Origin of the sequence: Actinomadura sp. NPDC048021 (assembly GCF_040653135.1) — a bacterium.
GTDB classification, from domain to species: domain Bacteria; phylum Actinomycetota; class Actinomycetes; order Streptosporangiales; family Streptosporangiaceae; genus Spirillospora; species Spirillospora verrucosospora.
Genome location: NZ_JBEZJQ010000003.1, coordinates 423,388 through 481,058 on the forward strand (window position 1 = coordinate 423,388; position 57,671 = coordinate 481,058).

Consider the following 57,671-nt stretch of genomic DNA (forward strand, 5'->3'; position numbering starts at 1 on the left):
GCGTGAACGTCGAGCACGAGTTCGAGCCGCTGTACGTGGTCAACTCCGACAAGCGCCAGCAGGTGCAGAAGCTCAAGAAGCTGCTGGCCGAGGCCGACGAGCTCTTCCTCGCGACGGACGAGGACCGGGAGGGCGAGGCGATCGCCTGGCACCTCCAGGACGTCCTGAAGCCGAAGGTCCCCGTGCACCGGATGGTCTTCAACGAGATCACCAAGGACGCGATCCAGCGCGCCGCCGCGAACCCGCGCCAGCTGAACATGCGCCTGGTGGACGCGCAGGAGACGCGCCGCATCCTGGACCGCCTCTACGGGTACGAGGTCAGCCCCGTCCTGTGGAAGAAGGTCATGCCGAAGCTGTCGGCGGGCCGCGTGCAGTCGGTGGCGACGCGGCTGGTCGTCGAGCGGGAGCGGGAGCGGATCGCCTTCGTCCCCGCCCACTACTGGGACATCGCGGCCCAGTTCGACACCGGCAAGGACGAGGAGCCGACGGCCTTCAAGGCCGGGCTCGTCTCGGTGGACGGCAGGCGCGTCGCGCAGGGCCGCGACTTCGGCTCCGACGGCGTCCTGAAGACGAAGGACGCGCTGCACCTGGACGAGGCCGCGGCGACGGCCCTCGCCGAGCGCCTGCGCGGCCGCCCGTACGAGGTGAAGTCGGTCGAGCGCAAGCCGTACACGCGCCGCCCGTACCCCCCGTTCCGGACGACGACGCTCCAGCAGGAGGCCAGCCGCAAGCTGAGCTTCTCCGCGAAGTACACGATGTCGGTCGCGCAGAAGCTGTACGAGAACGGCTTCATCACCTACATGCGAACCGACTCGATCACGCTGTCGGAGACCGCGATCACGGCGGCGCGGCGGCAGGCGGCGTCGCTGTTCGGCGGCGAGTACGTCCCGGACAAGCCGCGCGTCTACACGTCCAAGGTGAAGAACGCGCAGGAGGCGCACGAGGCGATCCGCCCGGCGGGCGACACGTTCCGCACGCCCGCGGAGACGGGCCTGTCCGGCGACCAGTTCCGGCTGTACGAGCTGATCTGGAAGCGGACGATCGCGTCCCAGATGAAGGACGCCGTCGGCCAGTCGGTGTCGATCCGGGTCACCGGGACGTCGACGCGGAACGAGCGCGCGGAGTTCGGCGCGACCGGCAAGACGATCACGTTCCACGGTTTCCTCAAGGCCTACGTGGAGAGCGCCGACGACCCGTCCACGGACCGGGACGACCAGGAGCGGCGGCTGCCGAACCTGGCCGAGGGCGACCCGCTGACGGCGAGCGCGGTGGACGCCGAGGGCCACTCGACCCGCCCGCCGGCCCGCTACACCGAGGCCAGCCTGGTCAAGGAGCTGGAGGAGCGGGAGATCGGGCGCCCGTCGACCTACGCCTCGATCATCGGAACGATCCTGGCGCGCGAGTACGTGTTCAAGAAGGGCACGGCGCTCGTCCCGTCGTTCCTGGCGTTCGCCGTGGTGAACCTGCTGGAGCAGCACTTCGGCAACCTGGTCGACTACGACTTCACCGCCCACATGGAGGACGGCCTCGACGAGATCGCGCGCGGCGAGGCCGAGCGCGTCCGCTGGCTGACCCGGTTCTACTTCGGCGACACCGGGGAGGAGGGCCTGAAGGAGCTGGTCGGCGACATCGGCGACATCGACGCCAAGGGGATCAGCTCGTTCCCGATCAAGGGCACCGACATCATGGTGCGGGTCGGCCGGTACGGGCCGTACCTCGACCGGGACGGCGAGCGCGTCAACATCCCCGAGGACATCGCGCCGGACGAGCTGACCGCCGAGAAGGCCGAGGAGCTGTTCGCGCAGCCGTCGGGCGACCGGGAGCTCGGCGTCGACCCCGAGACCGGCCACACGATCGTCGCCAAGTCGGGGCGGTTCGGTCCCTACGTCACCGAGATCCTGCCCGAGCCGGCGCCGCCGGCCGACGGCAAGAAGCGGACGAAGAAGGCCGAGGCCGCCAAGCCGCGCACGTCGTCGCTGTTCAAGTCGATGTCGCTCGACACGATCACGCTCGACGACGCGCTGAAGCTGCTGTCGCTGCCGCGCACGCTGGGCGAGCTGGACGGCGAGCCGGTGACCGCGCAGAACGGCCGCTTCGGCCCGTACATCAAGCGGGGCTCCGACAGCCGGTCGCTCGGCTCGGAGGAGGAGCTGTTCACGGTCACGCTGGAGCGGGCGAAGGAGCTGCTGGCGCAGCCCAAGCAGCGCGGCCGCCGGGCCGCGGCCGCCGCGCCGCTGCGCGAGCTGGGCAAGGACCCGGCGAGCGGGGAGCCGGTCGTGGTGAAGGAGGGCCGGTTCGGCCCGTACGTCACCGACGGCGAGACGAACGCCAGCCTGCGCAAGGGCGACGAGGTCGAGTCGATCACGATCCAGCGCGCCGCGGAACTGCTCGCGGAGCGCCGGGAGAAGGTCGCCGCGGGCGGCGGGAAGAAGAAGGCGGCGCCGCGCCGTCGAACCTCCGCAAAGTCCGGTTCATAGGGACATCTACGCCGATACCCTGACCGACATGACCAGAACGGGCGCACCCCGGCCGCACCCCGCAGCGTCACCGCCGCCGGGCGTTTCGTCGCTTTCGTCGATCGGGCCGTTCCGGCGGCTCCGGATGGCGCTGGCGTTGTCCAGCGCCGCCCAGTGGATCGGCGTACCCGCGCTGACCGCCATGGCGGCGATGCTGACGCGCGGCGACGGCGCCGCCGCGCAGGCGCAGGCGATCGGCGGCACGCTGGCGCTGATGCTGCTGCCCGCGGTGGTGCTCCCGCCGGTCGCCGGGCTGCTCGCGGCCCGCGTCGACCGCCGGCTGATGCTGATCATCGCGGACGCGCTGCGGCTGGTGGTCGTCGTGACCGTGCCGCTCGTGCACGCGCTGCCGTGGACGCTCGCCGCCGCCTTCCTTGTCTCGTGCCTGAGCCTGCTGTGGATACCGGCGGCGCGCGCGTCCCTGCCCGCCGTGGTCCCGGACGAGGAGGCGCGGCCCGCCGCGCGCCGCGCCGCGACCCGCGTCCTCTACGGTCCGGCGCCCGCCGCCGCGCTGCTGTTCGCCGTCCTCGCGCTCGTCGCGAACGGGACGCTCGGCGCCGGTTCCCGCGCCGACCTCGCCCTGTACGTGACGGCGGGCCTGTTCCTCGTGGCGGCCGCCGCCGTGGCGACGGCCGGCGAGATCCCGGCGACCGAGCCGGTCGCGGCCGGGTCGCCGCTGAAACTGATCTTCCAGGGTCCGGGGTCGGCCGCCGCGCGCGGCGCCGGCGCGGCGATCGCGGCGGCGTCCCTCGCGGCGGGCGCGGTCGTGGCGGTGGCCCGCGTCCACGCCGGCGAGCTGGGCGGCGGCGACGCCGGGTACGGCTCCGTCCTGACCGCGCTCACGGTGGGCCTCGGTTTCGGGCTGTTCCTCGGACCGCGCGTGCTCGTCCCGTTCAGCCGCCGCCGCCTCCTCGGCCTCGCGGTGATCGCGGCCGCGCTCGCGCTGGTCGTGCTCGCCCTCGTCCAGAACCTCGTCGTCGTGGTGTTCGCGACGGCGTTCCTCGGCGTCTTCGCCGGAGCCGCGTGGTCGACCGCGAAGATGGCGGCGCACGACCCCGAGGCGCCGGAGGGCGCCCGCCCGGCGGCGTACCTGCGGTCGGTCGCGCTCATCACCGCGCTGGTCTCGTTCGCCGTCGTCCCGCTGATCGCGGCGGCGGCCGGATCCCACCGACTCGACCTCGGCGGCGGCGTCTACGACGCCTACGGGACGGGCGTCGCCCTGCTGGTCGCGGCCGTCCTCGCCCTGGTGACCGGGCTCTTCGCCTACCGGCGGCTGGACGACCGGCGGGGCATCCCGCTCGTCCCCGACCTGCGCGCCGCCCTGCACGGCGAGATCTACACGCCGCCGGAGCAGGCCGCCGCGGCCCCGCAGCCCGTCCACCGCAACCGGGGCGTGTTCATCGCCTTCGAGGGCGGGGAGGGCGCGGGCAAGACGACGCAGGCGCGGCTCGCCGCGATCTGGCTCCGCGACCACGGCTACGACGTGGTGACCACGCACGAGCCGGGCGCGACCAAGATCGGGATGCGGCTGCGCGCGATGCTGCTGGACCGCGACACCACCGGCCTGTCCGACCGCGCCGAGACCCTGCTGTACGCCGCCGACCGCGCCGACCACGTGGCCAACGTGATCAAGCCGGCGGTGGACCGCGGCGTGATCGTGGTCAGCGACCGCTACGTCGACTCGTCCCTCGCCTACCAGGGCTTCGGGCGGGGGCTCCCGGTGGAGGACATCGCCCGCGTCAACGCCTGGGCGACCGGCGGCCTCGTCCCCGACCTGACCGTCCTGCTGGAGATCCCGCCGGAGGCCGGCCTGCGGCGGCTGCCGGCGCCCGCCGACCGCATCGAGTCGGAGTCGCAGGAGTTCCACGAGCGGGTCCGCGAGGGCTTCCGCGCCCTCGCCGAGGCCGACCCCGACCGCTACCTGGTCCTGGACGCGAGCCGGCCGCAGGGCGAGCTGAGCCGGGAGATCCAGTACCGCATCCGGGAGATCCTGCCGGACCCCGTCCCGCTCGGCACCGAGGACGCCACGAGCACGTTCCCGGTCATCACCGACTTCTGAGCCCGCTAGCCTCTGTTCCATGAGCGTGTGGGACGACCTGGTGGGGCAGGAGCCCGTCATCGCGCAGCTGTCCTCGGCGGCGGAGCGGACGGGCGGGCTCGCGCACGCGTGGCTGTTCACCGGGCCGCCGGGGTCCGGGCGCGTGGCCGCGGCGCGGGCGTTCGCCGCCGCGCTGCAGTGCACGGAGACGCCGCGCGGGTGCGGGCACTGCGCGTCCTGCCACCAGGTGCTCCAGGGGACGCACGCCGACGTCGAGGTCGTCCGGCCGCAGGGCCTGTCGTTCGGCATCAGGGACGCCCGCGCGCTGGTGCTGCGGGCCGCGTCCTCGCCGAGCGGGAGCGGCCGCCAGATCGTGCTGTTCGAGGACGCCGACCGGGCCACCGAGGGCGCCGCGAACGCGCTGCTGAAGGCGATCGAGGAGCCGCCGCCGCGGACGGTGTGGCTGCTGTGCACGCCGTCGCCGGAGGACCTGCTCGTCACGATCAGGTCGCGCTGCCGGCTGGTGACCCTGCAGACGCCGCCGATCGCGGCGATCGCCGACTTCCTCGTCCAGCGCGACGGCGTCGAGCGCGAGACCGCCGAGGTGGTGGCGCGGGCCGCGCAGGGGCACATCAGCCGGGCGCGCCGGCTCGCCTCCGATCCGCGGATGCGGCGGGTGCGCGAGCAGGTGGTGGCGGTGCCGCGCCGGCTGACCGGGGTGAGCGCGGCGGTCGCGGCGGCGGAGACGCTGGTGAGCGCGGCGAAGGCGGAGCGGGACGCGCAGACGGCCGAGCTGAACGACGCGGAGACCTCCGCCCTGCGCAAGGCGCTCGGCGAGAGCGAGAAGGGGCGGATGCCGCGCGGGACGGCGGGCGCCCTCAAGGAGCTGGAGGACCGGCAGAAGTCGCGGGCGACGCGGATCCTGCGCGACGCGCTGGACCGCACGCTGCTCGACCTCGCGTCCTACTACCGCGACGTTCTGACGCTGCAGCTGGGGGCGGGAAGCGAGCTGGTCAACATCGAGCTCGGCCCCGAACTGCGGTCGGCCGCGGGGGACGGACGCCCGGAGGACACCCTCCGGCGCCTCGATGCGATCATGGACTGCAGGGAGCGGTTGGCGGCGAACGTCAATCCGCAGCTGGCGTTCGAGGCGCTGACCTTGGCGTTGCGTCACGGGTGATACGGACGGGGCTTACACAACTTGTCCCCATTCGTTACATTTCCGTACGCGACTCTCAATGAGCGCCCCCGTAACGTTCGCTGGCTGATCGACCGAAATCCGGTTGGTTAACCCCCACAGCCAGGAGGTCTGCCTTGCGGCGAGCCTTGATTTCCGCCGCGTGCGCCGTCACCACCGTGACGGCCCTCGCGTTCCCAGCATCCGCAGCTCCGGGCCAGGCACAGGCGAAGGGCGAGGTCTCGGAGTACGTCGTCCTCTACAAGGAGGGCGCGTCCCTCGGGCAGGCCCACCAGGCCGTCTCCGCGGCCGGCGGCAAGGTCGTGCACGAGAACCGCGACGTGGGCGTCGCGACCGTCACCTCCCAGAACCCCGAGTTCATCCACGCCGTGATGAACCAGCGGGCGCTGGACGGCGTCGCGCACAACCGGATCATCGGTGAGGCTCCCAAGACCAAGAAGAAGGCCCCGAAGGTCGAGAAGCTGACCGGGGCCCTCCACGGCGCCAGGAACCAGGCCGCCCCCGCGGGCAAGCCGTCCAAGGACACCGAGCCCTTGGCCGACCTGCAGTGGGACATGAAGCAGATGCACGCCACCGCGGACGGCTCCTACAAGAAGGAGCCGGGTGACCGGCGCGTGCTGGTCGGCGTCCTCGACACCGGCGTGGACGGCGACCACCCGGACATCGCGCCGAACTTCAACCGCAAGCTCAGCCGCAACTTCACCCGCGACATCCCGGCCGACGCCAACGGCAACGAGGTCGACGGGCCCTGCGAGTTCACGTCGTGCGTCGACCCCAACGACTGGGACGACAACGACCACGGCACGCACGTCGCGTCCACGATCGCCTCGCCCCGCAACGGCCTCGGCATGGCCGGCGTCGCGCCGAACGTGTCGATCGTGAACCTGCGCGTCGGGCAGGACTCCGGCTACTTCTTCCTCCAGCCGACCGTCGACGGCCTGACCTACGCGGCCAAGCACGGCATCGACGTCGTCAACATGTCGTACTACATCGACCCGTGGCTGTGGAACTGCGGCAACAACCCCGCCGACAGCCCCGAGGACCAGCTGGAGCAGCGGACGATCATCAAGGCGGCGCAGCGCGCCCTGGACTTCGCGCACGACCGCGGCGTCACGCTGATCTCCGCGGCGGGCAACGACCTCGTCGACTACACCAAGACGAACGCGGACGACAGCAGCCCCGACTTCCCGTCCACGCCGGGCGAGGAGCCGCACGACCGCACCGTCCCGGCGAGCTGCGTGTCGATGCCGTCCGAGGGCGAGAACGTCATCCCGGTCTCGGCCACCGGCCCGAGCGGCCGCAAGTCGTACTACAGCAGCTTCGGCAACGGCTACGTCGCGGTGGCGGCGCCCGGCGGCGACAAGGTCGACAACGCCGCCCAGCGTCCGGACGACAAGGGCGGCATCTGGGCCGCCTACCCCGAGCGGCTCGCGAAGGAGCGCGGCGAGCTGAACGCCGACGGCACGCCGAAGGTGTCGTACATCATCCGCAGCTGCAAGGGCGACAAGTGCGCCTACTACCAGTCGATCCAGGGCACCTCGATGGCGTCCCCGCACGCGGTCGGCGTCGCGGCGCTCATCGTCAGCAAGTACGGGCACCGGGACCGCAGCGGCGGCCTGACCATGGACCCGCGTCTCGTCGAGCGGGTGCTGCGCGGCACCGCGACCCCCAAGGCATGCCCGAGCCCGGCGACGGTCGAGTACGTCTGGTACACCCAGGTGAACGGCCAGTGGGTGAAGCACACCTCCACCCAGACCTGTGAAGGCTCGAAGGGCCAGAACGGGTTCTTCGGCAGCGGCATCGTGGACGCGCTGAACGCCGTCTCGCGCTGACCCCTCCAGAACCACCCCAGGACGCGACCCCCGGCTCCGGCCGGGGGTCGCGTTCTTTTCCGCGTCCGGCGTGTCCTGTGCCCTCGTGCATGATGGGGGCATGCCGTACCGAGTCACCTTCGTCTGCACGGGCAACATCTGCCGCTCCCCGATGGCCGAGTGGGTTCTGCGCCACCACGTCGAGAAGGAGGGCCTCGACGTCGAGGTGGACAGTTCGGGCACCGGCGGCTGGCACGTCGGCGACGGGGCCGACCAGCGGACGGTCGCGGCGCTGGAACGCGCCGGGTACCGGTCGGCGCACATCGCGCGGCAGTTCGACGCCGCCTGGTTCAACGGCTACGACATGATCATCGCGATGGACGCGAGCCACGAGAAGGCGCTGCGCTCGATGGCGCCGACCTGGCAGGCGCGCGGCAGCATCCGGCGGCTGCGCGAGTTCGACCCGGACGCGGGCGGCGACCTCGACGTCCCCGACCCCTACTACGGCGGACGCGCCGACTTCGACCTCGTCCTGGAGCAGGTGGAGGCGGCGATGCCCGGCCTGCTCAAGCAGATCCGCTCGGCGCTTGATGACCACTGATCGGGTGCGGCTGGAGAGGCTGCTCGGAACCGGGGTCGAGGACGTCCACGACCTCGGCTCCAGCCATTCCTGGACGTTGCACAGGGCTTCCCTCGCCGACGGCCGTGAGGTCTTCGTGAAGGCGGCGCATGACCAGGCGGGCGTGTTCGCGGCAGAGGCGGCCGGGCTGCGCTGGCTGGGGGAGGCGGGCCCCGGGACCCCCGTCCCCGAGGTCGTGGCGGCGGACGACCGGATGCTCGTCCTGCCCTGGCTGCGCTCGGCTCCACCGTCCCGCGAAGCGGCCGAACGTCTCGGACGGGAACTCGCGGCCCTGCACACCGGGAACCGTCCCGGCACCTACGGCGCGCCCTGGGACGGTTTCATCGCCGACCTTCCCTTGGACAACACACCGGACGACCGTTCCTGGCCCGCCTGGTACGCCGAACGCCGCCTCGAACCGTTCCTGCGCCTCGGGGCAAGGCATCTCTCGTCCGGTGACGTCCGTCTTGTGGAGCGCGTCATGGCGGACATCGAGACGCTCGCCGGACCGCCGGAGCCGCCTTCCCGCATCCACGGGGACCTGTGGTCGGGGAACGTCCTTTGGACGGGCGAGCGGGCGCTGCTCATCGACCCGGCCGCGCACGGCGGGCACCGCGAGACCGACCTCGCCATGATGGCGCTGTTCGGGACACCGCACCTCGACACCGTGCTCGGCGCCTACGATGAGGCCGCGCCCCTTGCGGACGGATGGCGGTCCCGCGTCCCGTTGCACCAGTTGCACCCGCTGCTGGTCCATGTGGCGCTGTTCGGCGGGTCGTACCGGGCGTCCATGGCAGAGGCGGCCCGCGCGTGCCTCGGCTGAGGCGGCTCACGACTTGGTAACTCCGCGTTCATGGGTTTTTGTCGCGATCCATATGCGGTAGAAACGACGGGCGATCCGGCAGGAAGGTTAGGTAGGCAACCCCATGGACGACGGCAGGCGCGAGGACCCGGGTAACCGTCTCGGCTCGTGGAAGGGTCTCGTCCCTCTCGGCGTGGCCGCCACGGCCGCGCTGCTCATCGGAGGGGGCGTGGACATGGTGCACCGCCACCAGCGCGCCGCCGACGAGGAGCACGAGGCCAAGCCCGCCGCCAAGGCCGAGAAGACCGGCCCGGAGTTCATCGTCGGCGTCACCCAGAAGGGCGCCTCCCTCCTCGTCCGGAACGTGCGCACAGGCGCGAACGTGGGGCTGCCCGTCGCCGCCCCGCAGGGCCGCCGCTTCCATCGCGTCGCGGCGCTGAAGGACGGCTCGTACATCCTCGCCACACCCGGCCCCCGCGACGTCACCTTCCAGCGCCTCCGCTTGGACGACGGACGTCCCAAGGACCTCAAGCCCCTCTCGAACGCGATCGTCCCTGGTGTCTCCACGGTCTGGTCGGACCTCGCCGTGACCCCGGACGGCGCACAGATCGCCTACGTCACCTACAAGGGCGCGAGCGCCCGCGTGGACGTCGTCACTCCGGAGACCGGTGTCCACAAGGTGTGGACGACCAGGCTGCGTGCCCGCGTCGGGAGCCTCTCCTGGTCCGGCACCACACTGTCCTTTGTCTGGAGCCCGGTCGGGACGGGGAAGCACCAGGTCCGCACAATCGACACCAGCGGCGCCGCGGGCGACCTGAAGTCGAGCAAGGCCGTCATGCCCCTGCCCAAGGGCAGTTTCAACGCTGTCATGAGCCGGGACGGCACCTCCCTTATCGCGGCCATAGCGAAGAGCTCCGAAGTGACTCTTCAGACCTTCACGGTGCAGGGAACCCCCGCCAAGACCCTGTGGACCCTGAAGGTGAAGGGCGCCCCCACCGGCCTCGACATTGCCCACAACGGTCGCGACGTCATCGTGACCGCGGGCGACCTGTACGCGCAGGGCGTCCCGACCGTTCCGGCAGGGGATCTCGCCGACGCCGCCTGGTGAGACCTAGAGTGGGTCGCATAAAACCGGGCGAACGGAGCGAAACGTGGGCATGATGATGGCCGTCAGCTTCACCCGTTACGGCCGCCTGTTCTACCTCGATCCGGGCCCGCACAGCCCCAAGGTCGGCGACAAGGTCCTCGTCCCCACCGACTCCGGCCCCGAGGTCGCCGAGTGCGTGTGGGCCCCGCAGTGGGTCTCCGAGGACGTCGACGGCCTCCCCGAGTGCGCCGGCCCCGCCACCGACGAGCACCTCGCCCGAGACGAGGCCAACCGCCGCCGCCGCGCCGAGGGCCGCTCCATCGCCAAGCGCCTCATCCGCAAGCACGACCTCCCGATGAAGGTCATCGGCGTCGACTACCTCGACGCCGACAACATCTTCAAGATCTACTTCACCGCCCCGCACCGCGTCGACTTCCGCGCCCTCGTCCGCGACCTGGCCCGCGGCATCAAGGCCCGCGTCGAACTCCGCCAGGTCGGCCCCCGCGACGAGGCCCGCCTCCAGGGCGGCATCGGCCCCTGCGGCCGCGACCTGTGCTGCGCCACCTTCCTCAAGGACTTCGAGCCCGTCTCCGTGCGCATGGCGAAGGAGCAGGACCTCCCGGTCAACCCCCTCCGCATCGCCGGCGCCTGCGGCCGCCTGATGTGCTGCCTCAAGTACGAGCACCCGCTCTACATGGAGTTCAAGGAGAAGGCGCCTCGCCTGGGCTCGCGCGTCAGCACCCCGGAGGGCGAGGGCCAGGTCATCGGCTACAACGTCCCCGGCGACCGCGTCACGGTGAAGGTGGGCTCGCGCCGCTGCTCCTGCCCGTCCGCCTCGGTCTGCTCCCCGCGCCAGCAACACGACGCCCACTACAACCCCACTCCCGAGGACACCTGATCGAGGGGGACAGGCGGGCCGCACGGCAGGATCCACGGCATGAGCGCTTGGTCTGAATGAGAGCGACCAGTTCGTCCCCGGCGCCGAGCTGTTCCGCTCGGACGGTCGTTCACGGTGTGGGCGTACACCGTCAGCAGCGACGGCCTCGTCATTCGATGCGCGTGCGTGTCTTGCCGTAAGCCGGGATTGGTTCGGCTCTGGAGCATTTCACCGTTTGTTTCTGCAGTGCTTGTTGACGGATCAGCGGCCGTGGCCATTCGCGCCAAATGAATCGCCCAGCGCCCCACCTTCTCTCCGGCGGTCTCCGGACGTTGAGTTTGCCGAGCCGCGGAAGCGGCGGACGGTGGGAGGCGTACCTACAAAGCAGATTCTCTGAAAGGAGCTTCCAGTGGAAGACGTCTACAGGCGTTTCTCGGGAGGCTGGGAACGTCGCGAAGAGTTCCTCGCGCGGGCGCAGCAGAAGGGCGCCACCTGGGATGAGCTTCGCGCCGCCGAGTCCAAGGGCATCGATCTGGCCGCCTACGTTGAAGCGTTGGAGGCAGGCGCCTCGGACGGGGACGTCCAAGCCGCCGTGGCCGCCGGCATCCTGCCCCGGGTGCTCGTCAGGGCGCTGAAGGCGAACGCCACCCCCGCGCAGATCATGGAGGCGTTCGAGAAGCAGGTCGCTGCGGACCCGGGCTATGCCTGGGGCATCGGCCGAGCCGGCTACATCGATCTGCTGAACGAGGGCGCGACGCACGACCAACTCATCGTCCTGCACGACAGGGACGTCCACCCGCAGATCACTCTGCTGGCGCTCGAAAGTCGCCTCGGCATCGCCAAGCTGCTGGAGGCGTACGACAAGGGTCTCCGCGGGGCCGACTTGCTCTGCTACGTGGAGGCGCCAGAGAAGCAGGTGGACCCCGACGAGGTGCTCGCCGCTCATCGGCAGGGGCTTCGCGGGCTCGAACTGTACAGCTACGTGAGGGAGCTCGCGGGCCGCTGATCACATGAAGACGTGATCCGGCTCGGCGGGCCCACCCTCTTCACCCATATCGAGAGTCGCCGGCCTTCGTCCCTGGACGGGGGCCGGTTCTCGTTGAGGCCGCGGCTCCCTATGGGGTGGAGAGAAGCGCGCCCTTTTCGTCGTTCATGCCCGCGGCGAGGAATCGAGTGGTGCCCGGTATGCGGGTGACGGCGCGGGCCTCGAAAGGGCTGAAGCCGGACGCTCGGATTCTGTTGCTGGTCCACGTGCCCGTAGCGGTTCGGTGGGCGAGGGTCGACTCGGTGGCGTTGACGTCGGTGGAACCGATGAGCCAGACGCCGCCGTCCGGGTCGATGATCGGGGCGCCGAACGGACTGAACCGTCCTGCCTTCTTCATGGTGCTTTCGGCCGTCCAGCGGCGTCCGTCGGCGTCGCCGTGCAGGAGAAGGGACGACAGGTGGAGGTCGCCCGGGCCCAGCGGCTGGGTGCGGGTGCCGTCCATCTCGCTGGACGGGATGCCCCCGGCGCCCTCGGCGGTGATCCAGATGCCGGCGGCCGTGGCGGTGATCGTGTTGAGCTGGTACCTCGTGTCCTCGAAGCCCTTCCTCTTTCCGGCGGGCAGGACGCCGTCCAGCGGGACGGGCTTCCAGCCGGAGCCGTCCTGGTGGTACAGCTCGCTCTCGAAGGTGAGCGCCCAGATGTCACGGGCGGAGCGGGCGCTCGTGCGGGCGATCCGGAATGGCAGCCTCGTCTCCGACCATCCGTCCGCCGAACGGGTCCAGCCCGTCGCGGCGGCGTGCGAGCCCGTGCCGAAGACCTGGACGTCCCGCGGGGAGAACACCTCAAGCGCCGTAACGGTGAATCCCGGAAGGCGGCGGTCGATCGTCCAGCGCTCGCCGTTCCAGTGAAGGACGGTCGAGCTCGACCCGTCGAGGGTGACCGCCCAGACATCGGACGCCGCGGACGCCCCCGCCGCCTTGACCGCGCCGATCCGCCCGCCCGGAAGGCCGACCTTGCTCCAGCCGCGGCCGTCCCAGTGCCGGGCCGTCGGCCGCCACACCGTGTCCTCCGAGCCGCGCCCGCCGAACGCCCACACGTCCTTCGGCCCCGCCGCGACGATCTGGGGATCGACCCGCAGCGACACGTCCTCGACCTCCACCCGCCATGGCGCGCTCCCGGCTTCCGCTCTCCAGGGCGTCGGCTGGACGGCCGGGGCTCCGCACCCCCCGAGGGCGAGCAGGGCCACAACGCCGGTTTTCGGCAAACGAAATCTCATACGCCCTCCATCCCGAAACGGTCGACCCATCCTCCGCGCGCGGAGAGCCGGGCGAATGAGCACCCGTACCTAGAACGCGCGCCCTTCCGTACTCACCGTCGACCAGGGCGTTCGCGGGTCTCGGCGTGATGTTGCTATACGGGCGCGGGCAACCTTGGCACCTTCCTCCCCTTGCCGGGGCCCCTCGTTTTTCACACCATTCCGGCAAGCCGCCGTTTCCCCGCAGGAGGTATTCCGTGAGACTGCGCGTCGCGATCCTGGTCGCGGGCATCGCCGCCGTCCTGACCGCCACAGGCCCCGGCGCGTCCGCCTCGCCGGGGGAGGTGCGTCCCGTCGCGGCGCCGGGCGCGGAAGGGGGGCGGGCGATCTACGGCGCCGGAGGCGTGCGCTGCGCCCTGGGGTTCAACGTGCGGCAGAACGGCTCGTACTCCTTCCTCACCGCGGGCGGCTGCGCCCAGGTCGGCATGCCGATCTACGCCGACCCGGCGATGACCGTGCAGCTCGGGACGGTCGTCTCGGTGACGAGCGCCTCCGTCGCGCTCGTCCGGTACGTGGAGCCTTCCGTGGAGCGGCCCGGCAGCGTCTTCCTCTACCCCGGTTCCCAGGACATCACGACGGCGGGACCGCCGGTCGTCGGCCAACGCGTCTGCCGCAGCGGGCCCATCGCGGGCCTGCGCTGCGGCAGTGTGACGGCCGTCAACGTGACCGTGAACCTCCCGAACGGGACGATCACCGGGCTGGTGAGGACGACCATATGCACGGAGCCCGGGGAGAGTCCCGGGGCTCCGTATTTCTCGGGCGGTACCGCGGTGGGGCTTGAGATCGGGGGAGTCGGGACCTGCGTCTCCGGCGGGTCGTCCTACTTCCGCCCGATCTCTCCGGTGCTCAGCGCCTTCGGCGCCAGCGTGTACTAGCGCTTGGGGAGGAGCTGGGCGAGGGCCGCGGTGACGCCGCAGAAGGCCATGACCGGGAAGAGCGATGCCCGGAAGGCGTCGGCGACCTCGCCCAGCGCGCCGTAGAAGACGATCCCGACGAGCGCGACGCCGAGGGCGTTGCCGACCTGCTGCGCGGTGGACAGGACGCCCGCGGCCGAGGCGGCGTGCCGGTCGGTCACACCGGCCAGGACCAGTGCCGACAGCGGCGCCAGGACGAACCCCATGCCCGCCCCCACGAGGGCCAGTCCCGGGATGAGCCAGCCGATGGCGTGCCCGGTCTCGGCGAGCAGCAGGAGGCAGCCCGCCGCCTGCACCGCCGCGCCCAGGGCGAGGACCTGCCGTCCCAGTCGGGCGGCGATGGCCGTGGCGCGGGTGGACGCGGCGAAGTAGCCCGCGCCCAGGGCGACGAAGAGCAGGCCCGACTCCAGAGCGCTGAGACCGCGTCCCTGCTGGAGGTACAGGGCGAGGTAGAGGAAGAAGGACGCCATCGCCAGGGTGTAGACGAGCGCCAGGCCGCTGCCGACGCGGAACGCGGGCTCGCGGAAGAGGCTGGGCGCGACCAGCGGGGCGCTGCTCCGGCGCTGGGAGAGGACGAAGGCGGCGAGCAGGACGGCCGACGCGGCGAGCGACGCCCACGTCCAGGTGGGCCAGCCCAGGCGGCGCCCCTCGATCAGGGGCAGGACGAGCGCGATGAGACCGAGGGTGACCAGGACGGTTCCCGTGACGTCCAGGCGGGTTCCCGTGGTGCGCGGCTGGGACGGGACGGTCCGGCGGATCAGCGCCAGCGTGACGACCCCGACCGGAACGTTGATCAGGAAGATGCTACGCCATCCGGTGCCGAACAGGTTCGCCTGGATCAGCACGCCCCCGATGAGCTGCCCGAACACGCCGCCCAGGCCCATCGCGAGGCCGTAGGCGGTGAACGCCTTGGCGCGCGCCTCCCCGGTGAACACGCCGTTGATGATCCCGAGAACCTGCGGCATCAGCAGCGCGGCCGCGAGCCCCTGCACCACCCTGGCGGCGATCAGCGTGCCGGAGGACGGGGCGAGGCCGCACGCGAGCGAGGCGGCCGTGAACACCGCGAGGCCGAGCGCGTACATCCGGCGGCGTCCGGCCAGGTCGCCGAGGCGGCCGCCCGTGATCAGCGCGCTGCCGAGCGCCAGCCCGAACCCGGCGACGACCCACTGGATCGCCGTCGCGCCGGCGCCCAGATCGGTCTGGATGTCGGGGATCGCCACGTTCACGATGAAGAAGTCGAGCGTGGTGATGAAGATGCCGGTGAGCAGGACGAGCAGGGCGCCGATGGACGCGGTGGGCGAGGCCGCGGCCTCGCCCGGGCGCCGGCCCGCAACTGGAGTCGCCGTGTGCGACATGGTCTCTCCTCAGATCGATCGTTATCCGCACCCAGACGATCTCGCCCGGGAGGTCGTGGTGGCGATGACCTGAGGGGTAATGCCGCGGCGTAATTCGGTTGTGCGGCCGGCGGCGGCCGATCTAGCGTCCCCTCCCATGGACTGGGACAGGCCCGCGCGGAAGCTCGGGATCGACGACCTCGCCGCCTGCCAGCGGCTCGCCGAAGACCGCGACTGGGGACGTGAAGACCGGAAGTGGCGGTTCCTGTTCTCGGTCGGCGACGTCTACGGCATCGACGACGGGGAGGGCGGTCTCGCCGCGGTGACGGTGTCGACCCCATACGGCGTGGACGTCGCCGCCATCAGCATGGTGCTGGTGGCGAAACGCTACGAACGGCGTGGTCTGGGCGCCCGCATCATGCGGCACGCCATGGACAACACCGAAACGAAGAGCTTCTGCCTGACGGCCACCGAATACGGGCGCCCGCTGTACGAGCGTCTGGGGTATCGCTCCGTCGGGCTCTGCACGACGTACACGGGCATGGGCAAGGGGCCGTCCGAGGAGGGCGTTTCCGTCCCCGCGGAGGCGGCGGACATGCCCGCCGTCCATGCACTCGACACCGAGGTCTTCGGCGCGGACCGTTCACGGCTGGTCGACGGGCTGCCGTCGTTCTGCGAGACGTTCCGTGTCGTCCGGGGCGAGTCCGGTCTCAAGGGGTTCGGGGGCGTGTGGTGGAACGACGACAGGGCCGTCGTCGGCCCCGTCACCGCGCACGACGCCGAGACCGCCCTCGCCCTCGTCGAAGAGATCGTCCCGGCGGGGCCGGTCCGCCTGGACATCGACCACCGGCATCCGGAAGTGGTCGACTGGGCGCGGCGGAACGGCCTGCGACCCGCGTTCACCACGACGGTCATGGAGTACGGCGCGCCCATCGCGAACGACCTGCCCCGCCTCTACCTTCCCGTGGCGCAGGCCCTCGGCTGACCTCAGACGGCCTCGGCCTTCGCCGCGGGCGGCCTGCCGCCGGGCAGCGCGTACCGGAAGATCTTCTTCCAGGTGCCCGTGACCTGCCGCGACAGCGTGCCCGTGTGGTACGGGATGTCGTACTTGTCGCACAGCGCGCGGACGCGCGGGGCGATCTCGCCGTACCGGTTGCTCGGCATGTCCGGAAACAGGTGGTGCTCGATCTGGTGGCTGAGGTTGCCGGTCATCAGGTGGAACAGCTCACCGCCGGTGATGTTCGCCGAACCGCACAGCTGCCGGACGTACCACTCGCCCTTCGTCTCGCCGTCCAGCCGCTCCTCCTCGAACACCTCCACGTCGCCCGGGAAGTGCCCGCAGAAGATGATCATGTGGGCCCAGACGTTGCGGACCACGTTCGCGGTGGCGTTCGCGGACAGCGTGGACAGGAACTGCGGGCCGCTGAGCAGCGGGAACGCCAGGTAGTCCTTGCCCCACTGGCGGCGGACCTTGCGGCCGATCGCGCGCAGCTTCTCCTTCGTCACCGCCTCGTCGGCCGTCCCGTCCCGGATCTTGTCGATCTCCAGGTCGTGCAGGGCCACCCCGTACTCGAAGAACATCGCCAGCAGCAGGTTGTAGAGCGGCTGCGCGAGGTGCGCCGGGGACCACGCCTGCTCGGGGGCGACGCGCAGGATGCCGTAGCCGACGTCGTTGTCCTTGCCGAGCACGTTCGTGAACGTGTGGTGGACGAAGTTGTGCGAGTGCTTCCACTGCTCGGCCGGCGAGACGTTGTCCCACTCCCAGGTCGTGGAATGGATCTTCGGGTCGCGCATCCAGTCCCACTGGCCGTGCATGACGTTGTGCCCGATCTCCATGTTCTCCAGGATCTTCGCGACGGCCAGCGTCGCGGTCCCGGCGATCCAGGCGGGCGGCAGCGCGGAGGCGAGCAGCAGCGCCCGGCCCCCGATCTCCAGTCCGCGCTGCCAGCGGATCACCCGCCGGATGTAGGACGCGTCGCGCTCGCCGAGACCGGACATGATCTCCTCGCGCAGCGCGTCCAGTTCGGCGGCGATGGTCTCGTAGTCCTCGGCCGTCAGATGGTCGGTCATGCCGTTCCTCTCACAGTTCGATCTCCACGGGCCCGGCGGCCGCCGAGACGCAGGTCTGGACGATCTCGCCCTCGTCGCCGTGCACCTCGCCGGTGCGCAGGTCGCGGACCTTGCCGGACGCCAGCCGCCCGACGCAGCCGCGGCAGATGCCCATCCGGCACCCGCTCGGCAGCAGCGCGCCGGCGTCCTCGCCCGCCGCCAGGAGGGGCGTGCTCCCGTCCGCGTCGGCCGTGACGCCGCTCCTGGTGAACGTGACGCGCCCGCCCTCGCCCCCGTCGGCGTCCAGGACGGTGCGGAAGCGCTCGACGCGCAGCCTCTCCCCGACTCCGGCGGCCCGCCAGTGCGCGGCGAGGTCGTCGAGCATGCCGCCCGGCCCGCACGCCCACGCCTCGCGCTCCGCCCAGTCGGGGCAGACGCCGGGGATGTCGGACGGTTTCAGCCGGCCGTCGGGCGTCGTGTGCCGCTCGTGCAGCCGGAGCCCCGGCATCCGGCGAAGCTCGTCGCCGAAGATGACGTCCCCGGCCGTCCGGTCCGAGTGGACGAGCACGGCGTCGGACGCGCCGCCGAGCTGCCGCAGCATCGCCATGACCGGCGTGATCCCGCTGCCGGCCGTCACGAACAGCAGCTTGCGCGGGACGGGCGAGGGCAGCGTGAATCCCCCCTCGGGCCGCGACAGGCGGACGACCGTCCCGGGCCGGATCTCGTTGACCAGGTGCGCCGAGACGAACCCGTCGCGCGCGGCCTTGACGGTGATCGTGATGCGGCCGTCGCGGCGGGGCGGCGACGACAGCGAGAACGTCCGCCAGTGCCGGACGCCGCCGACGTCCACGCCGATCTTGACCCACTGGCCGGGCCGGTGGCCGTTCCACACCCGGCCCGGCCTGATCACCAGGGTCGCGGCGGACGGGGCCTCGTGCCGGACGGCCTCGATCCGCCCGCACGGCTCGTCCGCGGACCACAGCGGATCGAGCAGCCCGAGGTAGTCCTCCGGCAGGAGCGGGGTCGTGAGGAGCCGGGCTGCCGCCGCGATCCGCCGTCCCGTGGCCGAACGGCCGGGGCGGCGCGGGCGGTGCGGCGCGATGGTCCGCGGTGCGATGGGCAAGGTTTCCTCCCCGAGGGCGCGCTAACTTACGCTCGCGTAACCTACGGTCGCGTAGGAATCGCGGAGGATTCAAGGCCTCGGCCAGCAAAGCGACAGGCATCACACCATCGCATGATGTTCCATCCGATGATGTAATGCCTGCTGACAAAAGACGGCGGAGAAACTGTCGGCCGGGCACGATGGCCTGGCGGCGACCGGCCGTCCGGGGCCGACGCGGGATCCGCGCTCAGAACTTGGTCTTCGGCCGCTCCTGGAGAACTCCGTCCACGAAGATGTCGAGCTTCTCGTTGTAGAAGCAGACCAGCCCGGCGACCTTGCGGCTCTCCTCCAGCGGCATCCGGTACGACCAGGCCAGATCCTCGTGCAGCGTGCCGTTCACCCGCACCGACCAGTACTCCGCGGTGCCCTTGTACGGGCAGTGCGACACGGTGCCGGTGTGTTCGAGCAGGTCCATGCGGACATGCGGCTTCGGCAGGTAGTAGCGCACGGGCAGCCCCGTCTCGAACAGCAGCCGCGGGCTGGACGACTCCGCGACCGTCACCCCGTCCACCTCGACCCGGACATGCCGCGACGCCGCCAGCACGTCCACGCGCGTGTACGGGTCGCGAGGATGGACGAAGACCTCCTCGTCCTCCTCGAACCAGGCGTCCATCGCATCCCAGTCGAGACGGACGAACCCGGGCAGCTCGGTGTAGCGGAGCGCGGCGCGCGGCGCCTGCGCGCCGTCCACCTTCACGGTGAAGGCGGTCGCGTCGCCCCTGCTCGGCGAACGGGTGCCCGGCCCGTCCTCGACGAGTTCGGCCCGCACGTCCGTCTCGGGAAAGTAGTAGGTCGGGTAGTAGGGGATCTCCCAGACGAGAGAAGGCCGTGTCGAGTCGGCCACCAGGTGGCCGCCGAGGTAAGCCCGGACGCGCTTGCCGCTCTCCTCGATCCGGAGACTGGTCTTCCGCGATGTGCCCATGCCTGGGCAACCTCACCGGTCGGGGCCCTATTTCATCGAATTCTCACCCTTGCCTCACGAACGCCACATGAGCCCTCAAGAGCCTCATCCGCATGAATCGGACACTCCTGGTCAACGGCGCGCTGGGCGCACTGCTCGTCGCCGGGGCCGGAACCGCGTACCTCGCCCTCGGCGACGGAGGCGACGGCGCCGCCGCGTCCACCCGCCTGACCCGCGTCACGCGCGGAACGGTGGTCTCGTCGGTGTCGGCGTCCGGCTCGGTGGAGAGCGCCAAGAGCCGTTCGCTGTCCTTCGGCGCCTCCGGCACGGTCGCGAAGATCTACGTCAAGGCGGGGCAGAAGGTGAGGACGGGCGACGTCCTCGCCCGCCTCGACCAGACAGAGGCGCTCGAGAACGTCGACGCAGCCAAGGCGAACCTGGCGGTCGCCGCCGATGGGGACACCTCGTCCGACAAGGGGTACGCCGGGTACGTCCAGGCGAAGAACTCCTACAACGCCGCCTTGCGGGCGTACCAGGGGACCGTCCTGAAAGCTCCGTTCGCCGGAACGGTGACCGCCGTCAACGGGACGGTGGGCGGCAGTTCGAGCGGTTCGTCCTCCTCGGGTTCGGGTTCGGGCGGCGGTTCGACGTCGCCGACCTCGTCCTCCACCTCGTCCTCCACCTCGTCCTCCTCCTCGTCGTCGGGCTCGGGCTTCGTCGAGCTCGCCGACACCGCGCACCTCCAGGTCGAAGGCGAGTTCACCGAGGCCGACACCACGAAGCTCAAGACCGGCCAGGCCGCCACGGTCACGTTCGACGCGCTCACCGGCAAGACCGCCACCGGCAAGATCACCACGATCGGCGCGGCGCCGACGACCACCGACAACGTCGTGAAGTTCCCGGCCGTGATCGCGCTGGGCGACGTCCCGTCCGGGGTCCGGCTCGGCCAGACCGCCACGGTGGAGATCACCGTGGCGCGGGCGGAGAACGTCCTCTACGTGCCGAGCGCCGCGGTCAGGACGGCCGGCGGGCAGAGTACGGTCACCGTCGTCCGCGACGGCAGGCAGGTCCCCACCACGGTCGAGACCGGCGTCAGGGGCGACCAGGGCACCGAGATCAGCTCGGGCCTGAAGGAGGGCGACGAGGTGGCCGTGACCTCGACGTCCGGCGGCGGGAACACCGTCCAGCGCGGCTTCCCGGGCGGCGGCGGACCGGGGCTCGGCGGCGCCCCCGGCGGCGGCGCCCCCGGCGGCGGAGCGCCCGGCGGCGGAGGCCGCCGATGACCGCCCGCACCCCGCCCGTGCTCGACCTCCGCGACGTGACCAAGGTGTACGGGACGGGCGAAACGGCCGTCCACGCCCTGCGGGGCGTCTCGCTGACCGTGGAACGCGGCGACTATGTGGCGATCATGGGCGCGTCGGGCTCGGGCAAGTCGACGCTGATGAACATCATCGGCTGCCTGGACGTGCCGAGCGCCGGCCGCTGCCTCCTCGACGGCATCGACGTCGTCGGCCTCGGCGAGCGCGACCTCGCGACCCTGCGCAATCGCCGCATCGGGTTCGTCTTCCAGTCGTTCAACCTGATCCCGCGGATGACGGCGCAGGCCAACGTCGAACTGCCCCTCGCCTACGGCGGCCTCCGCGGCGCCGACCGGCGGCGCCGCGCCCTCGCCGCCCTGCGCGAGGTCGGCCTCGCCGACCGCACCCGGCACGAGCCGAACGAGCTGTCGGGCGGCCAGCAACAGCGCGTCGCCGTCGCCCGCGCCCTGGTCACCGCCCCGACGCTGCTCCTCGCGGACGAGCCGACCGGCGCGCTCGACAGCGCCTCCACCGCCGACATCCTCGGCGTCTTCGACCGGCTCGGCCGCACCGGCCGCACCATCGTCGTGATCACTCACGAGGACGACGTCGCCGCGCACGCCAAGCGGATCGTCCGCCTCGTGGACGGCCGCATCGTCGAGGACGTCCGCCGGGAGGGCCCGGTGACCCCCGGCATCCGAGCCGCGCGCCCCGCGCCCCCGGAACCGAAGGAGGCAGGGTGAGCGCCCTGGAGATCCTGCGCTTCGCCGTCCGCGGCCTGTCGGCCAACAAGCTGCGCAGCTCCCTCACCACCCTCGGCATCCTGATCGGCGTCGGCGCCGTCATCCTGCTCGTCGCGGTCGGCAACGGCTCCTCCGAGCAGATCAAGAAGAGCATCCAGCGCCTCGGCGCCGACTCCCTCACCGTCACGCCGTCCACCACGGGCCGCGGCGGCTTCGGGATGACCGACCAGGCCTCGGGCCCGCGCACCCAGGCCCGCGACCTCACCGCGGAGGACGCCGAAGCCCTCACCGCCGGCGGGGCCCCGTCGGTCAGGTCCGCCTCACCCGTCGTGACCAGCCAGTCCGTCACCGCGGGGTACGCGGGCACGAGCGCGACCATCGGCCAGTTCGTCGGGACGACCCCGTCCTACTTCGCGGCCGCGAACAAGACCCTCGCGTCCGGCACGGCGTTCACCGCCGAGGACGTCGCCGCCGCCCGCAAGACCGTCGTGCTCGGCAGCACGGTGGCGTCCGACCTGTTCGGACGCGTGAACCCCATCGGCAAGAAGATCGACGTGGGCGGGATCCGGTTCACCGTCGCGGGCGTCCTCAAGGCGACGGGCTCCTCCTCGTCGACCTTCTCCGACCCGGACAGCATCGCCGTCGCGCCGCTCCCGGCCGTCCAGGAGACCCTCATCGGGTACGGCGCCCTGGACCAGATCATCGTCCAGGCCACCGGCAGCGACACGGTCGGCGCCGCCGAGGCCGAGGTCACCCAGATCATCGGCCAGCGTCACGACGCGACCTCCCCGGGCGGCGCCGACTTCACGGTCTCCAGCCAGGCGAGCGTCCAGTCGGCGGTCAGCGAGTCGAGCCGGACCTTCACCGTCCTGCTCGGCGCCGTCGCCGCCATCAGCCTCCTCGTCGGCGGCATCGGCATCACCAACATCATGCTGGTCACCGTCACCGAACGGACCCGCGAGATCGGCATCCGCAAGGCCATCGGCGCCCCGCGCGGCGCGATCCTGGGCCAGTTCATCGCGGAGGCCACCGTCCTCAGCCTCACCGGCGGCCTCCTCGGCGTCCTCGCCGGCGTCCTCGGCAGCCTCTTCACCATCGCGGGCGTCAAACCCGTCCTGGTCCCGTCGTCGATCGTCCTGGCCCTGGCCGTCTCCCTGGCGATCGGCCTGTTCTTCGGCAGCTACCCCGCCAACCGCGCCGCCAAGCTCCGCCCCATAGACGCCCTACGCCACGACTAACCAAGGACCCTCATGCCCCTGAACCCACCACCCGTTGCCCCAACGCCCCACCCCACCGCCACCGCTGACGAAGACGGCCGCCCCCCTGCCGACGCTGGCCGCGCCGGTGCGCTGTGAGTAAGAGCCAAGACATGCCCGAGAACCCGATATCGGACGCCGAACTGCTGGCGAGCTCGCCCTTCGACAAGGAATCTCGCCACCGACCTACTCACGCAGCCATCGCAACTGACGGAGTTGGTCGCCCCCCCCTGCCGACGCTGGCCGCGCCGGTGCGCTGTGAGTAAGAGCCAAGACATGCCCGAGAACCCGACCGCGGACGCCGAACTGCTCGCGAGCTCGCCCTTCGACAACGATCTCGCCACCGACCTACTCACGCAGCCCTCGCAGAGGTCTCTGTCAGGGCCGACGCTCTACCTAGCGGCCAGCGTCCTCCTGGTCGCAGGCTTCCTGAGCGGCGTCCAGGCGCACAAGTGGTCCGAGAACGGCTCCTCTGAACCGTCTGCCGACGGCCGTACCAGAACCGGCGGCTACGGCGGACCTCCGGACGCCGCAGGACCCCAAGGCGGCTACGGCGCCCCGGGTACCAACAACGGACCGGGCGGGGCCCCAGGCATCGGCCCCAGCAGCGCCCCAGGCAACGGCCCTGGGACAGGAAACCGTCCAAACGGCTCGGGAACCACCGGGACGGTGACCAAGGTCGTCGGCAACACCCTGTACCTGCGCACCGCCTCCGGCGAGACCGTGAAGGTCAAGACCACCGGAACCACCAAGATCCGCATCATCGAGGACGGCGGGCTACGCGACCTCGACGCGGGCACGGCCGTCACCGTCCAGGGCTCCCCAGGCCAGGACGGCTTGCTCACCGCGACCACCGTGAACGTGCGCCCCGGCCGTTGAATCGTCCAGGGCTCCCCAGGCCGGGACGGCCCCCTGACCGCGACCACCGTGAACGAGCGCTCCGGCCGTTGAATCGTCCAGGCCTCCCCAGGCCGGGATGGCCCCCTGACCGCAACCACCGTGAACGAGCGCTCCGGCCGTTGACCGGAGATTCCGGCAGAGCGATGAAAGAGGGAGATCTCAATGGGCAGGGTGCGCGCAATGCGGATGCTCGGCATCCTGACCGCCGCCGGAACAATCCCGCTAAGCACGGCCTGCGGAAACGGCGGCACCGCCGCCGCAGGCCCGGACAAGACGGCCGTGGCCGATCCCATGGCCTCATTCCGCGCCTGCCTTGAGAAGCAGGGCGCAGATATCCCGGACGGCGGAAAGGCCCCCGGCGGCGCGCCACCAACTGGCCGCCCGCCGAACCGTCCGAGCGACTCCCCGACCGGTGGCCCAGGCAGTCCGCAAACCGGACGCCCGTCCAACGCCCCAACAAACGACTCCCCGACCGGCATCCGCCCCACAAGATCCGCAGCAGAGCAGAAGGCCATGCAAGCCTGCGCCTCCCTAGCCCCCCACCGAGGCACCGGCAAGAACCAAGGACCACCCCCCACCTCTCAGCCCACCAACAACTAACCCCCCAGACCACCCAGCCCCAGCCCAGCCCAGCCCTCCCGCAGGGTCCTGCCCCGGCCCCAGCCTGCCTTGGGACCGGCCAGTTGTAGTGCGGCCTAGCCGCAGACTGGCCGTCTCAGAGCCCTCGAACCGGTTCTTCTTAGGGGCCCGTCCCAGAGCAGTCTGGGGCAGGCCGGACCGGTCCGACCGGCCCGTCTAAGACGGACGGAGTGGCCCGTCTTCGAGTGGCCTGCTCCGACCGGTCTGTCTCAGCCCCGGCGTGGTCCGATGGGCGCGTCTGAGACCGGGCCGTATCAGACGGCCTGCCCCAGATCGGCCGGATCCAGCTGCGGCCTGTCTCAGAGCGGCCCGGTCCAGCCGAGGCCTGGGGCAGAGGGGACCGAGTTACGCGACGGTCTGACCGGCCTCGCGGAGTGAGTGCCGCGGGATCATCGCTTCCTGTGACGAGACCGTCCGGGCGGGTCAGGCCGTGGCGGGTGGGCTCTGTTGTGGTTTGCGCGGGATGGTGAGGACGGGGACCAAGGCCGCCACCAGGAACACCGCAGTCCACCAGAAGGTGTCGGTGAAGGCGTTCGCCAGGAGGGACAGTGTCTCTGCTGTGCGGTGTCCGGCTGCCTCGTCCAGGCTTCCGGACGCTCCGGGGATCTCGTGGCGGATCCCGATCTGCAGGATGACCGCCGTCACCGCCGTGCCGAACGAGCTGCCGATGCGGACCAGGATGTTCGCGCCTGTGGTCGCGGCGGGCACCGCTTCGCGGGGGAGGCCCTGGTAGGCCATCGCCATCAGGGGCGGCGCGATCATGCCGTGGCCGAGTCCGACGACGAGCATCGCGGCCATGATCGTGGCGCGTCCGGTGCCGGGGGAGAGGGTGGTGAGGGCCACCGTCCCGGCGAGCACGCAGAGGATGCCGCCGACCGCGAGCCATCGTCCGCCGAAACGGTCGCCGAGCCGTCCCGACACCGACATGGTGGCCATCGCGCCGACCCCCATCGGGGCCAGCAACCAGCCCGCGTCCAGAGCCGACTCCCCGCGGACGATTCCCGCGAACAGCGGAACGAGGATCATCAGGCCGAACATCGCGGCGCTGTAGAGGAAGAGCCCGCCGGTCGCGGCCGTGAAGGCCCGGGTGCCGAGACGGCGCAGGTCGATGAGGGCGCCGTCGGCCCTGCGGAACGCGTGGGCTGCGAACGCCGCGACGAGGACGCCGCCGGCGATCGCCGTGATGAGGAAGTGTCCCCCGGTCAGATCCGCCCCGTTTCCCGCCTCAGACAGCGCGTACACCAGGGCCGCCAGGCCGGGAGACAGAAGCAGCATGCCGATGACGTCCAGCCGGGCGTCCGTGCTGCGTTCACCGTCGCGCGGCAGCATCCTCAGGGCCGCGACCAGCGCCAGCGCGCAGAACGGGACGTTCACGAAGAACATCCACCGCCAGCTCAGGTTGTCGACGATCACGCCGCCGAGCAGCGGGCCCAGGATCGGGGCCAGCATCGCGGGCACGGAGACGATGCTCATCACGCGGCCCATCCGGTCGGGCCCGGCCTCCCGGACGAGCATCGTCTGCCCGACGGGCATCAGCATGCCGCCGCCGAACCCTTGCAGGACGCGGAACACGATCAATGAGGGCAACGACCAGGCGAGCCCGCACAGCAGCGACCCGCCGATGAACAGGCCGAGCGAGACGAGCCACATCGTCCGGGCCCCGAACCGCCGCACCGACCACGCGGTCAGCGGGATCGCCATCGAGAGGGCGAGGGTGTAGCCGGTCACGACCCACTGGATGGTCGCTAGGGAGGTGCCGAAGTCCCGGCCGAGGGCGGTGATCGCGACGTTGACGATCGTGCTGTCGAGGACCGTCATGATCGCGCCGAGCACCACGACGACCGCGATGTTGCGCAGGTGCGGATCGATGGGTGCCTTCTGGATGGACGGTGCGGTGCCTGCCGTGGTCATCCCCGTTCCCCCTCCAGTTTCCGTACGCCGTATCGGCAACACCATACAGCGTATCGCCAGCTCCGTACACCGTATCGATACGGCGTCTCGCGTACGATCTCTGGTGTGGCGGCAACACCGAGGTCAGGCGATGTGTGGACGCGTCCGCGCGGCGGGCGCAGGCCGAAGCTGACCCGCGAGGCGATCGTCGAAGCGGCGATCAGGCTGGCGGACGCGGAGGGCCTGGAGGCGGTGTCCATCCGCCGCATCGCAAGCGAGCTGGGCGTCCGGGCGATGAGCCTGTACACGCACATCGACGCGAAAGAGGACCTCCTCGACCTGATGTACGACGTGGTCGCCGAAGAGGTGCTGGTCCAGGGGGAGCTGCCGGACGGCTGGCGCGAGGCGCTGATCGAGATCGCTCGAAGGGAGCGCGAGGCCGGGCTGCGGCACCCGTGGATGCTGCAACTCGCGGGACGTTCCCCGCGCATCGGGCCCAACGGACTGCGCCACATCGAGCAGACCCTGGCCGCCGCCGCCCGCCTCACCGACGACCCGGAAGGCATGCTGGCCATCGTCAAGACGATCGACCACTACATGCTGGGCTTCATCACGATGGAGCAGCAGGCCGCCGATACTGCCCCCCAGCGCGTCCAAACGACCCCCTTGGAGCAGTCGTACGTACGGCTGCTGGTGGAACAGGGCGAACTACCGCACCTCAAGCCCTTCTTGGAGACGGGCTTCTACCGCAGCGACAGCTTCGAGCTGGGCCTCAAGTGGGTGCTGGACGGCATCGAACACGAATACCGAGGGAAGTAGCCCTCGACCACCATGCCGACGTAGCGTAGGCGGCGGCGTACGTGCAGCTACGACGAGACGGGGACCGGGTGCGGGCAGCGAAACTCATCAGCGTGGCCGCTGTGCTGGTTCTGGCGGCGGCCACCGGCTGCGACAGCGGGGACAGGAACACGAGCCAGGCCGCAAGCGTCCCCACGGGCCTGGGACAGTTCTATGGCCAGAAACCGTCCTGGAAGGGCTGTCGCAACGGGTTCGAGTGCGCGACCGTACAGGTCCCCTTGGACTACACCAAGCCGTCCGGCGAGAAGGTCGGCATCTCGCTCATCCGGCTCCCGGCCGAAGACAAGTCCGAGCGGATCGGTTCACTGCTCACCAACCCTGGGGGTCCCGGCGGTTCCGGGGTCGACTTCGTTCGCCAGGCCGCCCGCACCTTCGGGAACGACCTGCGCCGGCGATTCGACATCGTCGGCTTCGACCCGCGCGGGGTGGCGTCCAGCGCGCCCGTCCGCTGTAACACCGGACCCCAGCTGGACGAGTTCTTCGCCACCGACGCGTCCCCAGACGACTCGGACGAGACCAACCAGCTAGGCGGCGCAAGCAAGGCCTTCGCGCAGCGTTGCAAGGCCAAGGCCGACTCGGAGCTTCCCTACGTCGGCACGGTCAACGCCGCCCGCGACATGGACGTCCTGCGCGCCGCCTTGGGCGACCAGAAGCTCACCTACTACGGCGCCTCCTACGGCACGTACCTGGGCGCCTTCTACGCCGAGCAGTTCCCCAAGAACGTCCGCGCCCTCGTCCTGGACGGCGCCGTCGATCCGAAGCTGTCGTCCACCGACCTCCTGATCGAGCAGGCCAAGGGCTTCGAGACCGCTCTCCGTGCCTTCGCCGACGACTGCGTGAAGTCGGGCGGCTGCGCCTTCGGCAACACCCCGGACGCGGTCATCGGCCAGGTTTCCTCCTTCCTCGCGTCCACGGACAAGAAGCCCCTCAGCAACACGCGCGACTCCCGCAAGGTCACCGAGTCCCTGGCCGTGATGGGCATCGCCCGGGCCCTCTACGTCAAGGAGTACTGGCCCGTTCTGCGCCAGGCGCTCACCCAGGCGACGCAGAAGGGCGACGGCACTCTTCTCCTAGCTCTCGCGGACGAGATGGTCGAACGCAAGGCCAACGGCACCTACAGCAACCAGACCGACGCCAACATGGCCGTCAACTGCGTCGACAAGCCCAACCCGCCGGACCTCGCCGCCTACGGCAAGGCAGCTGCGCAGGCCAAGAAGGTCGCTCCCCGCTTCGGGCCGTTCGTCGTCTGGGGCGGCCTCCCGTGCGTCTACTGGCCCGCCCAGACCGAACAAGCACCTCAACCCATCACCGCCAAGGGCGCCGCCCCCATCGTCGTCATCGGAACCATCCGCGACCCCGCGACGCCCTACAAGTGGGCCCAGAGCCTGGCCGGCCAGCTCTCCAGCGGCGTCCTCCTCACCTTCGACGGCGACGGCCACACCGCCTACCTCCAAGGCAACTCCTGCATCACCAAGGCCACCGACGACTACCTGATCAGCGCTGACCCGCCCAGGAACGGGACCACCTGCCGCTGAATAACCAGTGCACACCCACCCCCTAACACCCGGTAGACTGCTTCCGCCATGCCCCGCATGGCACGCCGCCTTAGCTCAGTCGGCAGAGCGATTCACTCGTAATGAATAGGTCATCGGTTCGATTCCGATAGGCGGCTCCACCTCAGAGGCCCCTTCCGATCCCGGAAGGGGCCTCTGTGCTTACATCGGCGCCTCGACCGCTCCGTTCATGACCCGCGCGAACACGTCCGCCCCACCCCCCTCGGCCGGGGTCCACGTGCGCGTAGACGTAGCGTGATGGCCGGGTCAGCATGGCCGAGCCGAGCGGCGACGATGTGGACGGGCCCACCCGCCAGAGGAAGGGTCGTCGCGTGGAGGTGGCGCGAACCATGAGCGCGAGCATGGCCGCCACGCGAACCTGACGCGACCGTCGTGGGCAGAGTTGGCCCAGGACTTGAGTGTGGGGTGCGGTGTCGGGCAGGCGCGTCCCTTCTGGGAGCCGTTGTAAGCGCCGGTTCGATACGATCTCTCGGGATTCGGGGGATGAAGAGGTCTCGCTCATGTTCAGGCTGTTCCGCCGGCGACGTACGGACGAACTCGCCCTCATCGACGCCGAAATCACGGCCCTCGGCGAGGCGCTGGCGCGGCACCCCTTCGTACCCGAGCAGCACGCCGCGGACGCCGATCTCCTGACGGACTACTCGCGGGCGCTCGATGCCTATGAGCAGGCCAAGAGGGCCTTCGTCGGAGACCGCGACCGCGCGGACGCCGCGGATGTGCTGATCGCGCTGGACGAGGGCCGCCACGCGCTCGCCTGCGTCGACGCCCGCCTCGCGGGCCACCCTGCGCCGCCCCGCCGTCCCCTGTGCTTCTTCGACCCGCGCCACGGCACGTCCGTCGACCGTCTCTCCTGGACCCCCGAGGGGGGCGTCACCCGGATCATCGACGTGTGCGCCGCGGACGGGGTGAGGATCAACGAGGGCATGCCGCCCATCGCGACCGGCCGACGCCCGCCACCGCCGCCCGAGCCGCGCGCACCCGCGCCCAGTTCTCTACCGCGCGGGTCTCGGACCCCAGCCCCTGCGCCGCGCGCTCCTGGAGAACCCGCGCCCTATAAGACGTGCCCGCCGGGCGTACGCAAGAGCCAGCGAGTTCAGGGAAGGGGCGCCAGGGAGCACAAGTTTCCTTATCGTGAACCACGCGTCCCGCAGGTGCTGGTCGTCCGCCTCCACGGCGGCGAGCGGAAAAGCGTGGTCAAGCTCGTCGAAGCGGGAGACGTACGGGTTCTGCTTCGAGTTCGAGGGCACCGAAGCCGTGTTGTGGCGCCGCTCCCTGTACGTGAGGACAAGCACGTCCACCTGCGGATCGAGACAATGGGGCGGTGGTCCGCGTGGCTGCAGCGCTTCGACACCGTCCCGGCGGCCCGCGACCACATCTCCTCGCGCGGCTCCTTCGTCTTCCGCTACATGGGAGGCCCCGCGATCGTCCAGATGACGCACGCCGAGCACGGCGACTTCTCTCTCACGGAACTCACGACGGACTTCGAGCAGGGCCAGCGGGTTCTGTCCGGCAATGGTGCCACCTACGCCGAAGCCCACCTGTCAGGCTCGACCTACCTGCATGTGCGAGCCGAAGGCGACTGGAGGATCAGGTTCACCCCTCTGTGAGAAGGGGCGAGAGTTGTCCGTTGCGATGAGTCAGGGCCGGAACTCGGCCACGATGGCGTGCAGGGGTCGCAAGAATCGGCCGCGCGTGCGCATGTCGCACCTCGGCCTGCGCGACCCCCGACCTCGGCCCTTCCCTCGCCCTCTAGTCCGTGCTCGGGTACGAGCTGGTCGTGATTGCAGACGTCCAGTGTGGGGGGCTGGCGCTAGACGGCGGCTGACCTGGGGTCGGGGCTCCGGGCGTCGTGGCTGACGGATCCCGACGGCTACCGGATCGAGCTCGTGCAGTGGCCGCCTGGCCACACGGCAGGCATGACGAGCGCGGATTTCGTCTGACGAGACGGCGCAACAGGAGCGAAGGTTCTGAATAACGCCTTGCCCTGTGCCTGCTGAGACGGCCTGGAGACCGGAGCCGCACTACCCTTCGGCGGATGCAGAACCCTCCGGGCCAGGTGCCCGCGCCTCTCGATGGTCCAGGCGTTGAGGTGACAGACGCCCGCGAGCTATTGCTCGGATACTTGGAGTGGTATCGCGAAGCGCTGATGCGCAAGCTTTCCGGGCTCTCGGACGAGCAACTCCGCGAGCCGGTCGAGCCGTTGGGGTGGTCACCGCTCGGCCTGGTGCAGCACCTGGGTTGGGTCGAACGCCGGTGGATGCGTTGGGGATTCGCCGCCGAAGACGTTCTCGCCTACCCGCCCGGTGGCGACGAGGCTGAATGGACCGTCCCTGCTGACCGGGCCACCGCCCAGGTCATGGACGCTTATCGGTTGGAGGTCTCGCATACGCGCGCTCTTTTGGACGGTGCCGCACTGAACGACCGAGCTCGTCTGGGTGGTCGTTTCCGGACGTCCGAACAAGCTCCCTCCCTCGGCAGGATCCTCTTCCACCTGCTCCAGGAGTACGCGCGCCATGTCGGCCACCTCGACGTTGCCCGCGAGCTGTTGGACGGGACGACCGGCGAGTAGCTGCCGATCAGCGCAGCCGTCGACAGCGGAGGGTGTGCGCCTGACAGAGTCCACGATCGCCAGAGGTCTCCGAAGTATTCGAGCCCGTCACAGCGGCCGCGGTTGAACGTCCCGGGTCAGTCGGTCAGGTGCTCGGCGAGGATCTTCAGGTGGGTGTCGCGGGCGTCGGCGTGGCAGCGGCGGCCGGCGTCGGTGATCTCCACGAAGACGCCGCGGCGGTCGGCCTCGCAGAGCCCGCGCTGGACGTAGCCGTGCTTCTCCAGACGGGCGACCGTCCGGGACAGGGCGCTCTGGCTGAGGTACATGGCCGCGGCGATGTCCTGCATGCGACGCTTCTCACAGTTCTGATCCACGAGGCGGTCGAGCGTCTCGTACTCGCTCATGCTCAGGCCGTGGACGTCCTGCAAGGCGCGGTCCAGAGCGCATGCGACCGTGTTGTAGCAGGTCGCCAGCTTGCGCCAGCGGTCCACCAGGACTGACTCCGCCTCCATGCCGCGCATCTTACCATGCAAGCGCATCAGATGCACAAGCATTAAATTCGCCGGAACTTTGTGCGTGGACATTTGATGCATGTGCATGTACTGTCCCTCGACGTGACTATCACCGAGACCTCACCCGACTCCGCTGTCCGGGCGCCGGGCGCCGTGGGCGCGCCGGCCGAACAGACCTGGACTCCCCGGCTGTGGGGAGTCCTCGCCGTCCTGTGCGCCGTGTTGTTCCTCGACGGACTCGACGTCTCGATGGTGGGCGTCGCGCTGCCGTCGATCGGCGCTGAACTGGGCCTTTCGACCACCTCACTGCAGTGGATCGTCAACGGCTACGTTCTCGGCTACGGCGGGCTGCTCCTGCTCGGCGGGCGCACCGCCGACCTTCTCGGCCGCCGCCGCGTGTTCCTCGCCGCTCTCGCCGTGTTCGCCGTGGCGTCGCTGGTGGGCGGTCTCGTCAACGACGGCACGCTGCTGATCGCCACGCGGTTCGTGAAGGGGCTGGCCGCCGCGTTCACCGCGCCGACCGCCCTGTCCATCCTGACCACCACTTTCCACGAGGGCCCGGCGCGCAACCGCGCGCTGTCGGTGTTCTCCGTTTTCGGGGCGAGCGGCTACTCGTCCGGGTTGATCCTCGGCGGGTTGCTGACCAGCTTCGGGTGGCGCTGGACGTTCCTGACGCCCGTTCCGCTCGCCGTCCTCGCCCTTGTCGCCGGCATCGCGCTGATCCCGCGGGACCGGTCGGCGGCCGAAGGAGGGCACGACATCCTCGGTGCCCTGACGCTCACCGGGGGCATGCTGCTCGCGGTCTACACCGTGGTCTCGGCGCCCGAGCGCGGCTGGCTCGACCCGGTCACCCTGGGTTCCGTCGCCGTCGCGGCGGCCCTGCTGATCGCGTTCTTCGTCACCGAGAACAAGGTGCGCCACCCTCTGATCCGGCTCGGCATCCTGCGGATCGGCTCGATCGTCCGGGCCAACCTGAGCATCGTCGCCCTGTTCGGCTCGTATCTGAGCTTCCAGTTCATGATGACGCTCTACCTGCAGGACGTGCTGCGCTGGTCGCCGCTGAAGATGGCCCTGGCCCTGCTGCCGGCCGGGCTCCTCGTGGCGTTCGGCTCGCCGTTCGTCGGGCGCCTGATCGACCGCTACGGGACGCCGCGCCTGATCATCAGCTCGATGACCTCCCTGAGCCTCGGCTACGCCTGGTTCCTGGCCACCGCCGGCAACGCTCCGCACTACGCGTTCACGATCCTGCCCACGATGCTCCTGCTGGGCGGCGGGTTCGCGTTCGGCTTCAGCTCGATCATGGCGCAGGCCACGGACGGGATCGACGACTCCGAGCAGGGGCTGGCCTCGGGCCTCGTCCAGACCTCGGGCCAGGTCGGCGCCGCCCTGGTCCTGGCCCTGGTCACCGCCCTGGTCGCGGGCGGTACGGCCGCCGGCGGCGACGGATTCGGCGAGTTCCACCCCGGAGTCAACCTGGTCAGCGCCGTCGCCGTGATCGGTCTGGCCCTGAACCTGATCCCGCTCCTCCGCCGCTACCGCCCGAAGCACACCTGACCGCCCTCCGCCACTGTGGGCCGGGCCGCGCAACCCACCGCGCGCCCCGGCCCACACCTTTCCCCGACGGCCCCTCAAGCCTCCCCGCCCCCGGCAGCGCCCGCGCACCGGGGGCGTCTGTGCGTGAACGGCGGTCGAGCGCCCGGCGGGAGCTGCGCACCTAGGGGAAAGTGCGCGTTTAGCGGGGTGTGTGTGCCTGGCGGGGTTTGCGGACTCGGGGGCGTTGGCGGGTCTGGGAGCGACTGTGCTCCTGGGGGATTAGCGCTGTCGCTGAATCTGTGACGTTCCTGGGTGCTTGATGTGCCGTTAGGTGTGGGGAACCTAGGCGAAGCGCTGCGGCTGGATGGGGTGCGGTGGCGTGGGTGGGTGCTGGTGTGGAGTGCCGCGTTGTTTGCGGCGTGCGGTGTGGCGGGGGCGTCTCCTGTTGGAGGCGCCCCCGCCTTGGGTTAGCCGGGACGTTTCCAGAAGGGGCGGCGGGGCGGGGATTCGCCGGTGAAGTCGGCTAGGACCTGGAGGGCCTGGGTCCACTGGTCGTTGACAGTGGGCTGGTCGGCGGTGGGCCGGAGGCGGTGGAGGTCATCGCGAAGGTCGGCGAGGGGTTTGGTGTCCAAGGAAAGGGTCTGCATTCGCTGGACGATCGACTCCAGGATGGGGAGAAGCTCGCTCAGCAGGTGCTGGACGCGCTCTTCCCGAGTGTCGGGGACCTGGCGGAGGCGACCCAGGACGTTGGCCAGTTCCTGCTGGAATCCGGCGAGGGGTGAGGGCGCAGGGCCTGCCGCTCGTCGGGCGCGGCGGGCGGGGCGGCCGAAGGAGCGGGCTGGGGGCGGGGGCGGCGCGCCGTAGCCGGCCGGGGCGCCTTGCGGCATCGGGGGCGGGCCCGTGGGGGCGGCCGGCATGGGCGCCGAAGGCATGGCGGGGGGAGGGGGAGCTCCGCCTGCCGGCGGGGCGGCGCCTTCCATTCCCACGGAGAAGGCGGCCGGGGCCATTCGCGGGGCGGCCATCGGTGCGGCTCCCGCCCAGCCGCGGGGCATCTCCACCGGCTGAACGACCTGGTGCGGAGCGTCGCCTTCGGTCGCGACCCGGCTGTCCACGGCGACGAACGCGGTGAAGCGGCACAGGACGCCGAACCGGAGGGAGGTCGAGATGATGCGCTGTTCCAGGTCACCGGCGCCGCCGACCGTGTAGCGGTCTTCTAGGTCGCGCAGGTGCGCGCGGGCCCAGATCGATCGGGCGGCCGAGTTCTTGGCGACCACCCCGGTGGCGTGCTGCTCCCAGGTCGTGCCGTCGGACGCCGTCCCCCGCACGGAGAGGGCGCCGGAAGCCGCGCCGCGGAACCTGCCCGCGATCTGGAGCGGCACGCCGGGGAACAGGGCGCCCAGCCGGGTGGGCGCCACGCTGCCCGGGACGATCTCCAGCCCGTCGGCGTGAAGGGAGAGACCGGTGGCCACGGGGGCGGCGATCCGGTGGTGGATGTGCTCCATCGCCTCGTCGAGGCGGTCTTCGGACTCCACCAGTTCGCAGCGGCCCTGGCCGATCGAGGCGAGGCGGTTCAGGAAGCCGGCGTTGACGGCCTGGTCGATGCCGACCGTGTGCACGCGGATGCCGTGCAGGCGCGGTTCGAGGTGGGCGAGGAGCTGGTCCTCGTTGCCGACCTGGCCGTCGGTGATGAGGACGAGGACCCGGTCGCGGGCGGGGTCGGTGAGCAGGCGGCAGCCCTCGTCGAGCGGGGTGAGCATCTCCGTGCCGCCCCGCGCGCCCAGCGCCGCGAGGTGCTCGACGGCGCGGAACCGGTTGCGGTCGGTGCCGTCGACCAGTCTGGAGCCGAGGTCGCGCGGGCGCTCGATGACGCTGTCGAAGGACAGGACGGCGAACCTGTCTTCGGCGCGGAGGGTGTCGACGATGCGGGCGGCGGCGCGGCGGGCGGCGACCATCTTCCAGCCGTGCATGCTGCCGGAACGGTCGAGGACGAGCACCACGTCGCGTGGCCGGGGCCTCACCTCCCCGGAAGGCAGGACCGTGAGGCTGAACGTTCCTTCCTCGCCGGACTCGTCGGGGATGAGGGAGAGGGCCGCGCTTTCGTGGGGGGCGAAGTCGAGGCGGAGGATGAAATCGCGGTCGAGTCGCTCGCCCGGTAGCAGGCGTACGGTCATCCGTTCGCCGTCGCCTGCCTCGGCGACCACGTGCAACGCCGACCGGATCTCGGTGAGGGGAAGCCCCGCCGGATCGATGTCGACGGTGACGGCCAGGCGAACCGGGTTGGGGAAGTGGGGCAGCAGGACGGGCGGACTGATCCGGGACGCGTCCGGCACGGCGTCGGTGTCGTCGGCGGTGCCGGAGCCTGCGCGCTCGCCGTCGAGCGGAGCGCCGGGGATGTAGCGGGGCGCGACGACGAGGGGGAAGCGGAACGTCGCGCTGGACGCCGACTCGTGCGGCAGCGGCTGGTCGAGGGAGAGCCTGATCGTGACTCGCTCACCCGGCAGGATGTTGCCCACCCGCATGGTGAACACGTCCGGGCGGTCTTCTTCCGCTATGGCCGCGCGTTGACCCGCGGCGATGGCGGTGTCGTAGTCCTGCCGCGCCTGGCCGCGCTCTTTCAGCTTCCCTTCGATGACCCTGTCCGCGGCCTCCATGCGCATCGCGGTGACGGCGGCGCGGTCGGGCAGAGGGAAGATGTAGGTGGCCTCCAGCGGCTCGTCGAAGGGGTTGCGGAAGCCTTGGACGACCTCGATGCCCGCGGCGAGGCCGGTGATGGACGCGTGCACGTCCACGGAGTCGAGCGGCAGGTTTCCCCTGCCGGTGCTGAGCGCGCCGAGCCCGTGGTCGGGTACCGGCGGCGCGGGCTCGGGTAGCGGCAGGATACGCACGGTCACTGGATCCTCCGGGGTGGGTCGGCGGGCTGGAAGTCGGGGCTTTCGGCGGGGGGCCGTGCCGGGGCGAGCAGGCCGCGGCGGCGTAGTTCGTCGAGAAGCGGACGCGCGGCCGCCTCGATGGCGGCGACGTCGTCGCCGTTCAGGTCAGGGACCTCCAGAAGCACGGTGAGGCCGGGCGCGAGACGGACGCCCTGGACGAGAGCGGGGCGGGGTTCGCCATAGCCGCTGACATCGACGTTCGGCCGGAATGACACATCGGGGCGCGTGCTCCAGAAGTTGCCTCTCTCGCCGCCCGCCGCGCTCGGGCGGGCTGGGGGCGGCATGCCCTGGCCCTCCGGTCTTGCCGCGGAGTCGCGGTGGGGAGCCTGATCTGCGTCCCGAATGGCCGGGGCGTTCGAGCCGAGGGGGCCGGATGCTCCGGAGGAAGGGGCGGGCGCCGGCAGGTCGGCCGACGGAGGGGGAACTGCGGCGATCTTGGCGAGTTCCGCGTCGGTCGCGGCGGCGAGCTCGATCTGGATCTCGGCGATGGAGCGGCCCGAGGCCTGTCGCCGCTTCACCGCGACGAGCTGGAGGAGATGGCGGGGCCCGTACAGGGCGGTGCGGCCGCGGCGGCCGAGGGGAGGGTCGATCAGGCCGATCGTGGTGTACCAGCGGATCAGCCGCTCGTTGGGCAGGTCGCGCACCCGGCCGCTGACCTGTGCGGACGCGCCCGCCGCGAGAGCCGCGGCGGCATGGTCCGCCAGTTCGGCGATCGTCCAGGTGTCGTCGTCCATAGCTTGATGATGACACTGTCACGATGACAGTGTCAATCGCGATCGAGGGGGAGCGGTGCTGCACCGGCCCTCCCGGACGCTGCTCGGGTATGCCGACTCCCGGACGACTCGGGCTCGGTCTCGTGGCGGGCGCCGTCGCCGAACGTTGCATTGGACGTGCGTCGGGCATGCTCGGAGACGAAGCCGTGGCCGAATTGCCCTTTGAGGCGTCATAGTGGCGACATTCGTTGCCTGGCTCACCGTTTGGTTAGGCATTTATGGCCGTGGCCGGAAGTGCAGCCTCGCCGATTGTAGAAATGGTCGCTCCGGAGCCGAGGTCCGAAATGTCCGGGTGTCACCCTCGGTGGCCTTCCGGTCGCTCATCGGGGCGACGTCCTGGTCATGCGAACTCGGTGAACCTTGCAGTATCTCGGACGAAGCGCCCAAAGTCTATTAATAGCGACACGGTGTCCAATAGATCTGTTTATGGGGTAAGAGTGCTGTTTGGTATTGGGATGTGATCTCTTGAATTTGCTGGTAACGAGCGTCCGCAGCCTTTACCTTTTCTGGCATGAGCGACCATCTCCTGGTCGAGACGCTGCGCGAGCGCGACCCCGGCGCCCCGGCCGCGGTCTACGACGCCTACGCCGAGAAGCTCTACGCGTACTGCTGGTTTCAGCTGAGGGGACGCGACGCGGCACAGGTCGCCCTGCGGGACACCTTCATCGTGGCCGAGGCGCACATAGGCGAGCTGCGGGAACGCGACCGGTTCGGACCATGGCTCTATGCCATCGCCAGGTTGGAGTGCGCCCGCCGCATGCCGTCCAGGCACCAGGTGCCGGACGTGCCGGTCGCCAGTCACGACCAGGAGGACGTCGACCAGCGCCTCACGGCGTGGCATGCGGTGATGTCGCTGCCGCCTCTCTCGCGAGAGATCCTGGAGCTGCGCGTCAGGCGCCAGTTGTCGGTACCCGACCTTGCCGCCGTGTTCGGGTTGTCGGCGAGGGACGCGCAGATGGCACTCGACGACGCGCACGGCGCACTCGAAGCGGCTTTGACCGCGGAGATACTCACGAACGAGGGCCCCTACGATTGCCCCGAGAGGGCTCTCCTCCTCCGTGAGCGGCATGGTGAGCTCACCTACGACATCAGCAAGCGGCTGATGGAGCACGCGCGAGAGTGTTCCGCCTGTGGGGCTCTCCGTCCCCGAACCCTGTCGGCCGCCAAGGTCTTCGGGCTGCTCCCGGAGGCGGAGCCCGCGCCGGAGATGCGGCTCAGGGTGATGAGTTGCTTCCTGGATCCGGAGCTGGTCGGCTACAGGCTCTTCGTGGCCACGCGTGTCACGGATTTCAGGTCCGATGGATTTCCCCTCCAGACCGCCTTCGGGCGTCCCGAACGGGTGGCTCGCCAGGGCCGGCGCTGGCGGTTCGGCCGCACCCGTAGGACCGCCAAGGAGGACGGGGCGACCGGGCTCTACGCACAGGTCGGTCGTGCCTCTGCCGTGCTCATGGCCGTCGCGCTCCTGTCGGCGTCCGGGGTCGCGTCCATGTACGTCGTCAGTGCCCAGCGTGAGAACAGGGACGAACACGCCGGCCCGCGTCCGACGGCGGTTCCCGGCGCCTCCCAGAGGCCCGGATCCAGGCAGCAGATGCCTGCGCGTCCACGTGCTTCCGACACCCTCGACGCCGTCCCCTCGGCCCCGTTTCCCTTGGGCGCGCGCAACTCGTCCGCTCCGCCGCCCGCTCTCTTAGGCATGTCGTCGCTGCTGGCGTTCTCGGATGGGTCCCCGAAGTCCGCGGCCGCAGGCGCGCTCGTGGTCTCACCCTTATTCCTGGACCTGGCCGGAGGAGCGAACGGCTCCATAGAGTTATGGGCAGAGGGCAACCCAGTGGCCTGGAAGGCGAGGAGCCGAGGCCCTCTCGCAGTCAGTCCGGCTTATGGGCATCTTGCAGCCGGGCACAGCGTAACGGTCCATGTGCACGTCTCACGAGGGCAGAAGTCCCACGGAGAAAGCACAGTCACCTTCCGACCCGGCGGGCCTCTGGTCCACGTCACATGGCGGCCTGCGCTCAGCACCTGACGCCCGGCGACTGACCTTCCTCCGTTGCGGACGGCCACCGCGTGGCGTTTCTACCTGCCTTTTCCCGAGTCAACTACGCTTCGTAGCTGATCATTTGCGCTAGGCGGTAACGCGGGCGGGGAGGACGTGATCATGGCACCTGGCGCACCCGAGCTACGTCGCCGTCGCGTGACCCTGCCTTCCGCCGGCAGGGCACTGCGGTTGGTCACTCTCACCTCCGGCTTCGCGATCGGCATGAGCGTGCTGGTGCCGGGCGCGTCCGCCCGTCCGTCCGACCCGCCCGGCCCTAGCGCGAAGGACGTCGAACGGAGCGAACGCGACGTCAGGGAGCAGGCGGCCGAGGTCGGGCGGACGAAGGCCATGCTCGCCCAGGCCGACGGCGAACTCGACAGGCTCGCCGTCACCGCAGAGGCCGCCGTGGAGCGCTACAACGGGGAACTCGTGCAACTGCGGCGCGCGCAGGAGACGTACAGGGACGTCCAAGGGAGGCTCGCCGAGGCGGACCGGAGAGTGGAGCAGGCCAGAGCCGAACTGGCGACGTTCGCCGCGCAGGTCTACCAGGACAACACCGGCTACGACCCGATGTCCTCGGCGGTCGCGGGGGAAGGCGGGCCCCAAGGCTTCATGGACCGCGCGGGCATGGTGAAGATGCTCGCCGAACGACGGACCGCCATGTTCCGCCGGGTCGAGGCCTCCAAGACGGTTGCGGACGTCTTCCGCCGCCAGGCGAAGACCGCGCTGGACGAGCAAGGCGCAGCCACGAGGCGCGCCGACGAGGCCAAACGGCTCGCACAGGACGCTGTGGCCACCCAACAGGAGGCCGTCCAGCGCATCGAGACGGATAAGCGCCGTCTGGAACACAAGCTTGGTAAGGCCCAGGCGCATGCTGCGGAAGTCAAGCGCGCGCGGGAACGTGCGCGGGAACGAGCGCGGGAGAAGGCGCAGACGCGCAAGTTCCGTTCGGATTTCCCCGTTCCGAAGGAGGTGCCACCAGAGGCGCGCGGTGCCATCGCGGTCGAGGCGGCGCTCAAGTGGCTCGGCACGCCCTACTCCTGGGGCGGGGGCGACATGGACGGGCCGACCTACGGCATCGATCAGGGTGCCGGGACGGTCGGCTTCGACTGCTCAGGCCTGACCATGTACGCGTGGAACAAGGCGGGTGTGCGGCTCGACCACTGGACGGGCACCCAGTGGACGTCCGGACCGCACATTCCCATCAGCAGACTGCGCGCAGGTGACCTGGTCTTCTTCGCGACCAATCGCTCCGACCCCGCCACGATCCACCACGTCGGGCTCTACCTCAGCGATGGACGCATGGTGGAAGCGCCCTACACCGGTGCACGGGTGCGCATAGCGAGCATCCACCGGCACGACCTGATCGGGGCCACACGCCCTGCGGGCTGATAGAGCCCAACCCCCGTACAAAGCGAGAACCCTTCTGCAGGAGTCCTACAGAAGGGTTCGTCGCGAGCGTCGCGTGGGCGGCAGGGAGCGGGTCGGTGCCGTCCGCGACTCCGCACGGCCCGGCCGGCCGCACGGCCCGGCCGGCCGCACGGGCCGGAGACGGCTCAGTGGCCGCCCTGGTCGGAGGCGCGCTTGAAGGAACGCTCGATCTCCTGCTCGGCCTCCACGCGGCCCACCCAGCTGGCGCCTTCGACGGACTTGCCGGGCTCCAGGTCCTTGTAGACCTCGAAGAAGTGCTGGATCTCCAGCCGGTCGAACTCGGCGACGTGGTGGATGTCGCGCAGGTGCTCCATGCGGGGGTCGGTGGCGGGGACGCACAGGACCTTGTCGTCGCCGCCGGCCTCGTCGGTCATGCGGAACATGCCCACGGCGCGGCAGCGGATGAGGCAGCCGGGGAACGTCGGTTCCTGGAGCAGGACCAGGGCGTCCAGGGGGTCGCCGTCCTCGCCGAGGGTGTCCTCGACGAAGCCGTAGTCGGCCGGATACTGCGTGGAGGTGAAGAGCATGCGGTCGAGCCGGATGCGGCCGCTCTCGTGGTCCACCTCGTACTTGTTCCGCTGACCCTTCGGGATCTCAATCGTGACGTCGAAATCCAAGATGTCCTCCGCTCCCTGCGCGCTCGCAGTGAATAGTCTTTCGGGAGCCTGTGGGCGAGGCCGGCACCACAGGTGAGTGTTCCCCTGTATAAGGATGTCGCACGTTGGTGAGTGCTGAGTGGGAGAGGGGCGGTCACGTGCCTGGACGGGGCCGGGCCCTCGCAGTCCTGTCGCTGTCCCTCCTTAACGTTTTCGCCGTCGCCGCAGGTCTGGCAGTGGTGAAACTCACACCCGACCGCCGCCTGTCGCCGCAACCGCCCAGCGTGGCGGCGCGCGACCTGGTGCGGATCGCGCCGTCGTCCGCCGCGATCCCCGCCGCGGAGCCCGGGTCGGGCCGTCCGCCCGACCCGTCCGCCCTGGCGGGGCGGCTGTCCGCGCTGATCGGGGGACCGCAGGCGAAGATAAACGCGGTGGTCGTCGACGCGGAGACCCGGCGGCCGCTGTACGAGCTGCGCGCCGGGCAGCCCGCCACCCCGGCCTCGACGACGAAGCTGGCGACGTCGGTGGCGGCGCTGGCCTCGGCCGGGCCGGGCCACCGGATCACCACCCGGGTCGTGCGCGGCGCCGGCGACGGGATCATTCTGGTCGGAGGCGGGGATCCTACCCTGACGGCGTTGCCGCCGCGTGCCGGAGCCGACCACCCGCCCTATGCGTCGCTTGCGGATCTGGCCCGCCAGACGGCCACGGCCCTGAAGGCGTCTGGCGCGGGCCAGGTGCGCGTGGACTACGACTCGTCCGCCTACCAGGGGCCCCGAACGGCTGCGGGTTGGAAACCCAACTATCTGCCCGACGGCGAGGTGGCACCCGTCAGCGCTTTGACCGTCGATGAGGGACGTGTAGCGCCATCGGACCCGTCCAGCAAGACACGGGTTTCGGACCCGCCTTCTGCTGCGGCCAGGGAGTTCGCGCGCCTGCTGTCCAAGAACGGGGTCAGTGCCAGGGCCGGACGTTCAACCGTCGCTGAGAAGGGGGCTGCGCAACTCGGCGCCGTCCAGTCGCCGCCGTTGTCCGCGCTCGTGGAGCATCTGCTGACCGACAGCGACAACGACGTGGCCGAGGCGGTGGCCCGCCAGGTGGCCATCAATCTGGGACGTCCCGCGACATTCGCCGATGCCGCGCAGACCGTCCGGCAGGTTCTCGCCGGGTTGGGCGTGGCCGAGGGAGTCTCGGTCAACGACGGCAGTGGGTTGTCGCCGCTCAACCGCATCTCGCCCATCGCGCTGGCGCGGATCGTCTCCCTTGCCGCGGGCGGGGACCACCCGAAGCTGCGCCCGGTCATCACCGGCCTGCCCATCGCAGGGTTCTCCGGGACGTTGAGCCCGCCCCGCTACACCGTCACGGCCAGCCAGGGGGGCGCGGGGATGGTGCGCGCCAAGACCGGCACCTTGGCGGGCGTCAGCACCCTGGCCGGACTCGCCTACGACGCGGACGGGCGCCTGCTCGCCTTCGCGTTCATGGCAGGAGATGGCAAGGGACCGGTCGACCCAGGCAAGCTCGACCAGCTCGCCGCAGCGGTGGCCACCTGCGGATGCGGCTGATCTGAGACCCCACACCCGAGCCACGGCGCGGGTGTGGGGGCGCCCGTACGGGAGATAACCAGAACGGTTGTTCGTTGAACGACCAAGCAGGGCGCTCCGGCGCCGCGTTCCGAACGTACGGTGGTGACATGAGCGCCTCAATGATCGACTGGAACCTGGCGGTCCAGGCCGGCACCCGGCTCGTCAGGCCCGGGCCGCAGGTCACCCATGCCGAGGCCCGTGAGGTCGTCAAGGAGCTGCGCGACCTGTCGAAGATCGCCCACGGGCACGTCCGGGACTTCACCGGGATGGCGTCCGAGCTCGACCCCGACCCTGCGACGATCGTGGACAGGCCCGGCTGGATCCGTGCCAACGTGGACGGTTTTCGGGTGGTGCTGGAGCCGCTCATGGAGCAGATGTCCGCGAAGGGGAACGGCGGCCCCCTCGGTGGGGCGGGCAACGTCGTCGTCCAGGCGGTCGGTTCTCGCGTCACGGGTATGCAGGTGGGCGCGATCCTGGCGTACATGGCGAGCCGCGTCCTGGGGCAGTACGAGCTGTTCCTGCCGCCGGACCCGTCCGGGCGTGCGCCGACAGGGCGGTTGACTTTGGTCGCGCCCAACATCGTCCATGTGGAGCAGGAGCTTGGTGTGGAGTCGCGTGACTTCCGCCTCTGGGTCTGCCTGCACGAGGAGACGCACCGCGCTCAGTTCACCGGCGTCCCCTGGCTGCGCGAGTACGTCCAGGACCAGATGACCAAGTTCCTCCTCGCGTCCGACCTCGACCCCGGCATGATGCTGGACCGCATCCGGGACGCGGCCGAGGCCGTCGCCGACGCCGTGCGCGGCGGTGACTCCAACCTCATCGACGCGATCCAGACGCCTGAGCAGCGGGAGATCCTCGACCGCCTCACGGCCGTGATGACGCTTGTCGAAGGGCACGGCGACTACGTCATGGACGCCGTGGGCCCCGAGGTGGTGCCGTCCGTCCAGCAGATCCGGTCGCGTTTCCAGGGACGGCGTTCGGGCGGCTCCAAGCTCGACAAGACGATCCGGCGCCTGCTCGGCATCGACCTGAAGATGAAGCAGTACGCGGAGGGGTCGCGGTTCGTGCGGAGGGTCGTCACCGAGGTCGGCATGAGCGGCTTCAACCAGGTCTGGCAGTCGCCGGAGACGCTCCCGAGCCACGACGAAATCAAGGAACCCACGCTGTGGATGAGCAGGGTCGTCGGCACACGCGCCATCGATGCTCCGCCGAAGGCCAACGAGGCCTGACCCACAGCGACCCTGAGGCTTTGCCTGCCTTGGGCGTGCGACGCCGTGTGATGGTAGACGTTTGCCATGGGCCCTGATCCGGCTGTGGCAGCGGTGCGTCTCGCGGTGCGCCGGGTGCTCGCCGACGTGCCTGAGGGCGCGATGGTGCTGGCCGCGTGCAGTGGGGGCGCTGATTCGCTGGCGCTCGCTGGGGCGCTGGCCTTCGAGGCGCCCAGGGCAGGGCGTCGGGCCGGAGGCATCACCATCGACCATGGCCTGCAGGACGGCTCGGACAAGCGCGCCGACGAGGTGGTCCGAACCATGGTCGGCCTTGGTCTCGACCCAGCGGGATCTGTCGCGGTCACAGTCGACGGACCAGGCGGCCCAGAGAACGCAGCCCGGGACGCCCGATACACAGCCCTGGACGGTGCCGCCGATCGATTCGGCGCTACGGGCGTCTTGCTTGGTCACACGCAAGACGACCAAGCCGAAACCGTCCTGCTCGGGCTGGCGCGTGGTTCGGGGGCCCGCTCGCTGGCCGGCATGCCCACCACTTTCAGACGCTCCAGTGGCGTCCTCTACCTAAGGCCCTTGCTGGGACTGGATCGCGCCACCACGCGCCGCGCCTGCAAAGCCATGGGCCTGGACCCCTGGGACGACCCCCACAACATCGACCGTGCCTTCGCGCGCGTGCGCGTCCGGCACGAGGCCCTTCCCGCTCTGGAGGAGGCGCTCGGCCCGGGAGTGGCCGAAGCACTGGCGCGGACGGCGAGGATGCTGCGCGACGACGCCGACGCCCTAGACGAGATGAGCGCTCGCGCCTACTCCGACTTGGAGGTCTCCGAAGACGGTTACACGGTGGCGGTCCGCCTGGAAGGGCTCGCAGGGCTGCCCAGAGCCGTCCGCACCAGGGTGCTGCGGACGGCGGCGGTCAGGGCCGGCAGCCCACCGGGTACGCTCGCGGCGGTCCATATCGATGCAGTGGATCGGCTGGTCACGGCCTGGCACGGCCAGCGGCACGTGGATCTGCCCGGGGGGCTGCGCGCCTTCAGGAGGTCTGGAAAGCTGCTGTTCGGCCCGGTTTGACGTCGCGGTGTGTGCGGATCATCACGTGCCGCGTCCGCCGCGCACTGCCCGAACGGCGCGCGGCGGTGTCCGTCCGACGTCCGTCCCACCGGACGGGCGAGGTCTGAGCTATGAGGTGGGGTTGTGGACGAGAAGGACCTGGGCAACGACCTGGCGAAGGTGCTGATTTCCGAGGACGACCTGCAGGCCAAGGTGCGCGAGCTCGCTTCGCAGATCGACGCCGACTACGCGGGCAGGGACCTGCTGCTCGTCGGGGTCCTCAAGGGCGCCGTCATGATCATGGCCGACCTGGCGCGGGCGCTGCACTCGCCCGCCTCCATGGACTGGATGGCCGTGTCGTCCTACGGCTCGGGCACGAAGTCCTCCGGCGTCGTCCGCATCCTGAAGGACCTCGACACCGACATCCTCGACCGGCACGTCCTGATCGTGGAGGACATCGTCGACTCGGGCCTGACGCTGTCGTGGCTGGTGAGCAATCTGCGCTCGCGCAACCCCGCCTCGCTGGAGATCTGCGCGCTGCTGCGCAAGCCGGAGGCCGTCACGACCGAACTCGACGTGAAGTACATCGGCTTCGACATCCCGAACGAGTTCGTCATCGGCTACGGGCTCGACTATGCGGAGCGGTACCGGAACCTGCCCTTCGTCGGGACCCTGGCCCCGCACGTGTACGGCGGGGACGGAGCCTGAGCGTCCAGGAGGTTGCCGGCAGGGGCGGGGAGGCCCGGATCGCCCGGACATGTCCACGCCGGCCGGAGGCGCACCAACGCCCCCAGGGAACAAGGGACCGTGACGAATCGTTGCAAAGGTCGTTGACGGGTATAGGCAAGGGATGCGGGAGAACGGCGTCGGCTGCGTCTCCTACGCCTGCGGTGTACCGTCGGTGTCCCGGACCCTGGGTTCGGGAAGCCATATGAGGGAAGCCGCCACGGTGGGACCGGAGCCCCGGGCGACGGGCCTTCCCGTTGGTCGCATTGTTGGTCGCAGTGGCGTCCGTCCCCAGGGACGGGCGAGGATCGCACACAGAGTTGGTCAGGAGGGACGGGCCCCTACGGGGTAACCGGATAAATGGACGTGAAGCGCTATTTTCGCGGGCCGCTGCTGTGGATCCTGCTGTTCGGCCTCTTGGTCGCCCTCGTCATGTGGGGCGTCAACCCCGGCCGTTCGTTCGAGAAGGTCGACACATCCAAGGTCGTTCAGGAGATCAACGCGGGCCAGGTGAAGTCCGCCAAGATCATTGACAAGGACCAGCGGATCGAGCTGACGCTCACCAACGGCAAGCAGCAGCAGGCCTCCTGGGTCGAGGGCCAGGGCCTCCAGCTGCAGCAGCAGCTTCAGAACCAGGCCAACGCCGGCAAGCTGTCCGGCGGCTACAACGTTGATGTCCCGAAGCAGAGCTTCTTCCTTAACCTGCTGTTCAGCCTGCTGCCCATCGTGGTCATCGTGCTGATCTTCCTGTTCATCATGAACCAGATGCAGGGCGGCGGCTCGCGGGTGATGAACTTCGGCAAGTCCAAGGCCAAGCTCATCACCAAGGACACCCCGAAGACCACCTTCGCCGACGTGGCCGGGGCCGACGAGGCCCTGGAGGAGCTCGAAGAGATCAAGGACTTCCTGCAGAACCCGGCGAAGTTCCAGTCCATCGGCGCCAAGATCCCCAAGGGTGTGCTGCTGTACGGCCCGCCCGGCACCGGCAAGACGCTGCTGGCGCGCGCCGTCGCCGGCGAGGCGGGCGTGCCGTTCTACTCGATCTCCGGCTCGGACTTCGTCGAGATGTTCGTCGGCGTGGGCGCGTCCCGGGTCCGCGACCTGTTCGAGCAGGCCAAGACCAACGCCCCCTCGATCATCTTCATCGACGAGATCGACGCCGTCGGCCGGCACCGCGGCGCGGGCCTCGGCGGCGGCCACGACGAGCGCGAGCAGACCCTCAACCAGCTGCTGGTCGAGATGGACGGGTTCGACGTCAAGGGCGGCGTGATCCTGATCGCCGCGACGAACCGTCCCGACATCCTCGACCCGGCGCTGCTGCGTCCCGGCCGCTTCGACCGCCAGGTCACCGTTGACCGTCCCGACCTGGAGGGCCGCAAGGGCATCCTGCGCGTGCACGGCCGCGGCAAGCCGTTCGCGCAGGACGTCGACCTCGACGTGATCGCGCGCCGCACGCCGGGCTTCACCGGCGCCGACCTGGCCAACGTGATCAACGAGGCGGCGCTGCTCACCGCGCGCTTCGACCGCAAGCTGATCGACATGGACACCCTGGAGGAGTCCATCGACCGCGTCATGGCCGGTCCGGAGCGCAAGACCCGGGTGATGTCGGAGAAGGAAAAGAAGATCATCGCCTACCACGAGGGCGGCCACGCCCTGGTGGCTCACGCGCTGCCGAACTCCGACCCGGTGCACAAGGTGACGATCCTTCCGCGCGGACGGGCCCTGGGTTACACCATGACCCTCCCGATGGAGGACAAGTTCCTCACGACCCGTTCGGAGATGACCGACCAGCTCGCCATGCTGCTGGGCGGCCGCACCGCCGAGGAACTGGTCTTCCACGAGCCGACCACCGGCGCGGCCAACGACATCGAGAAGGCCAGCTCCATCGCCCGCAACATGGTGACCGAGTACGGCATGAGCGAGCGCCTCGGCGCGCGCAAGTTCGGCACCGGGCAGGGCGAGGTCTTCCTCGGCCGCGACATGGGCCACGAGCGCGACTACTCCGAGGACATCGCCTCCGCGATCGACGACGAGGTCCGGCGCTACATCGAGGGCGCGCACGACACGGCGTGGGAGATCCTCGTCGAGTACCGGGACGTCCTGGACGAGCTCGTCGTCAACCTGATGGAGAAGGAGACGCTGTCCAAGCAGCAGGTGCTGGAGATCTTCGCGCCGATCCAGAAGCGGCCGCACCAGAACTCCTACACCGGCTACGGCAAGCGCCTCCCGTCCGACCGTCCGCCGGTGCTCACGCCCAAGGAGCTGGCCCTGCTCGGCCCGCAGGACGTCGCCGACCTGACCAAGAACAACGGCCAGAGCGGCGTCACCTCTGAGGCCGTCGACCCGGCCCCGGGCGAGAGCTGACGGCCTTGGCGATCCCGTACGACGAGGCGCCGATCGAGAACGACCCGCCGGGCGAGACCCTGCACGGCGGGCGTTTCGACCACGCGCGCATCGAGAAGGCCGTGCGCGAGATCCTGATCGGCATCGGGGAGGACCCCGAGCGCGACGGGCTGCGCGACACCCCCGCCAGGGTGGCGCGCGCGTACGCCGAGCAGTTCGCGGGTCTGCGCCAGAAGCCCGAGGACGCGCTGACCACGGTGTTCGACGCCGACCATGAGGAAATGGTCCTGGTGAAGGACATCGAGGTGTACTCCGTTTGCGAGCATCACCTGGTGCCTTTCCACGGGGTCGCGCACGTGGGCTACACGCCCAACAAGAAGGGCCAGATCACCGGTCTGTCGAAGCTGGCCCGGCTGGTGGACGTGTACGCGCGCCGGCCGCAGGTGCAGGAGCGCCTCACCAGCCAGGTGGCCGACGCGATGATGACGGTGCTGGAGCCCCGCGGCGCGATCGTGGTGATCGAGGCCGAGCATCTGTGCATGACGATGCGCGGGGTGCGGAAGCCGGGCGCCAAGACGGTCACGTCGGCGGTGCGCGGCGACTTCCGGGACCACCCCGAGACGCGGTCCGAGGCGATGAGCCTGATTCTCGGCCGCTGACGGGCACTCGGGCTCCCCGAGTCCGCCTGAACGTCTGAACGGGCCTCAGCGTCAAGCTGAGGCCCGTTCTGCTGCTTCCGGAGAGGGTATGCCGGACGGATGAGGCGGTTGGAGGGCCGCTCCGGCGGGTCGATCGCAAGGCATAGGGTTGGGTGACATGACCAGTGCCGCCGTTCCGGGGCTGCCCGAGCCAGGGCGGTGCCTCGTCATGGGCGTGGTCAACGTGACCCCCGACTCCTTCTCCGACGGCGGAGCTTGGTTCGACCCGGAGAAAGCGGTCCGCCACGGGCTCGATCTCGTGGGCGAGGGCGCCGACATCGTGGACGTGGGCGGCGAGTCGACGCGGCCTGGTGCGCAGCGTGTGTCCCAGGAAGAGGAACTGCGCCGCGTGGTTCCGGTCATTGAGGCGCTCGTGGCCGAGAACGTCCCCGTGAGCGTCGACACCATGCGCGCCGAGGTCGCCGAGGCCGCGGTCGGCGCGGGCGCGCGGCTGGTGAACGACGTGAGCGGCGGCTTGGCCGACCCGGATATGCCGCGTGTGGTGGCCGCCGCGGGTGTGCCCTACGTGGTGATGCACTGGCGCGGCCACAGCCATGACATGTACAACCGCGCCATCTACACGGACGTGGTTCGTGAGGTGCGCGACGAACTGCTGCACAGGGTCGACGCCGTGCTGGGGGAGGGCGTCGATCCGTCGATGATCGTGCTCGACCCTGGGCTGGGCTTCGCCAAGAACCCGGAGACGGGGCACAACTGGTCGCTGCTTGCCCATCTCGACGCGTTCACTGGTCTCGGCTACCCCGTCCTGGTGGGCGCGTCCCGCAAGGGGTTCCTGACGCGGCTCCTTGCGGAACCGGACGGGACGCGCCGTCCGTTCGGCGAATGCGATGACGCGACCGTGGCCATCACGTCTCTCGTTGCGGCCGCCGGGGCATGGTGCGTAAGGGTGCACAGGGTCCGGCCCAACGCGGACGCGGTACGGGTGGCGGCCGCGATGCGCGCGGTGCGTCTGGCCGGCCCCGACAGCGTGAGCCAGGAAAGCGCGAGCAAAGGCAGTGCTATCAAGGACAGCGCTACCAAGGACAGCAACGACGACGCCAGTAACGACGACGGGAGTCCCCGCCTATGAGCCGTGCCGTGAACCGCGCCGACGTGGACGAGGTCCATGCCGAGTTCTACGCCGCGTTCGAGGCCGGTGACTTCGACCGCATGTCGGCGGTCTGGGCGGACGGCCCGTACGCCGACGGCGTCTCCTGCGTCCACCCCGGCTGGACGATGCTGCGGGGACGAGAGGCTGTCCTGCGATCGTGGGCGCTCATCATGGCCAACACGTCCTACATCCAGTTCGTGCTCACCGACGTGGAGACGGACGTGTACGGCGACCACGCCGTGGTGACGTGCAAGGAGAACATCCTGACCGCCGACGAGGACACCGAAGCAGGGTTCCTCGCCGGTGGAAGCATCGTGGCGACGAACGTGTTCGTACGGGCGGGTGGGGAGTGGCGGCTTCTGCTTCACCACGGCTCCCCCGTCCTCAACGTCGTGGATGCAGAGGAAGAATGACTCTCGACCGCATCGAGTTGCGCGGGCTCCGGGCGCGGGGCCGCCACGGGTGCCTGCCTGCCGAGCGCGACCTGGGCCAGGAGTTCGTCGTGGACGCCGTCCTCGGCCTCGACACGCGCCCCGCCGCGGAAGGCGACGACCTCTCGCGTACCGTCGACTACGGAACGCTCGCCGGCCGGCTGGTCGCCGCCGTGGAGGGGGAGCCCCTGAACCTCCTGGAAACGCTGGCCGACCGGCTGGCGAAGATATGTCTGGAAGATCGACTGGTGTCCGAGGTCGAGATCACCGTCCACAAGCCGAGCGCCCCGATCCCGCACCCCTTCGCCGACGTCGCCGTGAAGATCACGAGGAGTCGCCCATGACAGCGTCCGACCGCATGCCCGACCGCACCGCCACCGGTGGGCACATGCTGGTCCAGCACCGTGTCGTGTTCTCGATCGGCAGCAACCTCGGGGACCGGCTGGACAACATCCAGGAGGCGGTCGACGCCCTGTTCGACGCGCCAGGGCTGAGTTTCGTGGCGTTCTCCCCGGTCTACGAGACCGCCCCCTACGCGCCGCCCGGCGAGAGCATCCCGGAGCAGGGCGACTTCCTGAACATCGTGCTCATCGCCGACACGCGGCTGCCCCCGGAGAACCTGCTGGAGCGGGTCCTGAACATCGAGAACTCGATGCGCCGCGAACGCCTGGTCCGCTGGGGCCCCCGCACCCTCGACATCGACCTCGTGACCTTCGGCGACATCACGTCCGACGACCCCGATCTGACGCTCCCGCACCCGCGCGCGCACGAGCGCGCGTTCGTCCTCGTCCCGTGGGCCGACATCGAGCCCGACGTGCTGCTGGCCGGGCACGGTCGCGTGGGAGACCTGGCCGAGGCCAAGCAGGCGGAGGGCGGCCCGTCGGCATGCCGCCGGCGTGACGACCTGGTTCTGCAGCAGCCTGCATGAAGCCGTCCCGCCCCCTGTTCCTCGTCGCCCTCGTGGTCGTCATAGGGGTCATCACTTGGGCGGTGCTGCGTTCTGCCTATCTGTCGCTGCCCCCGCTGCCGTGGACCGCGGTGCCGACGCTGCTGCTGCTCGCCCTCGGTGAGGCCTTCACAGGGTTGAACGTCCTGCGCCGCATTCGCCGCAAGCCCTCCAGCGGACGCGCGGCGGACTCCGCCCGCAAGCCGGGGAAGCCTCTGGATCCCCTGGCGGTGGCGCGCCTGGCGGCCCTGGGGAAGGCCAGTGCGCATTCCGCGGCGGTCATCGCGGGCGTGTTCGGCGGCTTCGCCGTCAGCCTCTCCGCGTCGCTGGAGAAGTCGACGCCCCGCCACGACTTCTTCGTGAGCGGCGGCACCTTCCTCGCGGCCATCGTGCTGGTGGCGGCGGCGTTCTTCCTGGAGTACGCGTGCCGGGTTCCGAAGGGACCGGACGACGAGCAGCGCGACCAACCCGGCGCGTCCCGGGCCTGAGGTCCGTCGGGGGTCGCGGCGCCGGGTGACTTGCGGGCTTCGCGCTACTTGTCGATGTCGCCGACGACGAAGAACATCGAGCCCAGAATGGCGATCATGTCGGCGACCAGGGTGCCGGGCAGCAGTTCCGCGAGCACCTGGATGTTGTTGAACGACGCGGACCGCAGTTTCATCCGCCACGGTGTCTTCTCGCCCCGCGACACCAGGTAGTACCCGTTGATGCCCAGCGGGTTCTCCGTCCAGGCGTAGGTGTGTCCCTCCGGCACCTTCAGAACCTTCGGCAGCCGTTGGTTGATGGGGCCGGGCGGGAGGTCGGCGAGGCGGTCCAGGCAGGCGTCCGCGAGGTCCAGGGAAGCGTGCACCTGGTCGAGCAGGCATTCGAAGCGGGCCAGGCAGTCGCCCTCCGACCGGGTGACCACGCGGACGTCCAGTTCGCCGTAGGCGAGGTAGGGCTCGTCCCGGCGCAGGTCGAAGTCCACGCCGGACGCGCGCGCGATGGGCCCGGACACCCCGTACTGCAGGATCTGCTCCTGGGTGAGGACGCCGACCCCCCTGGTACGGGCCCGGAAGATCTCGTTGCCAATGATGAGGTCGTCGATGTCGCCCATGCGGGCGCGCACCTCGGAGACCGCCGCCCGCGCGCGCGCCGTCCAACCGGCGGGCAGCTCGTCCTTCAGCCCGCCGACACGGTTGAACATGTAGTGCATGCGTCCACCGGAGATCTCCTCCATGACGCGTTGCAGGACCTCACGCTCGCGGAACGCGTAGAAGATCGGGGTGATGGCGCCCACTTCCAGCGGGTAGGAGCCCAGGAACATCAGGTGGTTGAGGATCCGGTTCAGCTCTGCCAGCAGCGTCCTCGCCCACACCGCGCGTAGGGGGACCTCCATGCCGAGCATGCGTTCGACGGCCAGAACGACGCCGAGTTCGCTGGAGAACGCCGACAGCCAGTCGTGCCGGTTCGCCAGGACGATGATCTGCCGGAAGTCGCGGACCTCGAACAGCTTCTCCGCTCCCCGGTGCATGTAGCCCACGATGGGCTCCGCCGCCGAGATGCGTTCGCCGTCCAAGGTGAGCTTCAGCCGGAGCACGCCGTGCGTGGACGGGTGCTGGGGGCCGATGTTCAGGGTCATGTCCTCGGTGGCGAGCTCTTTGGCGCCCGCACCGATCCCGACGATCCGTTCGGTGGTCATGGTCGCGCCTCCGCCACTCCGATCACTGCTTCATGGTCCCATGGCGAGCGGTAGTCGTTATCCGATTGACTAGGGGGCAATGAACGCGAGCCACGGCGAACCGCCGTTCGATCCCGCCGCGCATCCCGGACAGCAGGGCGCGGTGCGTCCGCCCGTGCCGTCCGGTCCGGGCCACGGCGGTCAGCCACCTGGTCAGGGCCAGACAGGGGCACCATACCCGCCGCAGCAGGGGCCGCCCATCTACCAGGCGGACCAGGCCTTCGCGCCTGGTGCCGGCCTTCACTGGTCGCCCATCTCCAAACGCCATGCCTGGCACAGGCTTCTCACCGCGGTCCTGTGGGCGATTCCCGTGGGTGGCGTTGGCGCTTTCATCGTGTGGAGGAACGGCACCGTGGTCGCGGCGTCCATGTGGGTCGTCGCCGTCGTCCTCGGGGTCATCCTCACCTGGGTTGTCGCGGAGCTGGACCGCAGGGCCTACGGCTATGCCGAGCGTGGCGACGACCTCATCGTGACCCACGGCGTCCTCGTCCGGCGGCTCATCGTGGTCCCGTACGGGCGGATGCAGTTCGTGGACGTCACCGCCGGGCTTCTGGAGCGGTGGATGGGTGTCGCCACCGTCCGCATGCACACTGCCGCCGCGGCTACGGACGCGACGATTCCGGGACTGCCCACTGCGGAGGCCGCGCTCCTGCGTGACCGTCTCGCGCAGAAGGGCGAGGAGCGGGGCATGGGCCTATGAACGGCCCCTACGGCCCGTATGGCCCGCCTGGACGATCCGGCCCGCCCGGCCCGCCTGGACAACCGGGCCCGCCTGGTCCACATGGACAACCGGGCCCGCCCGGACCGCCTGGACCCGCGGGCCCCTATGGTCGCCCTGCGGGACCGCCCTACCCGCCGCCCCGTCCCGGCTTCGGCCCGCCACGTCCGCCGTATGCGTACGGACCGCCCCAGGCGCAACGCCCACCGATCCGCTTCTCGGAGGGCACGCACAGGCTCCACTGGGCAACGGCCCCGCTTCGCGCGTTCGTCTTCCTCATCATCTACTTCGTCCTGCTCGGCTTCCCCCTCCTGCTGACCCAGACCAGCAGCGGCATCACCCTGGCGCTCACGCCGGAGGTGATCCTGAGGTTCATCCTCGTGACCATCCCCATGGGACTGATCGCAGTAGGAACCGGCCTGTGGACCTGGCTTGCCCTGCGTTTCCGTGTCGACAACGACGACCTCGTCGTCGAAACCGGCATCCTCCGTAAGAACGCGCGCCGCATCCCGCTTTCGCGGATCCAGGCCATCGACGTCGTGCGTCCGCTGGTGACGCGGGTGTTCGCGCTTTCTGAAGTGCGCGTGGAGCTGGCAGGGGGCGAGCAGAGCGAAATCGCCCTCCGCTACCTGGGCCGGCAGTCGGCGCAACAGCTGCGTGCCGAACTCCTCGCCCGCGCGGCCGGGCTCCCGGGCCAAACTCCGGAAGCGCCTGAACGGCACCTGTGGCGCGTACCGTTCGGCACTCTGCTGGGGTCGCTCATCGTGCGGCTGCCCGTCCTGGGGACGGTGCTGCTCTTCCTCGCGTCGCTCATCTTCCTGGTGATGTACGCGGAGGGCGGCATCCTGGCCGTCACCATCCCGGTCCTGCTCGGCCTCATCCGAGCCGTGATCGCACCTCTGGTCATGTACGCCAACTTCACGGTCGCGATGTCACCGGACGGGATCCGCCTGCGCTACGGCCTGCTGGAGACCCGGATGCAGACGCTTCCGCCGGGCCGCGTCCAGGCCGTCAGCATCGTCGAACCGTTGATCTGGCGGAGCCTGGGCTGGGCCCGCGTCGACGTCACCGTCGCCGGATACGCGGGCGAGCGCCAGGCGCTCTCGTCGACCCTTCTCCCCGTCGCCCCGCGCCAAGTCGCCATGCACCTCGTGTCGCAGGTCTTCCCGGGGACGCAGGTGGACTCGGTCGCTCTCGTCCCCGCGTCGTCCAAGACCGTGTCGATCGAGCATGCGGACGGCGCCGGCACCGACGACGTGGTCTTCGTGACCCGGCACGGATGGCCCTGCCGCCGCACGGACGTGATCGCCCACGCGCGCGCGCAGAGCGTCAGGCTGACCGTGAACCCCTTCCAGCGCCTGCTGGGCCTGGCGACCGTCCACGTGGACGCGCCTCCGGGGCCGGTCCAGGTGGCCGCGGCGGACCGCGAGCTGGGCGAGGCCCGCGCGATCGTGGAGTCCACCGTGAGCCGAGCCCTCGCCGCCCGCCGCGCCGGTGGCGGCGACCCCACCCACTGGGCCCGCTGACGACTTATCCACAGGATCGCGTTCTCCTTCCGCGCCCCCCGGCGCCCTCCGACGATGGAACACGTCGGCCCGCCCGAGGGGGGAGGGCGGGCCGACCCCGCCCGGGAGCGAACGCGATCACGTGGAAGGAGGCGCCCCGATGGGACTTCGCAGGCGCTTGATCATCAGCCTTGATCCGATCATCGAGTTCGCCCGGAGCGGCTGGAACCGCCCGGGCCGGCGCTCGCTGATCGGCCGCATCATCCGCCGGCGCCGAGACATCTCTCGACGGCACCGGGCTCACGGCCCCACCTCAGGCATGGGCAGGATGCCGGAGAGCCGCACCCGTGTCCGACCGGGCCTTGGAGGCGATACGCCTGCCATGGGGGCCGTCACCCGTGCTCGGTTGCTCGGCCCCGCCCCAGTCGACCGCAAAGGGCACATATCGTCGGTTCATGAGCGACCTGGCCTACGACCCCTGGTCCGCCGAATTCGTGGCGGACCCGTATCCGGTGTTCGAGCGGCTCCGCGCCGAGCAACCGGTGTTCTTCCACGAACCCACCGGCCAGTGGGTGATCAGCCGCTACGAGGACGTCGACGGGCTGCTGCGCGACCGTCGCCTCGGGCGGTCGTACCTGCACATCGCGAGCCACGAGGAGTTCGGGCAGGAGCCGGAGCCCGACTTCCTCAAACCCTTCTGGGATCTCATCCGCGCCGGGATGCTCGACGTGGAGCCGCCCACCCACACGCGGTTGCGGCGCCTGGTGTCCAAGGCGTTCACGGCCCGCATGGTGGAGGGCCTGCGTCCGATGATCCGGCGCCTCGCCGAGGAGCTCGCGACGGGGCTCGCCGACAGGGGCGGCGGCGACCTGCTCGCCGAGATCGCCGAGCCGCTGCCGGTGAACGTGATCGCCGAGATGCTGGGCGTCCCCGTCGAAGACCGGCACCTGCTGCGCCCCTGGTCGGCCGACATCTGCGGCATGTACGAGCTGAACCCGCCCGAGGAGGTCCAGCGGACCGCCGTCCGTGCGGCCGTGGAGTTCTCCGACTACCTTCGCGACCTCGCCCGCGCCCGGCGGAGCGAGCCGGGTGACGACCTCATCACCGCCCTGGCCCACGTCGTTGACGAGGGCGACCGGCTCACCGAGGACGAGCTGATCGGCACCTGCGTCCTGCTCCTCAACGCGGGCCACGAGGCCACGGTGAACGCGACGGGCAACGGCTGGTGGACGCTGTTCCGCAACCCCGGCCAGCTGGAGCGCCTCCGCTCCGACCCGTCGCTCGTGCCCACCGCGGTCGAGGAACTGCTGCGCTACGACACCCCGGCGCCCATGTTCGAACGATGGGTGCTGGAGGACATCAGGGTCGCCGGCGTCGACATCCCGCGTGGCGCCGAGGTCGCCCTCCAGTTCGCGTCCGCCAACCGTGACCCGGAGGTGTTCGTCGACCCGAACCGGCTCGACCTGGGCCGCGACCCGAACCCGCACATCACCTTCGGCCTCGGCATCCACTACTGCCTGGGCGCCCCCCTGGCCCGCATCGAAATGACCGAGTCATTCGGCGCGCTCTTGCGCGCAACCCCCGCCCTACGCCTCACCACCGAACCAGAGTGGAAGCCCGGCTACGTCCTAAGAGGCCTGACCGCCCTACACGTAGAGCGCTAACCAACCCAGGCCCGCCCCACCCCCCCGCACGCACGACCCAAGCCGCCGCACACGCGGCTCAAGCCACCCCGCACGTGGTCCAAGCCGCTGTGCAGGTGGTCCAAGCCGCTGCGCGCGTGGTCCAAGCCGCTGCGCGCGTGGCTCAAGCCGCTGCGCACGTGGCTGGCGACTCTTTGAAGTGGCCGAGGTCCGTCGACTTCATCGAGGCGATGCCGCGAACCCAACGGCAAGCTCCTCAAGCGCAAGCTCAGGGACCCGTACTGGAAGGACCGCGACGGTGCCATCTGACACGGCGCCCGTCGAGAACGCGCCCGCCGACGCCGGGCCGCCCGAGCCGAACCACGTCCTGGAGTTGAGCTGGAGGGGGAGCTTGGTGAAGTCTGCGTGGCTTGTTGGAGAAGGCGCTTTTTGCGGGTGGCGCTGGTCTGTGGCGGTGAGGCTTGCGGGAACGGTGTCGATTCCGGCGGCGTGGCTTCGACTGTGGCGGTCGTGGGGTTGGGTGGGTCGGTGACCAAGGGGGGTTGGGGGGCGATGGCTTCTGGGGCGGGCTGAGTTGGCGGCCGGTTCGGGGTGGATGGTCTTTGCGGGTGGTTCTGGGTCCGGGGTTAGGTGGGGTGGGTTAGGAGGGTGGGGAGGGGGATGTTGGTGGTCTGGGTCAGCCAGCCGAAGCCGCCCAGGCCTGAGGGGTCGGTCAGTTCGGCGTCTTCGCCCGCGTGACAGAGGGCGGCCACGTAGGCGCGCGGGTCCCGGTGGGCCAGGTCGAGGGGTGGGCGGGTTCCCGAGAGGCCCAGGGCGCGGAGGGCCTCGCGCTGGGTCGTCAGGAGGCTGGAGGTCG

At 70.3% G+C, this 57,671-nt stretch carries 48 protein-coding genes and 1 tRNA gene (2 of these 49 only partly in view); 37 read left to right on the forward strand and 12 right to left on the reverse strand.

What is annotated here, in order from left to right; all coding sequences use genetic code 11:
• The 9 genes from topA to AB0C87_RS07850 all read left to right on the forward strand — a co-directional run.
• Positions 1-2,477: the 3' portion of a type I DNA topoisomerase gene (gene topA, locus AB0C87_RS07810; protein ID WP_345179685.1), read on the forward strand. The gene continues 214 nt to the left of window position 1, outside the view; 2,477 of the gene's 2,691 nt are visible here — the last part of the coding sequence; its start codon lies beyond the left edge, outside the window; its stop codon occupies positions 2,475-2,477.
• Between the two features lie 28 nt (positions 2,478-2,505).
• Entirely contained in the window at positions 2,506-4,575 is a 2,070-nt protein-coding gene (tmk, locus tag AB0C87_RS07815) for a dTMP kinase (protein WP_360576860.1), read from the forward strand.
• Between the two features lie 19 nt (positions 4,576-4,594).
• The gene (locus AB0C87_RS07820; RefSeq protein WP_345179689.1) at positions 4,595-5,734 is read left to right on the forward strand and encodes a DNA polymerase III subunit delta'; all 1,140 of its coding nucleotides are present in this window, start codon (positions 4,595-4,597) and stop codon (positions 5,732-5,734) included.
• 134 nt (positions 5,735-5,868) lie between these two features.
• Complete coding sequence (locus AB0C87_RS07825; protein WP_353832301.1) at positions 5,869-7,584, forward strand: S8 family serine peptidase; 1,716 nt, start codon at positions 5,869-5,871, stop codon at positions 7,582-7,584.
• 100 nt (positions 7,585-7,684) lie between these two features.
• Complete coding sequence (locus AB0C87_RS07830) at positions 7,685-8,164, forward strand: low molecular weight protein-tyrosine-phosphatase (RefSeq protein WP_360576861.1); 480 nt, start codon at positions 7,685-7,687, stop codon at positions 8,162-8,164.
• The gene (locus AB0C87_RS07835) at positions 8,154-9,005 is read left to right on the forward strand and encodes a fructosamine kinase family protein (protein WP_345179695.1); all 852 of its coding nucleotides are present in this window, start codon (positions 8,154-8,156) and stop codon (positions 9,003-9,005) included. The genes AB0C87_RS07830 and AB0C87_RS07835 overlap by 11 nt, the downstream gene beginning before the upstream one ends.
• Before the next feature lie 103 nt (positions 9,006-9,108).
• A complete protein-coding gene (locus tag AB0C87_RS07840) occupies positions 9,109-10,092 on the forward strand; it encodes a hypothetical protein (RefSeq protein WP_360576862.1) in 984 nt (327 codons plus the stop codon).
• A gap of 49 nt (positions 10,093-10,141) precedes the next feature.
• Positions 10,142-10,969 (forward strand): regulatory iron-sulfur-containing complex subunit RicT, encoded by an 828-nt coding sequence (gene ricT, locus AB0C87_RS07845; RefSeq protein WP_360576901.1) that lies wholly within the window; start codon positions 10,142-10,144, stop codon positions 10,967-10,969.
• Between the two features lie 388 nt (positions 10,970-11,357).
• Positions 11,358-11,954, forward strand: a complete 597-nt coding sequence (locus AB0C87_RS07850; RefSeq protein WP_360576863.1) for a hypothetical protein — start codon at positions 11,358-11,360, stop codon at positions 11,952-11,954.
• A gap of 109 nt (positions 11,955-12,063) precedes the next feature.
• Here AB0C87_RS07850 and AB0C87_RS07855 read toward each other — a convergent pair whose 3' ends face one another.
• Positions 12,064-13,092 carry a hypothetical protein gene (locus tag AB0C87_RS07855; protein WP_360576864.1) on the reverse strand — a complete coding sequence of 343 codons (1,029 nt, stop codon included), beginning with the start codon at positions 13,090-13,092 and terminating at the stop codon, positions 12,064-12,066.
• 353 nt (positions 13,093-13,445) lie between these two features.
• Between AB0C87_RS07855 and AB0C87_RS07860 the strand changes: the two genes are divergently transcribed.
• Entirely contained in the window at positions 13,446-14,123 is a 678-nt protein-coding gene (locus AB0C87_RS07860; RefSeq protein WP_353832293.1) for a S1 family peptidase, read from the forward strand.
• Here the strand turns inward: AB0C87_RS07860 and AB0C87_RS07865 are convergent.
• Complete coding sequence (locus tag AB0C87_RS07865; RefSeq protein ID WP_360576865.1) at positions 14,120-15,517, reverse strand: MFS transporter; 1,398 nt, start codon at positions 15,515-15,517, stop codon at positions 14,120-14,122. The genes AB0C87_RS07860 and AB0C87_RS07865 overlap by 4 nt on opposite strands.
• Before the next feature lie 136 nt (positions 15,518-15,653).
• Here AB0C87_RS07865 and AB0C87_RS07870 point away from each other — a divergent pair, with 136 nt between their 5' ends.
• Positions 15,654-16,481, forward strand: a complete 828-nt coding sequence (locus AB0C87_RS07870; RefSeq protein ID WP_345179707.1) for a GNAT family N-acetyltransferase — start codon at positions 15,654-15,656, stop codon at positions 16,479-16,481.
• A 2-nt stretch (positions 16,482-16,483) separates the two neighbouring features.
• Here the strand turns inward: AB0C87_RS07870 and AB0C87_RS07875 are convergent, their stop codons facing one another.
• From AB0C87_RS07875 to AB0C87_RS07885, 3 genes are all read right to left on the reverse strand, one after another.
• Positions 16,484-17,566 (reverse strand): acyl-CoA desaturase, encoded by a 1,083-nt coding sequence (locus tag AB0C87_RS07875; RefSeq protein WP_345179710.1) that lies wholly within the window; start codon positions 17,564-17,566, stop codon positions 16,484-16,486.
• A gap of 10 nt (positions 17,567-17,576) precedes the next feature.
• Entirely contained in the window at positions 17,577-18,668 is a 1,092-nt protein-coding gene (locus tag AB0C87_RS07880) for a ferredoxin reductase (protein ID WP_360576866.1), read from the reverse strand.
• A gap of 226 nt (positions 18,669-18,894) precedes the next feature.
• Positions 18,895-19,629, reverse strand: a complete 735-nt coding sequence (locus AB0C87_RS07885; RefSeq protein WP_360576867.1) for a DUF427 domain-containing protein — start codon at positions 19,627-19,629, stop codon at positions 18,895-18,897.
• Positions 19,630-19,721: 92 nt separating this feature from the next.
• Between AB0C87_RS07885 and AB0C87_RS07890 the strand changes: the two genes are divergently transcribed.
• The 4 genes from AB0C87_RS07890 (at position 19,722) to AB0C87_RS07905 (ending at position 23,784) form a co-directional block, all read left to right on the forward strand.
• Positions 19,722-20,891 (forward strand): efflux RND transporter periplasmic adaptor subunit, encoded by a 1,170-nt coding sequence (locus tag AB0C87_RS07890; RefSeq protein WP_360576868.1) that lies wholly within the window; start codon positions 19,722-19,724, stop codon positions 20,889-20,891.
• Positions 20,888-21,649, forward strand: coding sequence for an ABC transporter ATP-binding protein (locus AB0C87_RS07895; RefSeq protein WP_345179716.1), 762 nt, complete (start codon positions 20,888-20,890; stop codon positions 21,647-21,649). Before AB0C87_RS07890 ends, AB0C87_RS07895 begins: the two co-directional genes overlap by 4 nt.
• The gene (locus AB0C87_RS07900; protein WP_360576869.1) at positions 21,646-22,887 is read left to right on the forward strand and encodes an ABC transporter permease; all 1,242 of its coding nucleotides are present in this window, start codon (positions 21,646-21,648) and stop codon (positions 22,885-22,887) included. The genes AB0C87_RS07895 and AB0C87_RS07900 overlap by 4 nt, the downstream gene beginning before the upstream one ends.
• Positions 22,888-23,574: 687 nt before the next feature.
• The gene (locus AB0C87_RS07905) at positions 23,575-23,784 is read left to right on the forward strand and encodes a hypothetical protein (protein ID WP_360576870.1); all 210 of its coding nucleotides are present in this window, start codon (positions 23,575-23,577) and stop codon (positions 23,782-23,784) included.
• A 1,083-nt stretch (positions 23,785-24,867) separates the two neighbouring features.
• Here AB0C87_RS07905 and AB0C87_RS07910 read toward each other — a convergent pair.
• Positions 24,868-26,355 carry an MDR family MFS transporter gene (locus tag AB0C87_RS07910; protein WP_345179723.1) on the reverse strand — a complete coding sequence of 496 codons (1,488 nt, stop codon included), beginning with the start codon at positions 26,353-26,355 and terminating at the stop codon, positions 24,868-24,870.
• A gap of 105 nt (positions 26,356-26,460) precedes the next feature.
• Here AB0C87_RS07910 and AB0C87_RS07915 point away from each other — a divergent pair, with 105 nt between their 5' ends.
• The 5 genes from AB0C87_RS07915 to AB0C87_RS07935 all read left to right on the forward strand — a co-directional run bounded on the left by AB0C87_RS07915 (position 26,461) and on the right by AB0C87_RS07935 (position 31,335).
• Positions 26,461-27,153 (forward strand): TetR/AcrR family transcriptional regulator, encoded by a 693-nt coding sequence (locus AB0C87_RS07915; protein WP_360576871.1) that lies wholly within the window; start codon positions 26,461-26,463, stop codon positions 27,151-27,153.
• A gap of 92 nt (positions 27,154-27,245) precedes the next feature.
• Positions 27,246-28,727, forward strand: coding sequence for an alpha/beta hydrolase (locus tag AB0C87_RS07920; protein ID WP_360576872.1), 1,482 nt, complete (start codon positions 27,246-27,248; stop codon positions 28,725-28,727).
• A 64-nt stretch (positions 28,728-28,791) separates the two neighbouring features.
• Positions 28,792-28,867 (forward strand) — tRNA-Thr (locus tag AB0C87_RS07925).
• A 399-nt stretch (positions 28,868-29,266) separates the two neighbouring features.
• The gene (locus AB0C87_RS07930; protein ID WP_360576873.1) at positions 29,267-30,373 is read left to right on the forward strand and encodes a hypothetical protein; all 1,107 of its coding nucleotides are present in this window, start codon (positions 29,267-29,269) and stop codon (positions 30,371-30,373) included.
• Between the two features lie 428 nt (positions 30,374-30,801).
• On the forward strand, positions 30,802-31,335 hold the full coding sequence (locus tag AB0C87_RS07935; RefSeq protein ID WP_360576874.1) for a DinB family protein: 534 nt from the start codon (positions 30,802-30,804) through the stop codon (positions 31,333-31,335).
• A 116-nt stretch (positions 31,336-31,451) separates the two neighbouring features.
• On the opposite strand, the gene AB0C87_RS07940 is transcribed toward AB0C87_RS07935, so the two are convergent.
• Entirely contained in the window at positions 31,452-31,826 is a 375-nt protein-coding gene (locus AB0C87_RS07940) for a MarR family transcriptional regulator (protein WP_345179736.1), read from the reverse strand.
• A 102-nt stretch (positions 31,827-31,928) separates the two neighbouring features.
• Here AB0C87_RS07940 and AB0C87_RS07945 point away from each other — a divergent pair, with 102 nt between their 5' ends.
• On the forward strand, positions 31,929-33,380 hold the full coding sequence (locus tag AB0C87_RS07945; protein WP_360358257.1) for an MFS transporter: 1,452 nt from the start codon (positions 31,929-31,931) through the stop codon (positions 33,378-33,380).
• A gap of 446 nt (positions 33,381-33,826) precedes the next feature.
• Here the strand turns inward: AB0C87_RS07945 and AB0C87_RS07950 are convergent, their stop codons facing one another.
• Both AB0C87_RS07950 and AB0C87_RS07955 read right to left on the reverse strand, forming a co-directional pair.
• Positions 33,827-36,250 carry a VIT domain-containing protein gene (locus AB0C87_RS07950; protein ID WP_360576875.1) on the reverse strand — a complete coding sequence of 808 codons (2,424 nt, stop codon included), beginning with the start codon at positions 36,248-36,250 and terminating at the stop codon, positions 33,827-33,829.
• Positions 36,247-37,023 (reverse strand): MerR family transcriptional regulator, encoded by a 777-nt coding sequence (locus AB0C87_RS07955; protein ID WP_345179740.1) that lies wholly within the window; start codon positions 37,021-37,023, stop codon positions 36,247-36,249. Before AB0C87_RS07955 ends, AB0C87_RS07950 begins: the two co-directional genes overlap by 4 nt.
• 550 nt (positions 37,024-37,573) lie before the next feature.
• On the opposite strand from AB0C87_RS07955, the gene AB0C87_RS07960 reads away from it, so the two are divergent.
• On the forward strand, positions 37,574-39,082 hold the full coding sequence (locus AB0C87_RS07960; RefSeq protein WP_345179742.1) for a sigma-70 family RNA polymerase sigma factor: 1,509 nt from the start codon (positions 37,574-37,576) through the stop codon (positions 39,080-39,082).
• A 168-nt stretch (positions 39,083-39,250) separates the two neighbouring features.
• On the forward strand, positions 39,251-40,486 hold the full coding sequence (locus AB0C87_RS07965) for an NlpC/P60 family protein (RefSeq protein WP_360576876.1): 1,236 nt from the start codon (positions 39,251-39,253) through the stop codon (positions 40,484-40,486).
• Between the two features lie 164 nt (positions 40,487-40,650).
• Here the strand turns inward: AB0C87_RS07965 and AB0C87_RS07970 are convergent, their stop codons facing one another.
• Positions 40,651-41,142, reverse strand: coding sequence for an inorganic diphosphatase (locus tag AB0C87_RS07970; protein ID WP_179837865.1), 492 nt, complete (start codon positions 41,140-41,142; stop codon positions 40,651-40,653).
• 218 nt (positions 41,143-41,360) lie between these two features.
• On the opposite strand from AB0C87_RS07970, the gene dacB reads away from it, so the two are divergent.
• The 11 genes from dacB to AB0C87_RS08025 all read left to right on the forward strand — a co-directional run bounded on the left by dacB (position 41,361) and on the right by AB0C87_RS08025 (position 51,717).
• Complete coding sequence (dacB, locus tag AB0C87_RS07975) at positions 41,361-42,680, forward strand: D-alanyl-D-alanine carboxypeptidase/D-alanyl-D-alanine-endopeptidase (protein ID WP_360576877.1); 1,320 nt, start codon at positions 41,361-41,363, stop codon at positions 42,678-42,680.
• Positions 42,681-42,820: 140 nt separating this feature from the next.
• A complete protein-coding gene (locus tag AB0C87_RS07980; protein ID WP_345179798.1) occupies positions 42,821-43,930 on the forward strand; it encodes a zinc-dependent metalloprotease in 1,110 nt (369 codons plus the stop codon).
• 66 nt (positions 43,931-43,996) lie between these two features.
• Complete coding sequence (tilS, locus tag AB0C87_RS07985) at positions 43,997-44,995, forward strand: tRNA lysidine(34) synthetase TilS (protein WP_360576878.1); 999 nt, start codon at positions 43,997-43,999, stop codon at positions 44,993-44,995.
• Between the two features lie 123 nt (positions 44,996-45,118).
• Positions 45,119-45,682 (forward strand): hypoxanthine phosphoribosyltransferase, encoded by a 564-nt coding sequence (gene hpt, locus AB0C87_RS07990; RefSeq protein WP_345179751.1) that lies wholly within the window; start codon positions 45,119-45,121, stop codon positions 45,680-45,682.
• A 378-nt stretch (positions 45,683-46,060) separates the two neighbouring features.
• Entirely contained in the window at positions 46,061-48,064 is a 2,004-nt protein-coding gene (gene ftsH / locus AB0C87_RS07995; RefSeq protein WP_345179752.1) for an ATP-dependent zinc metalloprotease FtsH, read from the forward strand.
• 32 nt (positions 48,065-48,096) lie between these two features.
• A complete protein-coding gene (gene folE / locus AB0C87_RS08000; protein ID WP_345179801.1) occupies positions 48,097-48,702 on the forward strand; it encodes a GTP cyclohydrolase I FolE in 606 nt (201 codons plus the stop codon).
• 157 nt (positions 48,703-48,859) lie between these two features.
• Positions 48,860-49,831 carry a dihydropteroate synthase gene (folP, locus tag AB0C87_RS08005; protein ID WP_360576879.1) on the forward strand — a complete coding sequence of 324 codons (972 nt, stop codon included), beginning with the start codon at positions 48,860-48,862 and terminating at the stop codon, positions 49,829-49,831.
• Positions 49,828-50,265, forward strand: a complete 438-nt coding sequence (locus AB0C87_RS08010) for a nuclear transport factor 2 family protein (protein ID WP_141580195.1) — start codon at positions 49,828-49,830, stop codon at positions 50,263-50,265. Before folP ends, AB0C87_RS08010 begins: the two co-directional genes overlap by 4 nt.
• The gene (folB, locus tag AB0C87_RS08015; protein ID WP_185028816.1) at positions 50,262-50,627 is read left to right on the forward strand and encodes a dihydroneopterin aldolase; all 366 of its coding nucleotides are present in this window, start codon (positions 50,262-50,264) and stop codon (positions 50,625-50,627) included. The genes AB0C87_RS08010 and folB overlap by 4 nt, the downstream gene beginning before the upstream one ends.
• The gene (gene folK / locus AB0C87_RS08020) at positions 50,624-51,211 is read left to right on the forward strand and encodes a 2-amino-4-hydroxy-6-hydroxymethyldihydropteridine diphosphokinase (protein WP_360576880.1); all 588 of its coding nucleotides are present in this window, start codon (positions 50,624-50,626) and stop codon (positions 51,209-51,211) included. Before folB ends, folK begins: the two co-directional genes overlap by 4 nt.
• A complete protein-coding gene (locus tag AB0C87_RS08025) occupies positions 51,208-51,717 on the forward strand; it encodes a DUF3180 domain-containing protein (RefSeq protein ID WP_345179761.1) in 510 nt (169 codons plus the stop codon). The genes folK and AB0C87_RS08025 overlap by 4 nt, the downstream gene beginning before the upstream one ends.
• Before the next feature lie 44 nt (positions 51,718-51,761).
• Here the strand turns inward: AB0C87_RS08025 and AB0C87_RS08030 are convergent, their stop codons facing one another.
• A complete protein-coding gene (locus AB0C87_RS08030) occupies positions 51,762-52,910 on the reverse strand; it encodes an NADH-quinone oxidoreductase subunit D (RefSeq protein ID WP_360576881.1) in 1,149 nt (382 codons plus the stop codon).
• 391 nt (positions 52,911-53,301) lie between these two features.
• Between AB0C87_RS08030 and AB0C87_RS08035 the strand changes: the two genes are divergently transcribed.
• From AB0C87_RS08035 to AB0C87_RS08045, 3 genes are all read left to right on the forward strand, one after another.
• Positions 53,302-53,649, forward strand: coding sequence for a PH domain-containing protein (locus AB0C87_RS08035; RefSeq protein WP_345179764.1), 348 nt, complete (start codon positions 53,302-53,304; stop codon positions 53,647-53,649).
• A gap of 398 nt (positions 53,650-54,047) precedes the next feature.
• Entirely contained in the window at positions 54,048-55,193 is a 1,146-nt protein-coding gene (locus AB0C87_RS08040) for a PH domain-containing protein (protein WP_345179765.1), read from the forward strand.
• A 434-nt stretch (positions 55,194-55,627) separates the two neighbouring features.
• Positions 55,628-56,836 (forward strand): cytochrome P450, encoded by a 1,209-nt coding sequence (locus AB0C87_RS08045; RefSeq protein WP_360576882.1) that lies wholly within the window; start codon positions 55,628-55,630, stop codon positions 56,834-56,836.
• A gap of 605 nt (positions 56,837-57,441) precedes the next feature.
• Here the strand turns inward: AB0C87_RS08045 and AB0C87_RS08050 are convergent.
• Positions 57,442-57,671, reverse strand: the end of a protein-coding gene (locus tag AB0C87_RS08050; protein ID WP_360576883.1) for an SAM-dependent methyltransferase. Its footprint extends 787 nt past the window's final position; 230 of the gene's 1,017 nt are visible here — the last part of the coding sequence; its start codon lies off the right edge, out of view; the stop codon is at positions 57,442-57,444.

Excerpts from the sequence above, each read along its gene's own strand:
- tmk (WP_360576860.1), top strand. The coding sequence starts at position 2,506 with ATGACCAGAACGGGCGCACCCCGGCCGCACCCCGCAGCGTCACCGCCG.
- AB0C87_RS07820 (WP_345179689.1), top strand. The coding sequence starts at position 4,595 with ATGAGCGTGTGGGACGACCTGGTGGGGCAGGAGCCCGTCATCGCGCAG.
- AB0C87_RS07830 (WP_360576861.1), top strand. The coding sequence starts at position 7,685 with ATGCCGTACCGAGTCACCTTCGTCTGCACGGGCAACATCTGCCGCTCC.
- AB0C87_RS07835 (WP_345179695.1), top strand. The coding sequence starts at position 8,154 with ATGACCACTGATCGGGTGCGGCTGGAGAGGCTGCTCGGAACCGGGGTC.
- AB0C87_RS07840 (WP_360576862.1), top strand. The coding sequence starts at position 9,109 with ATGGACGACGGCAGGCGCGAGGACCCGGGTAACCGTCTCGGCTCGTGG.
- ricT (WP_360576901.1), top strand. The coding sequence starts at position 10,142 with ATGATGATGGCCGTCAGCTTCACCCGTTACGGCCGCCTGTTCTACCTC.
- AB0C87_RS07865 (WP_360576865.1), bottom strand. The coding sequence starts at position 15,517 with ATGTCGCACACGGCGACTCCAGTTGCGGGCCGGCGCCCGGGCGAGGCC.
- AB0C87_RS07870 (WP_345179707.1), top strand. The coding sequence starts at position 15,654 with ATGGACTGGGACAGGCCCGCGCGGAAGCTCGGGATCGACGACCTCGCC.
- AB0C87_RS07875 (WP_345179710.1), bottom strand. The coding sequence starts at position 17,566 with ATGACCGACCATCTGACGGCCGAGGACTACGAGACCATCGCCGCCGAA.
- AB0C87_RS07885 (WP_360576867.1), bottom strand. The coding sequence starts at position 19,629 with ATGGGCACATCGCGGAAGACCAGTCTCCGGATCGAGGAGAGCGGCAAG.
- AB0C87_RS07890 (WP_360576868.1), top strand. The coding sequence starts at position 19,722 with ATGAATCGGACACTCCTGGTCAACGGCGCGCTGGGCGCACTGCTCGTC.
- AB0C87_RS07895 (WP_345179716.1), top strand. The coding sequence starts at position 20,888 with ATGACCGCCCGCACCCCGCCCGTGCTCGACCTCCGCGACGTGACCAAG.
- AB0C87_RS07910 (WP_345179723.1), bottom strand. The coding sequence starts at position 26,355 with ATGACCACGGCAGGCACCGCACCGTCCATCCAGAAGGCACCCATCGAT.
- AB0C87_RS07930 (WP_360576873.1), top strand. The coding sequence starts at position 29,267 with ATGTTCAGGCTGTTCCGCCGGCGACGTACGGACGAACTCGCCCTCATC.
- AB0C87_RS07935 (WP_360576874.1), top strand. The coding sequence starts at position 30,802 with ATGCAGAACCCTCCGGGCCAGGTGCCCGCGCCTCTCGATGGTCCAGGC.
- AB0C87_RS07940 (WP_345179736.1), bottom strand. The coding sequence starts at position 31,826 with ATGGAGGCGGAGTCAGTCCTGGTGGACCGCTGGCGCAAGCTGGCGACC.
- AB0C87_RS07955 (WP_345179740.1), bottom strand. The coding sequence starts at position 37,023 with ATGGACGACGACACCTGGACGATCGCCGAACTGGCGGACCATGCCGCC.
- AB0C87_RS07960 (WP_345179742.1), top strand. The coding sequence starts at position 37,574 with ATGAGCGACCATCTCCTGGTCGAGACGCTGCGCGAGCGCGACCCCGGC.
- AB0C87_RS07980 (WP_345179798.1), top strand. The coding sequence starts at position 42,821 with ATGATCGACTGGAACCTGGCGGTCCAGGCCGGCACCCGGCTCGTCAGG.
- tilS (WP_360576878.1), top strand. The coding sequence starts at position 43,997 with ATGGGCCCTGATCCGGCTGTGGCAGCGGTGCGTCTCGCGGTGCGCCGG.
- ftsH (WP_345179752.1), top strand. The coding sequence starts at position 46,061 with ATGGACGTGAAGCGCTATTTTCGCGGGCCGCTGCTGTGGATCCTGCTG.
- folP (WP_360576879.1), top strand. The coding sequence starts at position 48,860 with ATGACCAGTGCCGCCGTTCCGGGGCTGCCCGAGCCAGGGCGGTGCCTC.
- AB0C87_RS08010 (WP_141580195.1), top strand. The coding sequence starts at position 49,828 with ATGAGCCGTGCCGTGAACCGCGCCGACGTGGACGAGGTCCATGCCGAG.
- folB (WP_185028816.1), top strand. The coding sequence starts at position 50,262 with ATGACTCTCGACCGCATCGAGTTGCGCGGGCTCCGGGCGCGGGGCCGC.
- folK (WP_360576880.1), top strand. The coding sequence starts at position 50,624 with ATGACAGCGTCCGACCGCATGCCCGACCGCACCGCCACCGGTGGGCAC.
- AB0C87_RS08025 (WP_345179761.1), top strand. The coding sequence starts at position 51,208 with ATGAAGCCGTCCCGCCCCCTGTTCCTCGTCGCCCTCGTGGTCGTCATA.
- AB0C87_RS08030 (WP_360576881.1), bottom strand. The coding sequence starts at position 52,910 with ATGACCACCGAACGGATCGTCGGGATCGGTGCGGGCGCCAAAGAGCTC.
- AB0C87_RS08045 (WP_360576882.1), top strand. The coding sequence starts at position 55,628 with ATGAGCGACCTGGCCTACGACCCCTGGTCCGCCGAATTCGTGGCGGAC.